The following is a 57,315-nucleotide window of genomic DNA, read 5'->3' on the forward strand; positions in this document are numbered from 1 at the left end:
TTATGAGCGATGCTTTTTCCTCTGCCGACCATCAGCTGGATGCCCGTGGCCTGCGTTGCCCGGAGCCGGTGATGATGGTGCGCAAAACCGTACGCAGCCTGCAGGAGGGTGAGACGTTACTGATCATCGCCGATGATCCGGCGACGACCCGCGACATTCCCGGCTTCTGCCGCTTTATGGAGCACGGCCTGCTGGCGCAGCAAACCGACACGCTGCCCTATCAGTTTCTGATCCGCAAAGGCATGGCGGGTTAACGACAGCCGTTCGGGCCGTCGTTATCCTTACTCTTCAGACTGAACGCCTTTTATTCAGGCGCGGCGACGCAGTAACCGCAGCGCGTTAGCGGTGACCAGCGCAGTCGCACCGGAATCCGCCAGCACCGCCAGCCAGAGTCCGGTCAGACCCAGCAGGGTGGTGACCAGGAAAATCGCCTTCAGACCCAGCGCAATGCCGATATTCTGGCGGATGATGCGCCGTGTGCGGCGGGCCAGTGCAATCATCGGAGCCAGATGGCTGAGCTGATTGCGCGTCAGCGCCGCATCGGCCGCTTCCAGCGCCACATCCGTACCGCTGCCCATCGCAATACCCAGCGTCGCCGCTTTCATTGCCGGGGCATCGTTGATGCCATCCCCGACCATCGCCAGCGGCTGCTGCTGACTCAGCTCACGGACTGCCGCAACTTTATCGGCCGGGAGCAGGCTGGCGCGATAATCTATATTCAGCCTGCGCGCGATTGTCGCGGCGGCACGCGGGTTATCACCGGTCAGCATAAAGCTTTCGATGCCCAGCTTGTTCAGCGCCTTTAACGCATCCAGCGCATCGTCGCGCAGCTGATCGCGCAGGGCCAGCGCACCCAGCGCCTCGCCATCGCACATGACGACCACCAGCGTTTCCCCCGCGGCTTCCTGCTGTGCAATCTGTGTGTTTTGCTGTGGCGTCAGACCCGGCGCATGGGCGGGCGTCAGCAGCTGAATCTGCTGTCCGTTGACCTGCGCACGGATGCCGCGTCCTGCCTGCACCTGCTGATCCTGCGCTACAGGAATGGCCAGATTACGTGCCTGCGCAGCCGCCACGATAGCGCCTGCCAGCGGATGAGTGGCTCCCTGTTCCGCAGCCGCGCTTAGCGCCAGCATCTCTGACTCGCTGGCCGCGCCAAACCGCAGGATTTGCGTCAGTTGTGGCTTGCCCAGCGTCAGCGTGCCGGTTTTATCAAATGCCATTCTGCGCAGCGAGCTCAGCCGTTCCAGCGCCGCACCGCCTTTGATCAGTGCGCCCTGACGCGCCGCCGCAGCCAGCCCGGAGGTAATGGCGGCGGGCACAGAGATGACCAGCGCACAGGGACAGCCTATCAGCAGCAGGGTAAGCCCTTTGTAGATCCACGGCTGCCACTCACCAGCGCCGAGCAGCGGGGGAACCACCATCACCAGCAGCGACAGCAGCATCACCAGCGGCGTGTAGATGCGGCTGAACTGGTCAATAAAGCGTTCAACCGGCGCACGGTGCGTTTCCGCTTCCTCTATCAGCTGCAGAATGCGGTCAATCGCGCTTTCCCCCGGCTTCGACACCACTTCCAGCGTCACCAGCCGGTCAACGCTGGTGGCACCGGCCAGAATGTTTTCTCCACTGGCACGCGTTACCGGCAGCGACTCACCGGTCAGTGCGCTCTCATCGAAACTGGCGAGCGGGCTGATTAAACGGCCATCGACCGGCAACCGGCTGCCCGCCGCGACTTCAATAACATCGCCGGGCTTGAGCGCGGTCAGGGGCACGTCACTGCGCTTGCCCTGCTCCAGGCGAGTCGCCGATTCAGGCCGCAACGCCATCAGGCGGGTGACGCCGCTGCGGGCTCTGGAAGCGGCATAGCTTTCCAGCTGTTCACCCAGCTGAAACAGCACCAGCACCATCGCCGCTTCGGCATGTGCGCCAATAATCAGCGCGCCCGCGGATGCCAGGGTCATCAGGGTCTCAATGGTAAAGGGCGATCCGCTGCGCAGACGTTGCCAGGCCGCGTGCGCCACCGGGGCCAGGCCCGCCAGCGTGGTCAGCACAAACAGCCGATCGCCCCAGACGGGCGCGAAATGGCTGAGAACGCTGCTGGCGAGCACCAGCAGCGCCAGCAAAATCAGCATCCGGTTTTGCTGCCAGCCCGGTCTGGCGGGAGAGGGGGCAGACGTGGAGGAGGGGACAGCTAACTGAAAACCGGCTTTTTTCACCGCCTGTTCAACGGCGTTTTGCACATCGGTGTCAGCGTTAACCACCAGCTTCTCGCTGCTGAACAGCACGCGGGCACCGGTCACGCCATTTATCTGACGCACGGCGGTTTCAATGGTGCGGGCGCAGCCGGGGCAATCCATGCCGCTGACCTGCCAGTTAAAATCGAAGCGGCTTTTGGCTCGCCGGTCGCTTTCCTCAGCGGTGTCGGCGTCATTGCCAGGACTGCTGTTACCGTCACAGCAGCAGCCTGCCGTGTCCGCCGTCACGGGCGTAGCAGCATGGATTGAAAGAGAACGTGGACGGGCCTGGCGAACCTGGCACAGCGGTTTTGCTGCGGCGTGGCTGGCACGCGGTTTGCCGCAGCCACAGGCATGATGGTGATGCATTTGACCTCCAGAGTGTAAGGGTAGCGGGATGAACAACGCTGCACATCCCTTATCCTACACTCTGGAGTTAACTCCAGAGTCAAGGCTAATTTCTCAGACGACCCACAATGAACGCACAATCATAAAGTGACCGGCAAAGTAGCAGGCGGCCACAATCGCGCTGTCAGCGCTGAAGCGACGACGGTAGTGCGAGATAAACCAGACGGCGTTTGCCAGCAGCAGCAGACCGGCACCGACCATGATTGAGAAGCTGTAATCGGTCGGGCGGAAGAAGTACTGCTCGGTCGCAATCCAGGTCATCACCAGCGTCATGCCGATAAAGGTGCAGACAGGCCAGCGCAGATCGTCGAGTCGGCTCCAGATGATGCCAATCAGGGCGGCACCGATGATGAGCAGCGTCAGCGGAATCGGCCAGAAGAAGGTCATGGTCATGCTGGCGGCGAAGCAGAGGGTATAGAGCAGATGCGACAGGAAAAAAGCGCCGACGGCATAGAGCATCTGCTGACGGGGCAGCAGCGTTAACGCATCACCGACCAGCGTCGCGACCAGACCGGCCAGAATCAGGTAGTCCGTGGTCTGAAGAACCGGTGCCTGCCAGGCCAGTCCGACCAGCAGCAGCAGTGTGACCGGCTTAAACAGCCAGCGTTGCCATTGCGGGCCGCGATAGGTGGCATCGACATAGAGCCAGCCGGAGAAAAGAACAGCGAGGAAAGACCAGAGCATTGTTTCTCCCTTTTTTACTCAAAATGGTGAAAGATCCCAAAATATCCTTTTCAGTTTAGGTTAAGCCTCTGAGATGTGACAATCAGGCAACTCTGGTTGTATGCTTTGCCGCCTGATTAATATCCCCGCAGGCCCAAACGCGTTATGAGCAAACCGCCGCTAATCTTTATCATCGTCCTGGCGATTATCGCCGTGCTGGCGACCCGTCAGTTCATCAAGCAACGCCGTGAAGTGGCGGTCAATGACGCGTCACCCCAGCGTTCGCTGCAGGCCGAGGTCAAAACCAAACGTGAATTTCCCTCTCCCAATCGCCGTTCACGGCAGCGCGAAGTGATCGCCGGGGAAGAGATGCGGTATGAGGTGGTGTTTCATCCGCTGAACGGTGCCAGCGATATCAAAGCGCAGCTGAAAGAGGCGGAATATCATCAGCTGGATAAAGGTGCCAGAGGCGAGCTGAAGATGCAGGGCACGCGCTTTATCAGCTTTACGCCCCTGCAGTAACAGGCGGGCAGTGCGCCCGCCCGGCACTATTTTTTGCGTGGGAAGTTTTTCTTCTGCCAGGCGACCAGCTCGAACACGCCGAACAGAAACACTTTGGCCTGGGTGACGCGGTCAATCGGCGGTGCATCTTTGGTCTGCGTGGTACGCAGTAACACCAGTTGCAGACCGTGCATCAGGATCATGAAGATCAGTGCAACGTTGATAAAATAAGTCAGTGGCTTCGGGTAGGGATGGACCAGATTAGCCAGTAAAAATCCCCATACGCATAGCATCAACAGACGCCCCAAATTAAGTAACATCCTGCGTCTCCTGTTGACGTTGATACAAACGATAAGCCACTTGTCCGGCTATTTTTTCGCGATAAAGATCCCACGCTGGCGGCACCGGCGGTGCGCCATTTTCCACTTCACTTTCAACGTAAATCAGCGCCTGATCGGCCAGCCAGTTGTTCTGCTCCAGCAACTGCAACGTCTGCTCCAGCAATCCCTGACGAAACGGCGGATCGATAAACACCACATCAAAGGGCGTACCCGGCTGTGCCAGCCAGTTTAACGCATTGGTCTGAATTACGGTGCCATTACTGGCGCGAAGGGTCTGCAGATTTTTTGTCAGCTGCTGGGCCACCGGTCGTTCCAGCTCCAGCAACGTCGCCGATCCTGCGTAACGCGACAGGGCTTCCAGTCCTAATGCGCCGCTACCGGCAAAGCAGTCAAGGCAACGCGCCTCTGGCAGTACCGGGGCCAGCCAGTTAAACAGCGTCTCACGCACCCGATCGGTGGTAGGGCGCAGCCCGGCGCTGTCCGGCACCGGCAATTTGCGTCCGCGCCACTGGCCGCCAATGATGCGAATCTGCCCGGCACCGCCTGTACTGCGGGGGTTTTTATTCATCTTGCTCACAACTCGTCATAATTTGTTGCGTAGTTTAACGGGCGAATCGGTGAGAAGAAACGTTAAAAAAGGGTGCTGTGGTGAGCTGGCTGGAAAGTGTTAGACTACTGAGTTGCTGAAGTCATGCATTATTCTGCGGTTTACGCCGGTCTGGCGCTGACCAATTTCATTGATTTACCCCTGGAAACCACGCGCGACCGGGACAAAGCCATCGAGGAGTGTCGTCACACAATGGCAAAAGAGAAAAAACGTGGCTTTTTTTCCTGGCTGGGATTTGGCAAAGAGGAAGAGAAACAACCTGAAGCGGAGACGCAGACACACGAAGTCGCTGAACCCGCACAGCAGCACACAGAACAGGACGCCCCGGCACTAAGCCAGGCTGAAGCGCAAGCGGAAGAGACTGTCGCCATCACCGAAACGGTGGCCGGACAGCAGCGTGAGGCGGACGTCACTGCGGCAGCGCCGTATGAATCAGCCCCCGAGGTGCTGGATGAGGCTGAGCCGATTGAGGCCGATCCTGAAGCACTGCTGGATGTTGCCGCACCTGAACATGACGCCACGCCGGTTATCGACGCCGACGACGTGGTCACCCCGATTGCTGACGCGGAACCCGCCGACGCGCCGCTGAGCGAAGAAGAGCTGACGGCCCTGGCGCTGGCCGATGCCGAGATCGCTGACATCCCGCACAGCCAGACCGACGCGCCGCTGAGTGAAGAAGAGCTGACCGCGCTGGCACTGGGCGACGCAGCCATCGTGGAAACCTCACACGGCGACGCACTGACGCCACAGGCGCTGGACGACGCCGAAGCGGCTGACGCGGAACCGGCAGAAACACCCGCTGATACCGTTAGCGATCTCCCGCTGGCCGCCGCACCGCTTATCGTGCAGGAGCAGGAGCGTCCCAGCAAAGAGGGCTTCTTTGCCCGCCTGAAGCGGAGCCTGGTCAAAACCCGTCAGAACCTCGGTTCCGGTTTTATCAGCCTGTTCCGTGGCAAAAAGATTGATGATGACCTGTTTGATGAGCTGGAAGAGCAACTGCTGATTGCGGATGTGGGTGTGGATACCACGCGCCGCATCATCACCAACCTGACCCAGCAGGCAAACCGCAAGCAGCTGCGTGACGCGGAAGCGCTCTACGGCCTGTTGAAAGCGGAGATGGCCTCGATTCTGGCGAAAGTGGATGCGCCACTGGACGTCTCAGGAAAAACGCCGTTTGTCATCCTGATGGTGGGCGTCAATGGCGTGGGCAAAACCACCACCATCGGTAAGCTGGCACGCCAGTATCAGGCCGAAGGTAAATCTGTGATGTTAGCGGCCGGTGATACCTTCCGTGCGGCGGCGGTTGAGCAGCTTCAGGTGTGGGGCCAGCGCAATAACATTCCGGTGATTGCGCAGCACACCGGCGCAGACTCCGCGTCAGTGATCTTTGATGCCATCCAGGCCGCGAAGTCGCGTGGCGTTGATGTGCTGATTGCGGATACTGCCGGTCGTCTGCAGAACAAATCGCACCTGATGGAAGAGCTGAAAAAAATCACCCGCGTGATGAAAAAACTGGATGATTCAGCGCCTCACGAAGTGATGCTGACGCTGGATGCCAGCACCGGACAGAATGCGGTCAGCCAGGCCCGGCTGTTTAACGAAGCCGTCGGCCTGACCGGTATTGCACTCACCAAGCTGGATGGCACCGCTAAAGGCGGCGTGATCTTCTCGGTGGCCGATCAGTTCGGTATTCCGATTCGCTACATCGGTGTCGGTGAAGGCATTGAAGATTTACGGCCGTTTAAGGCGGAAGATTTTATTGAGGCACTGTTTGCCCGAGAGGACTAATTAGGATGATTCGCTTTGAAGAGGTCAGTAAGGCATATCTCGGCGGACGTCAGGCGCTGCAGGGGGTCGATTTTCATCTGCGTCCCGGCGAAATGGCGTTTCTGACCGGCCACTCCGGTGCCGGTAAAAGTACCTTGCTGAAGCTTATTTGTGGCATTGAGCGCCCGAGTGCCGGAAAAATCTGGTTCAGCGGCCATGACATTTCCCGCCTGCGTAACAGCGAGGTGCCTTTTCTGCGTCGTCAGATTGGCATGATCTTCCAGGATCACCATCTGCTGATGGATCGTTCGGTTTACGACAATGTGGCGATCCCGCTCATTATCTCGGGTGCCAGCGGTGAAGATATCCGCCGCCGCGTCTCAGCGGCGCTGGATAAGGTGGGCCTGCTCGACAAAGCGAAAAGTTATCCGATTCAGCTTTCCGGCGGTGAGCAGCAGCGTGTGGGCATCGCCCGTGCGGTAGTGAACAAGCCCGCCGTGCTGCTGGCAGATGAACCGACCGGTAACCTTGACGATGCGCTGTCAGAAGACATTCTGCGCCTGTTCGAAGAGTTTAACCGCGTCGGTGTCACCGTCCTGATGGCGACGCATGACAGCGGTCTGATCGCCCGCCGCAACTACCGGATGATGACGCTGAATCAGGGACGTCTGCACGGAGGCCACGATGGTCAATAAACGCATTAAACGTCCGGCTGCGCCAAAAGCGAAGCAGCCGTCAAAGAGTAAGGCGCTGAAGGGCGGCTGGCAGGAGCAGTGGCGCTATGCGCTGCGTGGCACACTCTCGGATATGTGGCGTCAGCCGCTGGCCACGCTGCTGACGGTGATGGTCATCGCCATTTCACTGACGCTGCCCAGCGTCTGCTACATGGTGTGGAAAAACGTCAGCCAGGCGGCTACGCAGTGGTATCCGGCACCACAGTTAACCGTTTACCTCTCCAAAACGCTGGATGACACGGCGGCAGAAAACGTGGTGGCGCAGCTTAAGCAGGTGGAAGGCGTGGATAACGTCAACTATCTGACGCGGGAAGAGGCGCTGAATGAGTTCCGCAACTGGTCGGGCTTTGGCGGCGCAATGGATATGCTGGAGCAGAATCCGCTGCCTGCGGTGGCCATCATTACGCCTAAGCTCAATTTCCAGAACTCAGATACCATGCAGAGCCTGCGCGATCGGGTGACCAAAGTGCAGGGCGTGGACGAAGTGCGGATGGATGACAGCTGGTTTGCGCGCCTGGCGGCACTGACCGGGCTGGTGGGGCAGATTGCCTCCATGATTGGCGTGCTGATGATCGTGGCGGTGTTCCTGGTCATTGGTAACAGCGTCCGGCTCAGCATCTTTGCCCGGCGCGACACCATTAACGTGCAGAAGCTGATCGGTGCCACCGATGGCTTTATCCTGCGTCCGTTCCTCTATGGCGGGGCGCTGCTGGGCTTCAGCGGCGCGGTGCTGTCGTTGCTGCTGTCAGAAGTGCTGGTGCTGCGTCTGCAGTCAGTCGTTGCCAGTGTGGCGACCGTCTTCGGCACCACCTTCTCACTGGAAGGCTTCTCCTGGGACGAAGCGTTATTGCTGCTGCTGATTGCCGCTATCATTGGCTGGGTCGCAGCCTGGCTGGCAACGGTACAACATTTACGCCGATTTACGCCGCAGTAAACGCCTGCAACATTTTTTTGTTATAATGGTCCTCTGCTATCGACAGTGGGTGCAGAGGATCCTTTCCCCTCTTCCCTTCCTGTCATCTGTGTGTAAAATATTCACTGCTATAATTGAACTTGTGGATAACTTCATCACTCTAAGTAGCACAGATTGCTTTCGGATCTCGCGCGACGTTGACGTAATGTATCGTCTGCGCAGGGAAATGTGCGGCAATTCCACTGAATTTGTGAGGGTTTGAATGACCAAAGAAATGCAAACTTTAGCTATTGCTACTCCTGGCAACCTGGACTCTTACGTCCGGGCTGCGAATACCTGGCCGATGCTTTCGGCAGAAGAGGAAAAAGCGCTGGCTGAACGGCTGCATTACCAGGGCGATCTGGATGCGGCTAAGACGCTGATCCTGTCACACCTCCGCTTTGTTGTTCACATCGCTCGTAATTACTCCGGCTACGGTCTGCCACAGGCTGACCTGGTCCAGGAAGGTAACATCGGCCTGATGAAAGCCGTGCGTCGCTTCAACCCGGAAGTGGGCGTGCGTCTGGTGTCGTTTGCCGTCCACTGGATTAAAGCGGAGATTCACGAATACGTGCTGCGTAACTGGCGTATCGTGAAAGTCGCGACCACCAAAGCACAGCGTAAGCTGTTCTTCAACCTGCGCAAAACCAAGCAGCGTCTGGGCTGGTTCAATCAGGACGAAGTCGAGATGGTTGCGCGCGAGCTAGGCGTCAGCAGCAAAGACGTGCGTGAAATGGAATCGCGTATGGCCGCGCAGGATATGACCTTTGACATGTCTGCCGACGACGAGAGCAGCGAAGGTCGTTCTATGGCTCCGGTGCTTTATCTGCAGGATAAAACCTCTGACTTTGCCGACGGCATTGAAGAGGACAACTGGGATGCGCACGCGGCTGACAAGCTGAGCTATGCGATGGAAGGTCTGGATGAGCGCAGTCAGCACATCATTCGCGCCCGCTGGCTGGATGAAGACAACAAAACCACGCTGCAGGAGCTGGCCGATCAATACGGCGTGTCAGCCGAACGTGTCCGGCAGCTGGAAAAGAACGCCATGAAGAAACTGCGTATGGCGATCGAAGCGTAACGCACTTCGACACAGCAAGGGGCGACAGATGATGTCGCCCTTTTTGTTTTCTGTGTCCCGGCTAGTCTGCCGCCCGTATCCAGCCATCACTTTGCGCCCTGAAGCCACACGCCTGCATAAACGCCGCGCGTACCTGCTGATCGTCACTGCCATCATCGGCAATCCACCAGTCCGCTATTGAACCATTTTGCCTGATCGTCTCCTCCAGCAGATACTGTCCTACCCCGCGTCGCCGGGTCACATCGCGCACCGCCAGCCGGTGAACCTTGCCGTGAATGCCTGAAATCTCCAGTTGTAAACCTGCCAGCAGGCGGTCATTAAAGCGCGCTGCGTAAAGGCGATGAGACTCACTTAAACCCTGTTCCAGTTTTTCAATCTCCAGATCCGGCCAGACTTTGCCAAGATCGATGCGGTCCTGCGGCGTCAGCGCGGTCAGGCGCTGGATAGTGAGCTTCATAACAAAAACCTCTAAAAAAGGGGAAAGTGTAGCGAAAGTATACAACCAGAGTGCCACCACATTTTCATCAATAAAACAGGTCAAAAGATGGCCTGGATGCCAGGATAATAGGAGTAAACCGGTACAGCAGGCGATCAATCCAGCATATCACGCTGGCAAAGTGGTGAAAAACCGGCCGTTGCATCCAGTGTATTATGCTGTTTAACCCGGTCAATTATGAATGTGTCAGTTGATTTACAGAAGAAACTTCCTGTTTAATAACCTGAAAAATAAAGCCTTATTACTAATAAATGTCAGAAAAGTACGCTAACTCATTCATCAGTAATCAGTTTTAGACTTTATCTGGCAACGCAAGCACTCACAACATACACGACAAAACAAATGGGGTAGTCAGGATGAAAATGAAAGGTCGCGCATTACTGGCGGGATGTGTAGCTCTGGCGATGAGCCATGCGGCGCTGGCTGAAGATATCAAAGTGGCGATTGTCGGCGCAATGTCGGGTCCGGTGGCGCAGTACGGCGACATGCAGTTCGCGGGTGCAACGCAGGCCATTGAAGATATCAACGCCAAAGGCGGCGTTAACGGCAACAAGCTGGTTGCCGTGAAATATGATGATGCCTGTGACCCGAAACAGGCGGTTGCGGTTGCGAACAAGGTGATTAACGACGGCATCCGCTACGTGATCGGCCACCTCTGTTCTTCCTCCACTCAGCCTGCGTCTGACATCTATGAAGATGAAGGCGTGCTGATGATTACCCCTGCGGCGACCGCGCCTGACCTGACGTCCCGCGGCTATAAACTGATTATGCGCACCACCGGTCTCGACTCCGATCAGGGGCCGACCGCTGCGAAATACGTGATGAACGAGCTGAAACCGCAGCGTATCGCCGTGGTCCATGACAAACAGCAGTATGGCGAAGGCCTGGCGCGCTCCGTGCAGGAGAGCCTGAAAAAGCAGGGCGCAAACATCGTGATGTTTGAAGGGATCACCGCAGGTGATAAAGACTTCTCTACGCTGGTGGCCCGCTTCAAGAAAGAGAACGTCGATTTCGTCTATTTCGGCGGTTACTACCCGGAAATGGGCCAGATCGTGCGTCAGGCGCGAGCGGCTGGCCTGAAAACCCAGTTTATGGGACCAGAAGGCGTGGGTAATGCCTCGCTGTCGAACATCGCTGGTGCTGCTTCTGAAGGCATGCTGGTGACCCTGCCGAAACGCTACGACCAGGTTGAAACCAACAAACCTATCGTTGACGCGCTGAAAGCGAAGAAACTGGATCCAACCGGACCGTTCGTCTGGACCACCTACGCAGCACTGCAGTCGCTGGCAACCGGTATGGAGCGCAGCAAGAGCGCTGAGCCGGACGCTATCGTGAAAAACCTCAAGGAAGGCGCTGCGGTTCCAACCGTAATGGGCAACCTGAACTGGGATGAGAAGGGCGATCTCAAGGGCTTTGAATTCGGCGTCTTTAAATGGCACGCCGATGGCACCTCGACCGCAGTGAAGTAATCAGGCTGTTTTGTGGTGAGCGGGAAGCCGGTTAAACGGTTTCCCCTGACCTGCGACACGAACGCCTGGTGCTCGTCTGCCAGGCGTTTTTTGTACCCCGATCGCCTGCGATCGGTTAAGTAAGGGTCAAGGTATGTCCGAGCAGTTCCTCTATTTTATTCAGCAGATGTTTAATGGTGTGACCCTGGGGAGCACCTACGCGCTGATCGCCATCGGTTACACCATGGTTTACGGCATTATCGGCATGATCAACTTCGCCCACGGCGAGGTCTACATGATCGGTAGCTACGTCTCCTTTATCGTGATTGCCGCCCTGATGATGATGGGCATCGACACCACCTGGCTGATGATTGCGGCTGGCTTTGTGATGGCGGTCATCATCTCCAGCGCTTACGGCTGGAGCATTGAGCGCGTCGCCTACCGGCCTGTGCGTTCCTCCAAGCGCCTGATTGCGCTGATCTCTGCCATCGGGATGTCGATCTTCCTGCAGAACTACGTCAGCCTGACGCAGGGGTCACGTGACCTGGCGCTGCCGAGCCTGATTACCGGACAGTGGACGGTGGGGGAGAGCAACGGTTTCGCCGCCACCATTTCCACGATGCAGATTGTGATCTGGGTGGTGACGTTCCTGGCGATGCTGGCGCTGACCACCTTCATTCGTTACTCCCGCATGGGCCGCGCCTGTCGCGCCTGCGCGGAAGACCTGAAAATGGCCAGCCTGCTGGGGATTAACACCGACCGCGTGATCTCGCTGACCTTTGTGATCGGAGCCGCGATGGCTGCGGTAGCGGGTGTTCTGCTGGGCCAGTTCTACGGTTCCATCAACCCCTTCATCGGCTTTATGGCAGGCATGAAGGCATTTACCGCCGCCGTGCTGGGCGGGATTGGCAGTATTCCGGGCGCGATGATTGGCGGCCTGGTACTGGGCATTGCCGAAGCGCTGACATCGGCCTATCTCAGTACGGAATATAAAGATGTGGTCTCGTTTGCCCTGCTAATTGTGGTCCTGCTGGTGATGCCGACCGGGATTCTGGGTCGCCCGGAGGTCGAAAAAGTATGAAGACCTCCTTTATCAATGCCCTGATCTCCTCCCTGATGCTGCTGGTGCTTGCCACCTTCTTTATGGGATTGCGCCTGAATCTGGACGGCACCATGCTGGTGGTACAAAACGCCGGTAGCGTTCGCTGGAACTGGATTGCCGCAGGCTGTGCCGTGGTGTTTCTGTTCCAGCTGCTGCGTCCGGTCTGGCAAAACGGCCTGAAGAAATTCTCCGGCCCGGCGCTGGTGTTACCCGGTCTGGATGGCTCGACGCCAAAGCAGAAGCTGGTGATGGCGGTGCTGATTATTGCCGCAGTTGCCTGGCCGTTCCTCGTGTCACGCGGCACCGTCGATATCGCCACCATGACGCTGATCTACGTGATGCTCGGTCTGGGCTTGAACGTGGTGGTGGGGCTTTCCGGCCTGCTGGTGCTGGGTTATGGCGGCTTTTACGCCATCGGTGCCTACACCTTTGCGCTGCTGAACCACTATTACGGTCTCGGCTTCTGGCAATGTCTGCCGCTTTCCGGCATGGTCGCTGCGCTGTTTGGTCTGCTGCTCGGCTTCCCGGTCCTGCGACTGCGCGGCGATTATCTGGCGATTGTGACGCTGGGCTTCGGTGAGATCGTGCGTATTCTGCTGCTCAACAATACCGCTCTGACCGGCGGGCCAAATGGCATCAGTCAGATCCCGAAACCGACCCTGTTTGGTCTGGAGTTTGGCCGTACGCCGCGTGAAGGCGGCTGGGATACCTTCCATAACTTCTTTGGGCTGAAATACGATCCCAGTGACCGCATTATTTTCCTCTATCTGGTGGCGCTACTGCTGGTGGTGCTGACGCTGTTTGTCATCAACCGGCTGCTGAGAATGCCGCTGGGCCGGGCCTGGGAAGCGCTGCGCGAGGATGAGATTGCCTGTCGTTCTCTGGGCCTCAGCCCAACCCGCATCAAGCTGACCGCCTTTACCATCAGTGCCGCCTTTGCTGGCTTTGCGGGCAGCCTGTTTGCGGCGCGTCAGGGCTTTGTCAGCCCGGAATCCTTTACCTTTGTCGAATCCGCCTTTGTGCTGGCGATTGTGGTACTGGGCGGGATGGGCTCGCAGTTTGCGGTGATTCTGGCCGCCATTCTGCTGGTGGTGTCACGCGAGCTGATGCGCGATCTTAATGAGTACAGCATGCTGGTGCTGGGTGGCCTGATGGTGCTGATGATGATCTGGCGTCCACAGGGCTTGCTGCCGATGAAGCGTCCGCATCTGAAGCTCAGAACCGGTAAACAAGGAGATGAAGCATGAGTCAGCCTTTATTAGCCGTTGAAGGCCTGATGATGCGCTTCGGCGGTCTGTTAGCCGTAAACAATGTGGCGCTGGAGCTGCGTCCGCAGGAGATCGTTTCGCTGATTGGGCCAAACGGTGCCGGTAAAACAACCGTGTTCAACTGCCTGACCGGCTTTTACAAGCCCACCGGTGGCACGATTAAATTGGGTGAGCAGCATCTGGAAGGGCTGCCAGGCCAGAAGATTGCGCGGATGGGCATTGTGCGAACTTTCCAGCACGTGCGTCTGTTCCGTGAGATGACGGTGATTGAGAACCTGCTGGTGGCTCAGCATCAGCATCTGAAAAGCGGGGTGTTTTCCGGTCTGCTGAAAACGCCAGCGTTTCGCCGCAGTGAGAGCGAGGCGCTGGATCGTGCGGCAACCTGGCTGGAACGGGTTGGCCTGCTGGACCTGGCTAACCGTCAGGCGGGTAATCTGGCCTATGGTCAGCAGCGTCGGCTGGAGATTGCGCGCTGCATGGTGACGCGCCCGGCGATCCTGATGCTGGATGAACCGGCGGCGGGCCTGAATCCTAAAGAGACCCACGAGCTGGACGCGCTGATTGCGGAGCTACGTGGTGAACACAAGGTGTCGGTGCTGCTGATCGAACATGATATGAAGCTGGTGATGGGTATTTCTGACCGTATTTACGTGGTCAATCAGGGCACGCCACTGGCTAACGGAACGCCGGAAGAGATTCGCAATAACCCGGATGTCATCCGTGCCTATTTAGGAGAGGCCTGAGATGGCAAATGCAATGCTAACCATTGAGAACGTCAGCGCCCATTACGGCAAAATTCAGGCGCTGCACAACGTCAGCCTCAGTATCAATCAGGGCGAAATCGTCACCCTGATTGGCGCTAACGGTGCCGGAAAAACCACGCTGCTGGGCACGCTGTGCGGCGAGCCACGGGCGACGCAGGGCACCATCACCTTTGATGGCAAAACCATTACCGACTGGCAAACGGCGCGCATCATGCGTGAAGCGATTGCCATCGTGCCAGAGGGACGGCGGGTCTTTTCGCGCATGACGGTCGAGGAGAACCTGGCGATGGGCGGCTTTTTTGCCAGCCGTCCGGACTATCTGACGCGCATCAGGCGCGTGTATGAACTTTTTCCGCGTCTGGAAGAGCGTAAAATTCAGCGCGCCGGGACGATGTCAGGCGGCGAACAGCAGATGCTGGCGATTGGCCGTGCGCTGATGAGCCAGCCGCGTCTGCTGCTGCTGGATGAACCGTCGCTGGGACTGGCCCCGATTATTATTCAGCAGATCTTCGACACCATTGAGCAACTGCGTAGCGAAGGGATGACCATCTTCCTGGTGGAGCAGAACGCGAATCAGGCGCTGAAGCTGGCGGACCGGGGCTATGTGCTGGAGAACGGGCATGTGGTGCTGGAAGATACGGGTGCAGCATTACTCTCCAACGAAGCCGTCCGCAGCGCGTACCTCGGCGCTTAACGTTTAGAGGCCTGGCTTGCTTGCCAGGTTCGGGTTGGACAGTGCTCGCCATCCTCACGTACGACGTGTACGCTCCGGTGGCTGCGCGCTGTCCGCCCGCAACCTGCCTGCGCCGCCGACGGCCCTGAGCCTCGATTTGGGGAGCTGAGGATGGCCTTGTGGGCGTGGTTTAAAACCTGAGTCAGGTATTTTCAGCTTCCAGCGCTCTGCAATTTATGTCATTAAAAACGGGCAGTGTGGGCGCTTTGCCGCCGCGCTGCCAGCGTCCTCTTTTCCTCTCTTTCGCCTGTCACCCGGCTGTCATCTGTCTGTTATTAATCCGTCATTTCCCCGTGTCATGTTACTTCGCGAACCAGAAATCCGTGATTTCACGCGTATTTACCTGCACAGGAAAATTCTATGTCCGTCGTTACCTTTCGTCGTAGCCTGATGAGCGCGCTACTCGGTCTGACGCTCAGCAGCCATGCCATCGCCGCCACTGAGATCCCCTTCTGGCACTCTATGGAAGGCGAGCTTGGCAAAGAAGTGGATTCGCTGGCCCAGCGTTTTAACCAGACGCATCCCGATTACAAAATTGTTCCGACCTACAAAGGTAACTACGAGCAGAGCCTGGCAGCTGGGATTGCGGCAGTGCGCAGCGGCAAAGCACCGGCGGTACTGCAGGTCTATGAGGTCGGTACGGCCACCATGATGGCCTCAAAGGCGATTGTGCCGGTGTATCAGGTCTTTAAAGAGGCCGGTATCCCCTTTGATGAAAAGCAGTTTGTGCCGACGGTGGCGGGCTACTACAGCGACAGCAAAGGCCAGCTGATTTCTCAGCCCTTCAACAGTTCGACGCCGGTACTTTATTACAACAAGGACGCCTTCAAAAAAGCGGGCCTTAACCCGGACCAGCCACCGAAAACCTGGCAGGAGCTGGAGACCGATGCCGCGGCACTGCGCAAATCGGGCATGAGCTGTGGCTACGCCAGCGGCTGGCAGGGCTGGATCCAGATTGAAAACTTCAGCGCCTGGCACGCCCTGCCAGTGGCGACAGAGAACAACGGATTTGACGGAACCGACGCGGTGCTGGAGTTCAACAAGCCGGTGCAGGTGCGCCATATCGAGCTGCTGGAAGCGATGAACAAAAAAGGGGACTTCACCTACTTTGGCCGCAAAGATGAGTCCACCGCCAAATTTTACAACGGCGACTGCGGGATCACGACGGCCTCATCCGGTTCGCTGGCTGATATCCGTCATTACGCGAAATTCAACTTTGGTGTCGGCATGATGCCGTATGACGACACCGTGCCGAATGCGCCGCAGAACGCCCTGATTGGCGGTGCCAGCCTGTGGGTGATGAAAGGCAAAGATGCGGCAACGTACAAAGGCGTGGCCGAGTTCATGCAGTTCCTCGCTACCCCGGAAATTGCAGCGGAATGGCACCAGAAAACCGGTTATCTGCCGATTACCACCGCCGCCTATGAGCTGACGAAACAGCAGGGCTTCTACGACAAAAATCCGGGTGCGGATATCGCGACCCGCCAGATGATGAACAAGCCGCCGTTGCCGTTCACCAAAGGGATGCGTCTGGGCAACATGCCACAGATCCGTACCGTGATCGACGAGGAGCTGGAAAGCGTCTGGACCGGCAAGCAGTCGCCGCAAAGCGCGCTGGATAACGCAGTGAAACGCGGTAACGAACTGCTGCGTCGCTTCCAGCAGCAGGTGAAATAATCTCTCCTTGCGGGCCAGTCCAGGCTGGCCCCTCTTTCTGACGTCAGGTACGCCATGTCTTCATCTCGTCCGGTCTTTCGCTCCCGTCTCTTGCCCTATCTTCTGGTGCTGCCGCAACTGCTGATTACCGCCATCTTCTTTCTCTGGCCTGCCGGTGAAGCGCTTTGGTACTCGCTGCAAAGTCTCGATCCCTTTGGCATCTCCAGCAGCTTTGTCGGGCTGGAAAATTTCAGACGCCTGTTTGCCGATCCCTACTACCTGGATTCGTTCTGGACCACGATAAAATTCAGCGGCATGGTGACGGTCTTTGGCATGCTCTTTTCGCTGCTGCTGGCGGCGCTGGTGGATTATGTGGTGCGACTGCGCCGCCTCTACCAGACCCTGCTGCTGCTGCCCTACGCCGTTGCTCCCGTGGTGGCTGCGGTGCTGTGGATGTTTCTGTTTAACCCCGGTCTGGGGCTGTTCAGCTACCTGCTGAACCACATCGGCTACAACTGGAACTATGCGCAAAACAGCGGTCAGGCGATGTTCCTGATTGTGCTGGCGTCAATCTGGCAGCAGATGAGCTACAACTTCCTGTTCTTCTTTGCCGCCCTGCAATCTATCCCTAAATCACTGGCGGAAGCCGCTGCCATTGACGGTGCCGGGCCGGTGCGTCGCTTCTTTAATCTCTCACTGCCGCTGATTGCGCCGGTCAGCTTCTTCCTGCTGGTGGTGAACCTGATCTACGCCTTCTTCGATACCTTCCCGGTGATCGATGCCGCGACCGGCGGCGGGCCGGTGCAGGCGACCACCACGCTGATCTACAAAATTTACCGTGAAGGCTTTACCGGCCTGGACCTCTCCTCGTCTGCAGCGCAGTCAGTGGTACTGATGCTGCTGGTCATCGGGCTGACGGTGATCCAGTTCCGCTTTGTTGAACGTAAGGTGCAATACCAATGATTGAGAATCGACGCGGGCTGGATCTCTTCAGCCATATTGTGCTGGTACTGGGCGTGCTCACCATCCTGTTTCCGCTCTATGTCGCCTTTGTGGCGGCGACGCTGGATAACGAGGCGGTTTATCAGGTGCCGATGACGCTGGTGCCCGGTTCGCACCTGTGGGAGAACATCTCGCGCATCTGGACACACGGCGTCAACGGCAGCGGACCGGCATTTGGTCTGATGCTGCTTAACAGCATGATCATGGCGCTCGGCATCACCTTCGGCAAAATCACCGTGTCGATGCTGTCGGCGTTTGCGCTGGTCTGGTTTCGCTTTCCGCTGCGCACGCTCTTCTTCTGGCTGATCTTTATCACCCTGATGCTGCCGGTGGAGGTGCGAATCTTCCCCACGGTGCAGGTGATTGCCGATCTTAATCTGCTCGACAGTTACAGCGGCTTAACCCTGCCGCTGATGGCCTCGGCGACCGCCACTTTTCTGTTCCGCCAGTTCTTTATGTCGCTGCCGGATGAGCTGGTGGAAGCGGCGCGCATCGACGGTGCCAGCGCGATGCGCTTTTTTATCGACATCGTGCTGCCGCTGTCAAAAACCAATCTGGCGGCGCTGTTTGTTATCACCTTTATCTACGGCTGGAACCAGTATCTCTGGCCGCTGCTGATCATCAATGATGCCAGTCTTGGCACTGCGGTGGCGGGGATCAAGAGCATGATCTCCTCCAGTGGATCGCCGACCCAGTGGAACGAAGTGATGGCGGCAATGTTATTAACCCTGATCCCACCGCTGGTGGTGGTGTTAGTCATGCAGCGTGCCTTTGTGCGCGGCCTGGTTGAGAGTGAGAAATAAGATGGCAGGCGTAACCCTTCAGGCAGTAACCAAGTCCTACGATGGCAAAAATCAGATCATTCAGCCGCTGAACGTCACCATTAATGAAGGCGAATTTATGGTGATGGTCGGGCCATCCGGCTGCGGTAAATCAACCCTGCTGCGCATGGTGGCCGGACTGGAACGCGTCAGCTCCGGCGATATTTATATCGACAACCGGCGCGTCACCCAGGAGGAGCCGAAAGATCGCGGCATTGCAATGGTGTTCCAGAACTACGCGCTCTATCCGCATATGTCGGTGGAGGAGAACATGGCTTATGGCCTGAAGATCCGCGGGATGGGCAAAGCGCAGATCCGCCAGCGGGTGCTCGACGCGGCGCGCAGTCTGGAGCTGGATCACCTGCTGATGCGTCGGCCCCGCGAGCTCTCCGGCGGTCAGCGCCAGCGCGTGGCGATGGGACGCGCCATCGTGCGTGAACCGGCGGTGTTTCTGTTCGACGAACCGCTGTCGAATCTTGATGCCCGCCTGCGGGTGCAGATGCGGCTGGAGCTGCAACAGTTGCATCGCCGCTTACAGACCACCAGTCTCTATGTGACCCATGATCAGGTGGAGGCGATGACGCTGGCGCAGCGGGTGATGGTGATGAACAAAGGTGTGGTTGAGCAGCTCGGCACGCCGGTTGAGGTTTATGAACGTCCCGCCAGCCAGTTTGTGGCCTCGTTTATCGGCGCGCCCGCCATGAATCTGCTGAAAGGGCAGATCAGCAGCGATGGCTCGCGCTTTAACCTCGATGCCTCGCACGCACTGCCGCTCAGTGACACAAAAGCGAAATGGGCTAACCGGCCAGTGGTACTGGGCATCCGGCCAGAGCACATCCGGCAAAGCAGCCGCGAGCAAGGCGGTGTGCCGCTGCGGGTCGATACGCTGGAGATGCTGGGAGCCGATAATCTGGCACACGGTCGCATTGGTGACACGCCCCTGGTGGTACGCCTGGCCCACAGCGAACGGCCGCAGCCAGGCAGTACGTTGTGGCTGCATCTGCCGTCAGATGCGTTACACTTCTTCGATTCAACCCACGGAAAACGTCTGGAATGAGCACACAATACTGGCCTTATCCCCGCATCGTCGCCCATCGCGGCGGCGGTAAGCTGGCACCGGAAAACACCCTGGCAGCGATCGACACCGGCGCGAAATATGGTCATCAGATGATTGAATTTGATGCCAAATTATCGGCAGATGCGCAGATCTTCCTGCTGCATGATGACACGCTGGATCGCACCAGCAACGGCTGGGGCGTGGCGGGTCAGTTGCCGTGGGAGAAGCTGTCGCAGCTTGATGCGGGCAGCTGGTTTGGCAACGGGTTTACGGGCGAGAAGCTGGCACGGCTGGATGAGGTGGCGGCCCGCTGCCGTCAGCATCAGATGATGGCGAACATCGAGATTAAACCGACCACCGGCAGCGACGCTGAAACCGGCCGCGCCGTGGCGCAGGCTGCGGCAATTTTGTGGCAGGATCAGACCGCACCGCTGCTCTCATCCTTCTCGTTTGAGGCGCTGGAAGCGGCGATGCAGGCCGAGCCGCAGCTGCCGCGTGGATTGCTGTCGCACAGCTGGGACCCCCAGTGGCAGGAAAAAACGACCGCGCTGGCGTGCGTCTCAATCCATCTCAATCATAAGGTGCTGACCGCTGAACGGGTCGCCGAACTGAAAGCCGCAGGCCTGAAGATTCTGGTTTATACCGTGAACAGCCCGGATCGGGCGCGAGAATTGCTGACGTGGGGCGTCGATGCCATCTGTACTGACAGCATCGATATTATCGGCCCCGATTTTCATTAGTTCTGATTCGGATTCTGGTTCTGCTGGCCCGGCTGCGTGGTAATAACACGCTGCCGGGCGCTGTTGCGCTGCTCCTGCATTTTACGCTGCATGTCCTGCGTCTGGCGCTGCTGATCCTGGCGCAGCTTCAGCTGTTGCTGCTGTTGCTGGGTCTGCATCTGGGACTGCATCCGCTGCTGGCTCGGGTTATAGCCCGGTTTATTCGGATCGTTGGTGCTGTTCAGTGTGTTCGCCTGGCTGGCGAAAGGCAGCAGGGCGGCTAAAACAATTATCCACTTTTTCATCTTTCCTCCTTCCTTTATCGCGACAGGTTTTGGGTGCACAACGGCGCACACCGGTATCAGGGTCGCACCCATAAGTTTACGCGATATCACAGACCTTACTTTCAGATGTATTCCTGATTTGACTTAACCCCGGTTATTTTGCTGTATTTGTAAGCACTTGCAGAAATGATAAAAAAATGTAAATAACAACACGGGATGGTGGCAGGATGAAAATGCAGCAAACAGTGCGTCAGCTTAGCTGGTCGCTGGTGATGAGTTTCACCGTAGTGGCAGGGGCTAACGCCGCGCCAACGCAGGTTCCGCCGGTCTCCTACGGTGTGGACAGTGATACCTTCCACCCGGTTAAAGCGCAGCACGGCATGGTGGCGTCAGTGGATGCGATGGCGACACAGGTGGGCGTGGAGATCCTGCGTCAGGGCGGTAATGCGGTCGATGCAGCCGTGGCCGTGGGCTTTGCGCTGGCCGTGACGCATCCGCAGGCGGGCAATCTGGGGGGCGGCGGGTTTATGCTGCTGCGCACTGCCTCTGGCCGCGCCACTGCGATCGATTTCCGTGAAATGGCACCGGGACACGCGTCACGCGACATGTTCCTTGATAAGCAGGGCAACGCCGACAGCAAGCTGTCGCTGACATCACATCTTGCCTCCGGCACGCCGGGCACTGTGGCCGGACTGGCGCTGGCTGCACAGAAATATGGCACCCTGCCGCTAAGCACCCTGCTGGCACCCGCAATTAAACTGGCGCGTGACGGTATCCCGGTCAACGATGCGCTGGCGGATGACCTGAAAACCTACGGCAAAGAGGTGCTGATCACCCATCCCAACAGTAAAGCGATCTTCTATAAACCGGACGGCACGCCGTGGCAGAAGGGGGATCGGCTGGTGCAGAAAAACCTCGCCCACAGCCTGCAACTGATTGCCCGTCAGGGGCCGGATGCCTTTTACAAAGGTGAAATTGCGGATGAGATCGCCGGCGAGATGGCGCAGCACGGTGGCCTGATCAGCAAAGCAGACCTGGCGGCCTATCGTGCGGTCGAGCGAACGCCTGTCAGCGGCACCTACCGTGGCTATGAAGTCTTCTCCATGCCACCGCCGTCATCCGGCGGCATCCACATCGTGCAGATCCTTAATATCCTTGAGAACTTCGATCTGGCGAAGATGGGCTTTGGCAGTGCAGACGCCATGCAGGTAATGGCAGAAGCGGAGAAATACGCCTATGCGGACCGGTCAGAATATCTGGGCGATCCCGATTTCGTGAAAGTGCCGTGGCAGGCGCTGACCAGTAAAGCCTATGCGAAAACGCTGGCGCAGCAGATCGACGTGGCGAAGGCGCGGCCTTCCAGCGAGATCAAGCCGGGCAAGCTCGAACCTTACGAAAGCAATCAGACCACCCATTTCTCGGTGGTGGATAAGCAGGGTAATGCAGTCGCGGTGACCTACACGCTGAACACCTATTTCGGCAGCGGGATTGTGGCGGGCAAGAGTGGCATCCTGATGAATAATGAGATGGATGACTTCTCAGCCAAGCCGGGCACGCCAAATGTCTACGGGCTGGTGGGCGGCGAAGCGAATGCGGTGCAACCGGCGAAGCGTCCGTTGTCATCAATGTCGCCGACTATCGTCGCGAAAGGGGGCAAAACCTGGCTGGTAACCGGCAGTCCGGGCGGCAGCCGCATTATCACTACCGTGCTGCAGATGGTGGTGAACAGCATCGATTTCGGCATGAACGTGGCAGAAGCGACCAACGCGCCACGCTTCCATCATCAGTGGCTGCCGGATCAGCTGCGGGTAGAGAAGGGCTTCAGTCCTGACACACTGCGTCTGCTGGAAGCCAAAGGTCAGCATGTGAAGGTGCTGCCTGCGATGGGCAGTACCCAGAGCATTATGATTGGACCGGATGGCATGCTCTATGGGGCGTCCGATCCGCGCAGCATCGATGATTTAAGTGCGGGTTATTGATCTCCTGGACTGCTGACAAACTCGAACTCAGGTGAATCTCGCAGCAATAAATAAGCTCAACGCGCAGGGAACAGGGTCAGAAGAGGAAAGCGTCCCGCGCCAGGACGGCGCGGGCCGAGCGTGTCATGGATGACGGCCTTTGCGTCTTTCCGATCCGATCCTGTTTCCTGCGCAGGCGCTAACTGTCAGCGAACCTGGTCAGGTTTATCAGCAGAAAGGGCACCAGCGGTGCCCTTTCTGCTTCCAAGGTCAGGATTGAACCCGCGCCATATAATGCGCGTCAATCAGCTCACCGTGCCGCATGGCGAACCCTTTCGCCGTTCCCTCAATGTTAAATCCAAAACGCTCATAAAGGGCGATGGCCGGGGCATTATCGACAAACACCGTCAGCTCCATTCGGCTCACCTGTAGCCAGTTGTCGCACAACGCAACCATTTCACGCATCAGCGCAGTGCCGACGCCACGCTGCCGGTAGCGTTCATCCACGCCCATCCCCAGAGAGGCGACGTGGCGGCGTCTGGGGCGCTCTTCCGTGTGCAGCGCACACTGACCCACAACCTCTTCGTTGATACAGGCCACCAGCAGAAAGGAATGGGGCTGTGGCGTAGCGAGGCGGGTATGCCATCCCTGTAACGATGAGTGAGGCAGGTGCAGCGTGCTGGCCTGGGTATCTGGCTGACTGTAGATTCTGTGCAGCGCGACGGCATCTTCAGGTGTGACGTGCCGGACAACGATTTCACTCATGATCGCTCCTTTAGCCCATAAAAACCCTCTAAACATCAAGGTATTCAGGCCGTTAATCAAGCTAAAAATGCGTAAATGACTTTACAGACGCGAATGATAATGATTATTATTGTCATGCGTTCCGGGGCAGTCGCCCGACAGCCCAGGAAAGCACGACATTGCTCACATTGCTTCCAGTATTATTTAGCCAGCGTAGAAGCTGGCTTTTTTTTGCCTGCTTTCCTTCAGTGCTTTTCAGCCACCGCGACAGGTTCATTCAACTAATTTGAACAGAGGAGTGAAGTTTTTCAGCTATCAATCAAACGGCCTCAGGAACAAACTATGAAAAACATTGAGGAGAATTGAACATGATCTATGTACGCAAAGCTGAAGAACGCGGTCACGCAAACCACGGCTGGCTGGATAGCTGGCATACCTTCTCTTTCGCCGGTTATCACGACGCGAATTTTATGGGTTTCTCCGCGCTGCGGGTCATCAATGAAGATGTGATCGACGGCGGTCAGGGATTTGGCACCCATCCGCACAAAGATATGGAAATTCTGACCTATGTGCTTTCCGGTACGGTTGAGCATCAGGACAGCATGGGCAACAAAGAGCAGATCCCGGCCGGAGAGTTCCAGATCATGAGCGCGGGGACCGGTGTACGTCACTCTGAGTACAACGCCAGCGAAAGCGAGCCGTTGCACCTTTATCAAATCTGGATCATTCCTGAGCGTACCGGCATTGAACCACGCTACGATCAGCGCTGCTTCCCGGATGTACAGGGACGCCAGCTGGTATTAAGCCCGGATGCCCGTGAAGGATCGCTGAAAGTGTATCAGGACATGACCCTGTCGCGCTGGGTGCTGGCTGCCGGAGAGCAGGACAACGTCGCGATTGATGCGGGACGTCGTATCTGGATTCAGGTCGTGAAAGGTGATGTCACCGTTAACGGCAACGCAGTGACCACCAGTGACGCCCTGGCGATCTGGGACGAAAGCGCGCTGACAATTAACGCCAGCTCGGCTGCCGAAGTCCTGCTGTTTGATCTGCCACCGGTCTGAGCCGATAACGGGCGCGCCGCGTCGCGCCCGGTTGGCAATTTTGTGACAGAAAAGTGATAGACTCATCGTACTTTAGCTTTAAGGGCGATCCCAGGCGCTACGATGAAGAAGAAAAGACCGGTATTACAGGACGTTGCCGATCGCGTCGGCATTACTAAAATGACCGTCAGCCGTTACCTGCGTAATCCTGAGCAGGTTTCTGTTGCCCTGCGGGACAAGATTGCAGTGGCACTGGATGAGCTGGGTTATATCCCCAATCGCGCCCCCGATATGCTTTCTAACGCCACCAGCCGTGCTATTGGCGTGCTGCTGCCGTCACTCACCAACCAGGTTTTTGCCGATGTATTGCGCGGCATCGAAGCCGTTACCGACGAAGCCAACTATCAGACGCTGGTCGCCCACTTTGGTTACAACCCGCAAAAAGAGGAGCTGCAACTGCGCTCGCTGCTGGGCTGGAACATTGATGGGGTTATCCTTACCGAACGTACCCACACGCCGGGTACGCTGCGCATGCTGGAAGTGGCCGGTATTCCGGTGATTGAGGTGATGGACAGCGTGACGCCCTGCCTGGATATGGCGGTCGGCTTCGATAACGTTGAAGCGGCCCGGCAGATGACGCAGGCCATTCTCCGCAAAGGGCATCGTCACACCGTCTACCTGGGCGCACGTCTTGATGAACGTACGCTGCAAAAGCAGCGCGGTTACGAAATCGCCATGCGCGAAGCGGGGCTGACGCCGCACAGCGTGATGATGGAAGATGCCTCATCATTCAGCGCCGGTGGCGATTTGCTGCGCGAGGCGCAACGTCTCTATCCTGAAACGGATAGCCTGTTCTGTACCAATGACGATCTGGCGGTCGGCGCGATGTTTGAGTGCCAGCGCCAGGGGTTGCAGGTGCCTGCACAGATGGCAATTGCCGGTTTCCACGGCCATGATATCAGTCAGGTCGTCACGCCACAGCTGGCAACAGTGCTGACGCCACGCGACAGAATGGGGCGTGAAGCGGCGGCGATGCTGCTGGCGCGAATAGCGGGCGAGAGCAGCGAACATCCGCAGCGCGATATCGGTTTTGAGATCAGTGAAGGTGGCAGCATCTGATAAAGATGTTTTTATGAGTCAGCTCACACTTTCATGCTTTTCCTGGTAAAAAGGTTGCCAGGCTGTTAACCGGCCAGGAGAATGAGAAACGACATTGTTATCGGTAACATTGGCAAATTCTCACCTGCCGGAGCAGAAAAATGACAACGCAATCCCCGTCGCATCACGTTTTTATTCTGATGGGCGTTTCAGGCAGCGGAAAGTCTGCCGTCGCCAACCAGGTTTCTCACCAGCTGAATACGGCCTTTCTTGACGGTGATTTTCTCCATCCCCGCGCCAACATTCTGAAGATGGCTGATGGTCATCCGCTGGATGACAGCGATCGTCAGCCGTGGTTACAGGCGCTGAACGATGCCGCGTTTGCCATGCAGCGCACTCAGGCGATCTCCATCATTGTCTGCTCAGCCCTGAAGAAACGTTATCGCGACATCCTGCGTCAGGGTAATGACAACCTGCGTTTCGTCTACCTGAAAGGTGATTTCGACACCATCGAAGCCCGCCTGAAAGCGCGTAAAGGTCACTTCTTCAAGCCGCAGATGCTGGTCACCCAGTTTGCCACGCTGGAAGAGCCGGGCAGTAATGAGCCGGATGTGCTGGTGGTGGATATCGCACATTCACTGGACGAGGTTGTGGCGGCTACGGTTGCGACTATTCAGGACGCTATCAGCCAGGGTTAGAGATGAATACCGCAACACTCGTTTTGACCGCAGCAGGCTCCGTCCTGCTGCTGCTTTTTCTGGTGATGAAGGCCCGTATGCACGCCTTTGTCGCACTCATGTTAGTGTCCATCGGTGCCGGGCTGTTCTCCGGCATGCCACTGAACAAAATCGCTGAAACCATGCAGAAGGGGATGGGCGGCACGCTCGGCTTCCTCGCCATTGTGGTCGCGCTGGGCGCGATGTTTGGCAAAATTCTGCATGAAACCGGTGCTGTGGATCAGATTGCCATCCGGATGCTGAAAACCTTTGGTCAGAGCCGTGCGCATTACGCGATGGGCATTGCCGGGCTGATCTGCGCGCTGCCGCTCTTCTTTGAAGTGGCCGTGGTGCTGTTAATCAGCATTGCTTTTGCCGTGGCGCGGCGTACCGGCGGCAATCTGGTGAAGCTGGTCATCCCGCTGTTTGCCGGAGTGGCGGCGGCGGCTGCGTTTCTGCTGCCCGGACCGGCCCCGATGCTGCTGGCCTCGCAGATGCATGCGGACTTTGGCTGGATGATCCTGCTGGGTCTCTGTGCGGCGATCCCCGGCATGCTGATTGCCGGGCCGCTGTTTGGCAACTTCATCGGTAACCACGTTACGTTCAGCGCACCGCCAGAAGATCATCAGCCGGATGTCGATGAAAGTAAGCTGCCCTCGTTTGGCTTCAGCCTCTCACTTATCCTGTTCCCGCTGGTGCTGGTGGGCCTGAAAACCATCGGCGCACGCTTCACGACCGAAGGCACCACGCTGTACGAGTGGCTGGAATTTATCGGCCATCCTTTCACCGCCATCCTGCTGGCGCTGCTGGTAGCGATTTATGGCCTGGCTTACCGTCAGGGCATGGATAAAGAGCGGGTGATGCAGGTGTGCGGCAGCGCGCTGCAACCGGCCGGGATTATCCTGCTGGTGATTGGTGCGGGTGGGGTGTTCAAGCAGGTGCTGGTCGATTCAGGCGTGGGACCGGTGCTGGGCAATGCGCTGACCGGCGCAGGGCTGCCGATTGCGCTGGCCTGCTTTATCCTGTCAGGCGCGGTGCGGGTGATTCAGGGATCGGCGACGGTCGCCTGTCTGACCACGGTCGGGCTGATTATGCCGGTGATTGAACCGCTGCATTACAGCGGTGCCCAGCTGGCGGCGCTGTCGATTTGCATCGGCGGTGGCTCCATCATTATCAGCCATGTGAACGACGCCGGGTTCTGGCTGTTTGGTCGCTTCACCGGGGCCAGCGAAGCGGAAACGCTGAAGACCTGGACGCTGATGGAGACCATTCTCGGCACCGTGGGTGCGGTTGTCGGAATGATCGCCTTCTCGCTGCTCTCTTAATCTCGCCGTTTCTGCGCTTTCACGGTACTACGGGAAGCGCAGACCTTTCCCTACAGCTTCAGATATGCCCGGATGCCGTCCAGGAACATCTGGGTTGCCAGCATAATCAGTATCAGTCCCATCAGACGCTCCAGCGCATTCACCCCTTTATCGCCCAGCAGACGCAGGAACAGACCTGACATCAGCAGAATAGCGACCGTTACGCCCCAGGCGATCAACAATGCGCCCACCAGATGCGACATCTGGTGCGGGTACTGATGCGACAAGAGCATTAATGTGGCCAGCAGTGATGGCCCGGCGACCAGCGGAATGGCCAGCGGCACCAGGAAAGGCTCTTCACCCGCCGGTAAGCCCGAACTGCTGCTTTCAGCTGACGGGAAAATCATCTTGATGGCGATTAGAAACAGGATAATCCCGCCGGAAATCGACACCGTTTCGGTGCGCAGATTCAAAAACGCCAGGATGCGTTCACCGGTGAACAGGAACAGCAGCATGATGATCAGAGCAATCAGCATTTCGCGGATTAGCACAACACGCCGCCGTTTCGGCTCCAGATGCTTTAAAACCGACATAAAAATCGGCAGATTGCCCAGTGGATCCATAATTAACAACAATAATATTGTTGCCGAAATCATTTCAGTCATCGGTCTTACGCCATGTTATCCGCGAAAAAGCGGAGTTATTAGTTACGCTGCTGAAAAAGTTAGCGTAATCGAATTAATTCACTTGCTACCCGGCCTGCATTTTGTAGAGTGAGGGGACACAGGTAAATCCTATTATTACGCAGAGCGGCGTGAACATAGCACGTGGCTCTCTCCTCTGAAATGAAAAGCAGGTGTAACTGCCTTAGACGGACACGACATGAAGAATGTAGGTTTTGTTGGTTGGCGCGGTATGGTTGGCTCAGTGCTGATGTCCCGCATGAGTGAAGAGCGTGATTTTGATGCCATTAATCCGGTCTTTTTCTCGACGTCGCAGCATGGTCAGGCGGCACCCGCATTTGCGGGCAAACAGCAGGGCACCCTGCAGGATGCGTTTGATATTGAGGCGCTGCGGGCGCTGGATATCATTATCACCTGCCAGGGCGGCGACTACACCAGTGACGTCTATCCAAAGCTGCGCGCCAGCGGCTGGCAGGGATACTGGATTGATGCGGCCTCCACGCTGCGCATGAAAGATGATGCCATCATCATCCTCGATCCGGTCAACCATGCTGTGATTCGCCAGGGCATCGATCGTGGCATTAAAACGTTTGTCGGCGGTAACTGTACCGTCAGCCTGATGCTGATGTCGCTGGGCGGCCTGTTTGCTCAGGATCTGGTTGAATGGGCGTCGGTTGCCACCTATCAGGCCGCCTCTGGCGGCGGCGCGCGCCACATGCGCGAACTGCTGACCCAGATGGGTATGCTGCACGACCACGTTGCGCCTGCGCTGCAGGACCCGGCTTCTGCCATCCTCGACATTGAGCGTAGCGTGACCGACTTCACCCGTTCCGGCACGCTGCCGACCGATAACTTTGGCGTACCGCTGGCTGGCAGTCTGATTCCGTGGATCGACAAACAGCTGGAAAACGGCCAGAGCCGCGAAGAGTGGAAAGGCCAGGCGGAGACCAACAAGATCCTCGCCACCCCGAAGGTTATTCCGGTGGATGGATTGTGCGTGCGCGTTGGTGCGCTGCGCTGCCACAGCCAGGCGTTTACGCTGAAGCTGAAACGCGACCTGCCGCTGGCTGAAATTGAGCAGCTGCTGGCCTCGCACAATGAGTGGGTCAAAGTGGTGCCGAATGACCGCGAGCTGACAATGCGTGAGCTGACGCCTGCGGCTGTCACCGGCACGCTGACCACGCCGGTTGGCCGTCTGCGCAAACTGAATATGGGGCCGGAATATCTCTCCGCCTTCACGGTGGGTGACCAGCTGTTATGGGGTGCCGCCGAACCGTTGCGTCGCATGCTGCGGTTGTTAATCAGCTAAACCAGCAAACATCGCCTGAGTCATGCCGATCAGATAAGACAAAAATGATCGGCTAAAGAGTCAGACGGTTGTATGAAAGCCCGTATTCATCATTGATGGTTACGGGCTTTTTTGTTAATTGTTAAAGCTCAGAAGACCTTTTAATATTGTCAGCGATACAGAAACATCAACAGAACCTTTAATATGAGCGCCGCCATCATCTTTTAGCCACATATAAGCAGGAATTGGCATTTTATTATCTCCTTGTTTTACTTATCAACTTCATTGTTATGAAAAAAATTGCCGCAGTGATAACGATGTTAGTGATGAAGCTAATATAAAAATACGTATCATCTATTGCCTCTGCGCCAATTTCACCGGGTCCATAAAGCAGGCTGCCTAACGTTAAAACGAAATCGTAGTTAATCCAGTTATAGGGTTCACCCATAGCACGTCCCACGCAAACTAAAAGCAGAAGGAAGAAAATTACTTTCCCTGATTTACGGGCAAGTGTCGCCATGCGTGATGACCTCAATAATGCCATAAGCGTTTAAATCTGTACCCGGAACCGGGATTCTGGACGTTCTCAACAGCGCATTTCTCAGCATGTCGAAGTCTGACTGCCAGGCAAGAGTAATACAGCCCTCTGAGACCTGACCAGGATGAAGCCTGAAACCGCCCCGGGCGACACCCCGAAAGAAAGTGCTATCGTCGATCAGACTATCAATACGAAAAAGGGCAAACCATTCTGAATGGTCAACATGATACCTGAATGCACTTTTTATTTCGTCAATAGCCCAGGCTCTTACGCTATTGACCCAATTCCCGGAAGGTCTGTCAACGATGTAGTAATGCCCGGCAGGTAATGGCCCTTTATTAATTATCATTCCGCAACCGCCTTTATTGCGGTAGATACCATTACCTGAAAACGCTAAAAAAGTGCCCAGCCCTGGAAAAATCAGAGGGGAATAATCAGCATTGTTTATAACGAACCTTCCCTGTAAAGCCATAGCAATCCTTTTGCCTCCGTCAATTTGACTTTGCATTCTACTGCAAAGGAAAAAACGCAGGCATCACGCTTCAGGGCAAAATTTAAGATCGTGAAGCAGATTCACTTCTTAGCCTGATTATGACGCAATTCTGTTCATGCCAGAAACATGTCGTTAACCATCGCTTTACAACACGTTATCAGGTAGCTTTTCTTAACCGCCGTCTGTATTCATCGCTCCTGGAATCTGACGTGGTCCGACTGCGCAGATACGGCTCCGATCCGGTGAAAAATGCAGCGTGATCCGTCCGCACGTTCCGGGCAGCATAAATGACACTAATCTGCGGATTTGCCCGGCCTTTTTTGCCGTTGCAGTACGCGAAACAACCTGCCGTTTCGCTTACTAAGTGATCAGCTTCCCTTTTTTGCCGACCGGGAAAGATTATTTTGCTTAAGTCCATGGCAACTGCCGCGACCAAGCTATGATTTAACCATGATGTGCCACAGGTAACTCTTGTGCTTTCCGGATTAAATGGTTGTGGTACACGGCAAAACACTTTTCCCATGGAATGGCCTGACTTCTTTGCCGTTGTACGTATGGCTCAATGAAGAGCAGCGCAGGTGACGCGCGACAGGCCGTGTCGCGTGCATTTCGGCTGCCAATTATCACAGGAAGAAAGTCATGTCAGAGCTTCCCGATCGCGATGCGATCAATGCCCTGTTTGCGGGTAATTATGCCGACCCTTTTTCGTTACTGGGGATGCACCGGACTCAGCAAGGCCTTGAAGTCAGGGCATTGCTCCCCGAAGCGCTCGAAGTGTGGGTTATTGAAACCTCTACCGGGCGCAAACTGGCTCAGCTGGTGTGTGAGGATGCACGCGGCTTCTTCAGTGGCGTCATTCCGCGCCGTAAAAATCACTTCCGCTATCAGCTGGCGGTGAACTGGCACGGCCAGCAAAACCTGGTAGACGATGCTTACCGCTTTGGCCCGCTGCTGCAGGAGATGGATTTGTGGCTGCTGGCGGAAGGGACGCACCTGCGTCCTTACGAGACGCTGGGCGCGCACGGCGACGTAATTGATGGCGTCACTGGCACCCGCTTCTGCGTCTGGGCACCTAACGCCCGTCGCGTTTCCGTCGTGGGTGATTTCAACTTCTGGGATGGCCGCCGTCATCCGATGCGTCTGCGTCAGGAACTGGGCATCTGGGAGCTGTTTGTGCCGGGTGCGGTCAACGGCCAACTCTATAAATATGAAATTATCGACGCCAACGGTGAATTGCGCATCAAAGCGGACCCCTATGCCTTTGAAGCGCAGATGCGTCCGCAAACTGCGTCGATGATCTGTGGTCTGCCAGAACCGGTTGAGATGAAAGAGGAGCGTAAAGCCGCCAACGGTTTTGACGCGCCGGTCTCTATCTATGAAGTTCACCTCGGCTCCTGGCGTCGTCACACCGACAACAACTTCTGGCTGAGCTACAAAGAGCTGGCTGAACAGCTGGTGCCCTACGTCAAAGAGATGGGCTTTACCCATATCGAGCTGCTGCCGATCAACGAACATCCGTTTGATGGCAGCTGGGGCTATCAGCCGCTGGGCATGTATGCGCCGACCCGCCGTTTTGGAACCCGTGATGAGTTCCGCGCCTTTATTGACGCCGCCCATGAAGCGGGCCTCAATGTGCTGCTTGACTGGGTGCCGGGTCACTTCCCCAGCGATGACTTCGGTCTGGCACGCTTCGACGGCACTCAGCTCTATGAGCACAGCGACCCGCGCGAAGGCTTTCACCAGGACTGGAACACCCTGATCTACAACTTTGGTCGCCGGGAAGTGAGCAACTACCTGTCGGGCAACGCGCTCTACTGGACCGAACGCTTTGGCATTGACGGCCTGCGCGTGGATGCAGTGGCGTCGATGATCTACCGTGACTACAGCCGCAACGAAGGGGAGTGGGTGCCGAATCAGTATGGTGGCCGTGAAAACCTCGAAGCGATCGAATTCCTGCGTAACACCAACCGCACGCTCGGCACCGTGGCGTCCGGCTCGGTCACCATGGCCGAGGAGTCGACGGACTACCCTGGCGTGACGCGTCCGACTGAGGGCGGCGGGCTGGGCTTCTGGTTCAAATGGAACCTCGGCTGGATGCACGACACGCTCGACTACATGCAGGTCGATCCTATCTACCGCAAGCACCATCACAATCTGATGAGCTTCGGCATGATGTACAACTACACCGAAAACTTTGTGCTGCCGCTGTCGCATGACGAAGTGGTTCACGGCAAGCGCTCCATTCTCGATCGTATGCCGGGCGATGCCTGGCAAAAGTTCGCTAACCTGCGGGCCTATTACGGCTGGATGTGGGGCTTCCCCGGCAAGAAATTGCTGTTTATGGGCAATGAATTCGCTCAGGGCCGCGAATGGAACCATGACGTCAGCCTGGACTGGCATCTGCTGGAAGGTGATGACAACTGGCATCACGGTGTTCAGCGTCTGGTGCGCGATCTCAACCACACCTATCAGCACTACACGCCGCTGCATCAGCTTGATTTCGATCCCGCCGGATTTGAGTGGCTGGTGGTGGACGATGCGGAACACTCCGTCTTCGCCTTTGTCCGCCGCGACCGCGCAGGCAACGAAGTGATCGTGGTCAGTAACTTTACGCCGGTGCCGCGTCCGGGCTACCGCTTTGGCGTTAATCAGCCTGGCTACTGGCGCGAAGTGCTGAATACTGACCAGCATGAATATCACGGCAGCGACGTGCGCATTCATCGGGTACACACGGATACGCAGCCGAGCCACGGGCGGCCGCAGTCACTGAGCCTCAATCTGCCGCCGCTGGCAACAGTATGGCTGGTGCGGGAGGCTGAATGACCGTTACTGCCGGTGATCCCGAGCCGCTGGGTGCCAGTTACGATGGCAAAGGCGTTAACTTCACCCTGTTCTCACAGCATGCGGAACGCGTAGAGCTCTGCCTGTTTGACGAACAGGGCGCAGAACAGCGTTTTGACCTGCCTGGCCGCAGTGGGGATATCTGGCATGGTTATGTTCCGGCGTTAAAACCGGGACAGCGCTATGGCTTCCGGGTGCATGGTCCCTGGTCGCCGCAGCGGGGACATCGCTTTAACCCGGCGAAGCTGCTGGTTGATCCCTGCGCCCGTGCGGTGGAAGGCGACGTCCCGGATGACCCGTTGTTTCAGGGCGGTGAGTTGCAGCCCGATCCGCATGACAACGCGGCGATTGCGCCGAAGTCGCTGGTCGTCGCCGAAGATTTCGACTGGCAGGACGATGTCGCCCCGCGCACCCCCTGGGGCAACACGGTGATTTATGAAGCGCACGTACGCGGCCTGACGCAGCAGCATCCGGAAATTCCGGAAACGCTGCGCGGGACTTACGCGGCGCTGGGTCATCCTGTTATGGTGAATTACCTGCGCGATCTTGGCATTACGGCGCTGGAGCTGTTGCCGGTTGCCCATTTCGCCAGCGAGCCGCGCCTGTTGCAGCTCGGTCTCAGCAACTACTGGGGCTATAACCCCTTTGCGCTCTGGGCCGTCGATCCGCGTTACGCCGCCGGTCAGCCGGGCGTGACGCCGTTGCAGGAGTTTCAGCAGGCCGTCAGAAATCTGCATGCTGCGGGTATTGAAGTGCTGTTGGACGTGGTGTTCAACCACACCGCTGAACTGGACGAGATTGGCCCGACGATCTCAATGCGTGGCATAGACAACGCCAGCTACTACTGGCTCGATGAGCAGGGCGGTTATCAGAACTGGACCGGCTGCGGCAACACGCTGAACATCCATCATCCGCAGGTGATGGCGTGGACCTTAGAGGCGCTGCGCTACTGGGTACGGGTCTGCCATGTGGACGGCTTCCGCTTCGACCTCGCGCCCGTGCTGGGCCGCACGCCCGATTACCAGCGTGATGCGCCTTTTTTCGAGGCGATACGCGCCTGTCCGCTGCTCTCGCAGGTCAAGCTGATTGCTGAACCCTGGGATATCGGTCCTGACGGCTATCAGGTTGGCCGTTTTCCGCCGCCGTTTGCCGAGTGGAACGATAAGTTTCGCGACACCGCGCGTCGCTACTGGCTGCACGGCGCGTTAAGCAACGGTGAATTTGCCCGCCGCTTTGCCGCCTCCAGCGATCTTTACCAGCATGACGACCGGTCGCCACACGCCACGGTTAACCTGATCACCGCCCATGACGGCTTCACGCTGTGGGATGTGGTGAGCTTCGAACGCAAACACAACGAAGCGAACGGGGAAGATAACCGTGATGGTCACGGCGATAACTACAGCCACAACCACGGCAAAGAGGGGCTGCACGTCAGCTTTGATGTGATCGAACGTCGCCGTCGCAGCGTGCGTGCTCTGCTGACGACGCTGCTGCTGTCACAGGGCACACCCATGCTGCTGGCCGGTGATGAGCGCGGCCATACGCAACGCGGAAATAACAACGCCTACTGTCAGGATAACGCCCTGAGCTGGCTTGACTGGCAGGCGGATGAGAAGGGATTAGTCGGATTCACCGCCGCACTGATTGCTCTGCGCCAGCGCATTCCGGCGCTGACCGCAGATCGCTGGTGGCAGGACGGTGACGGCAATGTGCAGTGGCTCAATGCCGGTGGCCAGCCACTGCAGCACGATGAATGGGCACAGGGGATGCACAGATTGCAGATCCTGCTGTCCGGCCGCTGGTTAATAACAATAAACGCCACGGATACGGTGAATGACATCGTGTTACCAGACGGAGAATGGCGTGCCCTTCCTCCTTTCGCCGGGGACGACAACCCCATCCTGCTAACTGTCTGGCATGGTCCCGCACACGGTGTGTGCGTGTTCCAAAAGCAATCATAAGGAGTCAGACATGGTTAAGTTAGATAGAACAGATCACCTGATGCTGGCCCGCCAGCTCCCTACACAGACGGTTGCGCTGATCCTCGCTGGCGGACGCGGCACGCGCCTGGTCGATTTAACGGCCAAACGTGCCAAACCGGCGGTGCATTTCGGCGGCAAGTTCCGCATTATCGACTTTGCCCTCTCCAACTGCGTCAACTCCGGTATCCGACGGATTGGCGTGATTACACAGTATCAGTCTCATACCCTGACGCAGCATATCCAGCGTGGCTGGTCGATCTTCAACGAAGAGATGAATGAGTTTGTCGATTTGCTGCCAGCGCAGCAGCGCTTTTCGACCGAACAGTGGTATCGCGGTACGGCCGATGCCGTGACGCAAAACCTTGATGTGATTCGCCGCTATCAGGCGCAGTACATCGTGATCCTGGCCGGGGACCACATTTATAAGATGGATTATTCACGGATGCTGCTGGATCACGTGGTTAACGAGGCGAAATGTACCATCGCCTGTTTACCGGTGCCGGTGCATGAGGCCACGGCGTTTGGCGTGATGGCGGTAGACGAAGAGAACATGGTGATCGACTTTGTGGAGAAACCCGCGAAGCCGCCTACCATGCCGGGTGATGACACGCAGTCGCTCGCCAGCATGGGGATCTACGTGTTTAACGCGGATTATCTCTACGACCTGCTGGAAGAGGATCTGCAGACGCCGGGCTCTAACCATGACTTTGGCAAAGATATCCTGCCAAAAATCGTGGCAAGCGGCGAAGGCTACGCGCACTCCTTTGCGCTTTCCTGCGTACAGAACGATGACAACGCGCCGCCTTACTGGCGTGACGTCGGCACGCTGGAAGCCTACTGGCGCGCCAATCTCGATCTGGCATCGGTGATGCCTGAGCTTGATATGTATGACGTGACCTGGCCAATTCGTACCCACATGGAGCCGCTGCCGCCCGCCAAATTTGTTCAGGATCGTTCCGGCAGTCACGGGATGACCATGAATTCGCTGGTTTCAGGCGGCTGCATCATCTCCGGGTCGGTGGTGGTCAACTCGGTGCTGTTCCCACGCGTTCGCGTTAACTCGTTTTGCAATATTGATTCAACCGTACTGCTGCCTGATGTGGTCGTGGGCCGATCGTGTCGCCTGCGTCGCTGTGTGATTGATCGCGCCTGCGAACTGCCGGAAGGCATGGTTATTGGCGAAAACCCCGATGAAGACAGTCGCCGTTTTCACCGTTCGGATGAAGGGATCGTACTGGTCACCCGCGCCATGCTGGCCAGGCTGGCCAAAGCGGGGCTGTAAGCGATAAGCGGAACTTACGCAATCGGCACGCGGAGCGTGCCGGATAACTTAATGAGGTCGAGGATGCAGGTTTTACATGTCTGTTCAGAACTTTTCCCGCTGCTAAAAACGGGCGGACTGGCTGATGTAGTCGGGGCATTACCTCAGGCGCAAATTGCGGGCGGCACGGATACACGGGTGCTGTTGCCCGCGTTTCCCGCATTGCGCAAAGGCATACCTGATCTCCAGGTCGTGACGGAGCGAGAGACATTTGCCGGTCATGTGCGTCTGTTATTTGGTGAATTTAATGGGGTGGGCATCTACCTGATTGATGCGCCGGGTCTCTACGATCGCCCCGGCAGTCCCTACCATGACGAGTCGCAGTTTGCGTATGTCGACAACTATCTGCGCTTTGCGCTGCTGGGCTGGGTCGGCTGTGAACTGGCGTGCGGCATGGATTCTATGTGGCGTCCCGATATTGTGCATGCTCATGACTGGCATGCTGGCCTGACCTGCGCCTATCTGGAAGCGCGTGGTCGTCCGGCTAAATCGGTCTTCACCGTGCACAACCTGGCGTATCAGGGGCTGTTCATGGCGCACCACATGGAAGAGATTGGTCTGCCCTGGTCGTTCTTTAATATGCATGGGCTGGAGTTCTTCGGACAGATCTCCTTCCTGAAGGCGGGACTTTTTTACGCCGACCATATCACGGCGGTAAGCCCGACGTACGCCCATGAAATTACCTCTGCCGAATATGCTTACGGCATGGAAAGCCTGCTGGCGCAGCGCATGCGTGAAGGCCGTCTCAGCGGGATTCTCAACGGTGTTGATCCCTCAATCTGGGACCCGGCGCACGACCTGCTGCTGAGTGCGCGCTATAACCGCGACACGCTGGAAGCCAAAGCAGAAAACAAACGTCAGCTGCAGGTGGCGATGGGGCTGAAGGTGGACGATAAAGCGCCGGTGTTCTGCGTCATCAGCCGTCTGACCAAACAGAAAGGGCTGGACCTGGTGCTGGAGGCGCTGCCGGGCTTGCTGGCGCAGGGCGGACAGCTGGTCCTGCTTGGACAGGGTGATGCCGAGCTGCAACAGGGATTCCTGGCGGCGGCGGCGGAGCACCCTGGCAGCGTCGGCGTGCAGATTGGCTATCACGAAGCGTTTTCACATCGCATTGTGGGTGGGGCGGACGTCATCGTGGTGCCGAGTCGCTTTGAGCCGTGCGGCCTGACACAACTTTATGGCCTGAAATATGGTACGTTGCCGTTAGTGCGCCGCACCGGCGGGCTGGCGGATACCGTGAATGACAGCTCTCTGGAGAACCTGGCTGACGGTATCGCCAGTGGATTCAGCTTTGAAGATGCCAATGCCTGGTCGCTGCTGCGGGCAATCCGGCGCGCGTTTGTGTTGTGGTCCCGTCCTTCACTGTGGCGTTACGTTCAGCGTCAGGCGATGGGCATGGACTTTAGCTGGCAGGTGGCCGCACAAGCCTACCGTGATCTCTACCAACGTTTGATGTAACGGATTGGGAAAACTGGATATGAATGCACCTTTCACTTACGCCTCACCAACGTTGACGGTTGATGCCTTAAAGCATTCGATTGCCTACAAACTGATGTTTACCATCGGCAAAGATCCCTCTATTGCCAATAAGCACGAGTGGCTCAACGCCTCGCTGCTGGCGGTGCGTGACCGGATGGTGGAGCGCTGGCTGCGTTCCAGCCGTGCCCAGCTTTCTCAGGATGTCCGCCAGGTCTATTACCTGTCGATGGAGTTCCTGATGGGCCGCACGCTGGGGAATGCGCTGCTGGCGATGGGGATCTATGACGATCTCAACCAGGCGCTGGATGAGATGGGGCTGGATCTGGCGGAGCTGATGGAAGAGGAGAACGATCCGGGGCTGGGCAACGGCGGCCTGGGTCGCCTGGCAGCCTGTTTCCTCGACTCGCTGGCGACGCTGGGGATGCCGGGCCGGGGTTATGGCATCCGCTATGATTACGGCATGTTCAAACAGAACATTGTGGAAGGTGAGCAGAAAGAGTCACCGGATTACTGGCTTGAATATGGTAATCCGTGGGAATTCCAGCGTTTCAATACCCGTTACAAAGTGCGTTTTGGTGGCCGTGTCCAGCATGAAGGCACGAAAGTGCGCTGGCTGGAGACCGAAGAGATCCTGGCGATGGCCTATGACCAGATCATTCCGGGCTTCGACACCGATGCCACCAACACCCTGCGACTGTGGGGCGCGCAGGCCAGCAACGAAATCAACCTCGGTAAGTTCAACCAGGGCGACTATTTTGCGGCGGTGGAAGATAAAAACCACTCTGAAAACGTGTCGCGCGTGCTCTATCCGGATGACTCAACCTATTCGGGCCGTGAACTGCGTCTGCGTCAGGAATATTTCCTGGTCTCCGCGACGGTGCAGGACATTCTCAATCGTCACTGGCGGATGCACCAGACCTGGGACAACCTGGCGGACAAAATCGCCATTCACCTGAATGATACTCATCCGGTGCTGGCGATCCCCGAACTGATGCGACTGCTGATCGACGAACATAAGTTCAGCTGGGATAGCGCCTTTGACGTCTGCTGTCAGGTCTTCTCTTACACCAACCATACGCTGATGACCGAAGCGCTGGAGACCTGGCCGGTCGATATGATCGGTAAGATCCTGCCGCGTCACCTCAGCATCATTTTCGAAATCAACGATTTCTTCCTCAAGACCATTCAGGATCACTATCCTGATGACCTGGATCTGCTGTCGCGCATTTCGATCATCGACGAGAACGATGGCCGCCGGGTGCGCATGGGCTGGCTGGCCGTTGTCGTCAGCCACAAAGTGAATGGCGTTTCAGAGCTGCACTCCAACCTGATGGTCCAGTCGCTGTTTGCCGACTTCTCCCGCCTGTTCCCTGGCCGTTTCTGCAACAAAACCAACGGGGTGACGCCACGTCGCTGGCTGGCGCTGGCGAACCCGGCGCTGTCAGAGGTGCTGGATGAGGAGATTGGTCGCAACTGGCGTACCGATCTGAGCCAGCTGGATGAGCTGAAAGCACAGATCGACTATCCGGCGTTTATTGAAAAAGTTGCGGTTGCCAAGCACCAGAACAAGCGTCGGCTGGCCGACTGGGTGGCGAAGAATCTGGATGTGGTGCTCGACCCGAACGCGCTGTTTGATGTGCAGATCAAGCGTATTCACGAATACAAACGCCAGCTGCTTAACGTGCTGCATGTGATCACCCGCTACAACCGCATTAAGGCCGACCCGCAGGCGGACTGGGTGCCGCGTGTGAATATCTTTGCCGGTAAAGCGGCATCGGCCTATTACGTTGCCAAGCACATTATTCATCTGATCAACGATGTCGCCAATGTGATCAACAACGATCCGCAGGTGAAGAACAAACTGAAAGTGGTCTTCATCCCGAACTACAGCGTGAGCCTGGCGCAGATCATTATCCCGGCGGCCGATCTCTCTGAGCAGATCTCGACCGCCGGCACGGAAGCGTCCGGCACCAGTAACATGAAGTTTGCGCTGAACGGTGCGCTGACGATCGGTACGCTGGATGGTGCTAACGTTGAGATGCTGGATCACGTCGGCGAAGAGAACATCTTTATCTTCGGGAATACCACGCCGCAGGTCGAAGCGCTGCGTAAAAACGGCTATAACCCGCGTGACTACTATGAAGGGGATGAAGAGCTGCATCAGGTGCTGACGCAGATTGCCTCTGGCGTATTCAGTCCGCAGGATCCGGGCCGCTACCGCAATTTGTTCGATTCTCTGGTTAACTTCGGCGATCACTATCAGTTACTGGCAGATTATCGCAGCTATGTGGATACCCAGGATAAAGTGGATGCGCTCTACCGTAAACCGGATGAGTGGCAGCGCCGCGCCGCGAAAAATATCGCTGGCATGGGCTACTTCTCGTCGGACCGTACCATTCAGGAGTACGCCGATGAGATCTGGAATATTACACCGATAAGGTTGTAGGGAACGGACAGCAGGCTTTTCTGATGTGCTTTGCGGCCGGGAAACCGGCCGCAGTGTCCTCTTCTCCCTCTGCGCTTCAGCCATCCCGCACGCTTTTCTCAGGGGGCAGCTTTTTATGGCCTTTGCGCCGGTATCTGCCCGTCGTGCGAACCAGATCATTACACCCTGGCTGAGAATCGCTACTATGCGGGAAAGCACGATGACCCGACAGGCAACGACAGCCAATGCGTGAAAACATCAACCAGGAAATTACCTTTCGTAAGCTCAGCGTTTTCATGATGTTTATGAGCAAAGGGAATATCGCCCGCACGGCGGAAGCGCTGGGGCTAAGCAGCGTCAGCGTGCATCGTGCGCTGCATACGCTGGAAGAGGGCATCGACTGTCCGCTGTTTATCCATAAAGGCCGTAATCTGGTGCCGCTGCCTGCCGCCTGGACGCTGCTGGACTACTGTCGCGACGTGACCACCCTGATGGGCAAAGGCATTGAAGAGGCGCGTAAAGTGGCAGGCATCGGCGTGGGGCGTCTGCGGCTTGGCACACTCTACTCGCTGACGCTTGAAACCATTCCCCGTTTGATTATGGGCATGAAACTGCGTCGGCCCATGCTGGAGCTTGATCTGACCATGGGCTCTAACCAGATGCTGCTGAATATGCTGGAAGATGATGCGCTGGATGCGATTCTGATCGCCACCGATGACGGCGAACTCAGCGACGCGCATTTTGATGTGGTTCCGCTGTTTGAAGACAGCATCTTTCTGGCGGCTCCCGCCGGAGAAGCGTGGGACGGAACCGGGCCGGTGGATCTGCGTGACTATGCCGACCGGAATTTTGTCTCACTGGCTGAGGGCTTCGCCACCTATACCGGCTCGCAGGAGGCGTTTCAGATAGCCGGATTTGAACCGCGCATGGTCACGCAGGTGAATGACATTTTCTCGATGATAAGCCTGGTGCAGGCGGGCATTGGCCTGGCGCTGATTCCGGGACGCATGAAGAAGGTGTATGAAAATAACATTCAGTTGCTGCCGCTCGCAGAGCCTTACCCGATGCGTCAGCAGATCTCGATTGTCTATTCACATCGCCGCGAACGCGATAATGACCTGCTGGCCCTGGCGGCTGAAGGGCGAATGTACGCCCGCAGCCTTACTGACTCAGCCGTTTAGCCAGATGCAGCGCCACCTCGACGCTGTTGCGCTCCAGACAGATCGCTTCGCCCTGCCAGCCCGCCTGAAGCGTCAGGCCCGTCAGCACATTGCCCGGCGGCATCTCAATTGCCAGCCGGGCGTCGCGCTGGTTAGCGGAAACCATCGCATCATTCCACTGCACCGTGCGCGCCATGTTAAAGGCGAGATCGTCAGCTATTCTGTCCGGTTCGTGAATCACCCGCCCGGTTGAACCGCTAAGATAAGCGCAACGGGGCCGGGAGAGGTTGACGGACGCAAAGGCGCGAGCCAGTTCGGCGGCGGGTTTGTCCAGCAGGGCGCAGTGCGACGGCACGCTCACCGCGAGTCTGATCGCTTTGCTGGCACCGGCATCCAGCGCTTTCTGTGCCACCCTGGCCATATCCTCGTCACGACCGGCGATGACAATCTGCGTTTCCGCATTCAGGTTAGCGATGTATGTATTGCTGCCAGGCAGCAGTGTCTCCAGACGGTTCAGCGTCAGGCCGGTGATCGCGGTCAGGCCATACCCCTGCGGATAAGCCTGCTCCATCAGATCGCCACGCAGCGCAACCAGCCGCAGGGCGTCGCTGAAATCCAGCGCACCGGCGATGACCGCCGCAGGAAACGCACCAATCGACAGACCACTGACGATGTCCGGTTTCACCCCACGACGGATCAGCTCGCGCGCCCAGGCGACACCGGCAATCAGCAGACAGAGCTGCACGGCGCGGGTGTGGCGCAGTGCATCAGCGCTGTCGAGCCGATCGGTCTCGTCGCCCAGCACTGCTCGCACGCTGTGTAACAGTGCGTCGCCGTCAGGCAGCTGCTGCAACATCCCGGCACGCTGGGTGCCCTGGCCAGGAAAGGTAAAGAGTATTTTCATGAATTCTCCCTGCTCCAGGGTGAAGCGGTCAGTATCGGTCCGGTGTCGGTTTTTAACAGCACGCGTCCCTCGCGCAGCCATTCGTTCAGAGCAAACGCGCCAGACGGTGTTTCCACCTGCGTATCCACCCGACAATCCAGCGCGTCGGTCTGCGTCTGCCAGTTCTGTAGCGCATCGCGTGTCAGTGGCTGCGGGGCGCGGATCACTAAATCCAGATCGCTGTCAGCATGCAGCGTGGGCCGCTGTGTCGCCAGCGCATAACCGGTGCTGCCGGTAATCCCCCAGTGCCAGGGCCAGTGAGTCTCACTGAGTGCCATCGCCGCACGGACCGGTGCATACGCTGTAAAGGGTGAATCCCGCAGCCACGCACGTTCTGCCAGCTTCTCTGGCGTCACTATCCGGCGAATATCGGCTGGATTAATCCAGCCAGCGGCGCGTTGCTCACGTCGCTCACCGCGCACGCCAATCGGGATCAGCCCGGACTCGCGGTCATCACGCCGCACCACCACCGGCAGCCCGGGATGCCAGAACAGGCTGACCCAGCGTTCTTTGATCGCGGCTAACGCGTCGCGGTGACGCAGCCAGAGCAGATCGTGGGGGCGCGGCGCACTCATATTACATTCCTGATGTCAGCGTGATGAACAGCGGTAACGATAAAATACACAGAATCGAGCTTAACAGCAGCACGGCTTCAGCATCGGGCGACTGCACGCCAAAGCGGTTGCCGAACACCACGCCGAAGAAACCGGCTGAGAGCGCAATCATCAGGATAGCGGTGATGGCCACTGAACCGTTAAGCCCCAGCGCCAGTACCAGCCCCCAGGCGATAAAGGGCTGAATCAGCAGCTTAGCCACCGTACCGACGCCGACGACGGCGTTGAGTTTCAGCTGGCGTGCAGAGAGGATGACACCCGTCAGGAACAGCGCAGCTGCGGTGGCCGCCAGGCCCAGCGGTTTGATCGCGGCCAGCACCAGATCCGGCATTTTAACGCCCAGCGCTGACAGCACCACACCAATCAACGGTCCCATCACGATAGGTTTTTTTACTGAACGCCACATCAGGATGGGCAGCATGGTCAGCGTCGAACCGTGTTCGGTGCCTGCGGCAAAGGCCTTTTCTCGCTCCAGGATCAGCAGGCACAGGGGGGTTAACAGCACCGATCCACAGGCAATCGACACCGCCACGGAGAGGGAGGTGGCCGCATTTTCACCCAGCACGCTGGCCAGAATCGGCAGGCCCAGCGCGGCGTAGTTAGGCAGCGCGACGGTGAGCGTCAGCACGGCGGCATCCTGCGGTGACTTTTTGAACACGCTGGTAGCAAGAAAATAGACGGTGCCATAGGTTATCCACATTGCACCGGTGATCACCACAATCAGCGGCCATTGCGCCACAATGCCTGGCCACGCGGTCTGAACCGTGGCGCTGAACAGCGCGGCGGGCAGCGCAAAATCCATGACGAAAATATTGAGAAGAGAGACGTCTTTGTTATTGACCATTCCGGCCTTACCGGCCCAGAAACCCAGCAGCATAATGACAAAGATCGGAGCAAGGGCATGAACAATTATATAAATCATAAATCACCTGTATTTAAGAAAGAATTCTTTAAAAAACAGCGATGTTTATAATTCTGAACACGGCCACTGCCCCGGGGCGCAATGTGTAATGCGCCCCGTCAGACCGGTTTCGGCAGGTTTATTTTTTTATTTCATTACCAGGTTGCGCGCATACGTTCGCGAACCAGAGAGGAGCTGTGACGATTGGCTGCGCCCAGGCGATTTTTCAGGCTCGGGTCCTGGCGTGCGTCGCCGATCGCTTTGTGCAGCGCAATTTCGACCATCGCCACATCGGCGTCAGACGGCGCATCAGGGCTGGCGATGTTCAGCAGATCGGAGAGCAGGCCCAGCGTGGCGAAGTTATTCACGTCGTACGCCATCGGTGGAATGGTTGCCGCCAGCTTTTCCAGCGCTTCCACGGAACGCAGCGTAATACGCGCCGCCGAGGCTTTGCCCATGGCATGCACCAGCACGCCCTGATCGTTAAGTGCAATCAGGCGATTAGCCTGGTAGCCGTGAGCCAGGAACGCGCCGGACATCGCTTTGCCGACAATCAGGCCAATCACCGGATGGCCGTCAAGCCGTGCGTTAGCATAGGCTCCCGCCGCGCCCGCCAGCGCCTGATGAATGCCAAACGCCTCTTCACGGCGGCCATAGGCCTGACTCGGCACATCGATTACCGCCACAATCGGGCGTTTCACGGCGCTGTTTTTGTCTTCTTCCCGCGTTTCATTGACCACTTTTGCCAGCGTCCAGCCTTCCAGCAGACCGACTTCCCCCTGCGCGGCGCGCGGGTAGTGGTTTTGCGGGTCGGGTACAACGGCGATAAAGCGGACGTTTTCGCCATTAAGCTGGCCGTCAGCCACCTGAACAGAGGCACACAGGCCGCTAAGACGTTGTGCGTGGGGTGCGAGTTTTTCCAGCCAGGTTGCACCGCGGCTGCTTGTCTGAGTCATTCTTTCTCCTCCCGGGCAAAAAGCTGTTTAATCTGCGCGGTATCAGCCTGCTGGCGGGTATCGAACTGCGACAGACGCGACAGGAAATCGGCATAGTTATCGCTGCGGTTCTGTGCCGGAACACCTCTGGCAATGAACGCATGCATCGTGGTTTTCACCGCGTTGATGCCGTCATTCACCAGCGCATCGACCAGGCCGCTGGCGTAGCGGATTTCGCCGCCGGTCATGCTCCAGATAAACGGGCGATCGCGCGAGTCATACTCTTCAATCCCCGCTTCCTGCTCAATCACCTGCGGACCGTTCAGCCCCAGACGGGCTTCACGCGTCACAATCAGGTAGCTGCACAGCGCAGCGGCGATAGACATCCCGCCGAAGCAGCCAACGGTGCCGCTGACGATACCGATGACCGGGGTGTAGCGACGCAAATCGACAATCGCCGCATGAATATCCGCAATCGCTGCCAGGCCCAGATTCGCTTCCTGTAACCGCACGCCACCGGTTTCCAGGCAGAGCACCGCCTGGGTCGGGATACCGTTGCGATTATCTTCGGCTGCCAGTTCCAGCGCTGCCGCCATTTTTGCGCCGGAGACTTCGCCCATGCTGCCCCCCTGGAAAGTGCCTTCGATGGCAATCACCACGGCGGACTGGCCGTTCAGCGTGCCGCGAGCCACCACCATGCCGTCATCTGACTGGGGCACCACGCCCTGCGGAGCCAGCCAGGGGGACATGATGCCTTCAAAGGGATCGAGCAGTTCGCGGTAGCTGCCTGCATCCAGCAGCGCATGGGCGCGTTCACGGGCCCGCAGTTCAATAAAACTGGCATCGTTACGCATGGCTCACCTCTTCAAAAACCTGTTCAATACGGATACGCGCGACGCCGGGTGTCGCGCCGAAATCGTGGATAATCAGCTCTCCGGCGGGCAGGCCGTTAATTAAGTTCAGGCGGTCAAACAGCGCCTTCCAGCGTGCGTCGCTGTTATCCAGTGAAGTGGTGATAGCAATGTTCAGTGTCTGGCCTTCCGTTGCGGTATACAGCACTTCCATATCACCGGAACCAACGACCCCGGCCAGCGCTCTGCCATTAAGCAGGCGGTTAGCAGGAAAAGATAATGTGATGTGTTCCATAATGGCCTCTAAAAATAAGAATGTTCAGGCGAACAGACCCGATCAATAAACAGCGTCGCGGCCAGCAAATCGGCGGCCCCGCCAGGCGAAGCATTGAGTGCCAGCATGCGCCGGTCGAGCTGTGCCAGCGCCACCCGACCTGCGGCGGTGCGGCAGCCACCCACCCACAGCACGGTGCGGGCACCCTGCTGCATGGCGTTCAGTCCGGTCATACCCGCACGTGACAGCACACAGGTATCGCTGAGCGAGGTCATGATCGCCATCAGTGCATCAAGGCGGGCTTCATCTTCACTGGCTCCCACCGCCCGGCTGGTCAGCAGCTGCGGCAGCGCCAGCTTCATCACGTGAGGAAACGCCTGTTGCGCCTCTTCGCGTGCGCCGGGCACCTGATAGCGGTGCGTCGCTTTTAACCCTTTGCTGAACAGTTTTGGCGCAGCCCGGTCGGGCAGGCTGGCGAGGGCGGCGGCTGTGCGGGTCAGCTGGTCGGCACTGGTCGCGCCGCCGTGCATGGCTGCGGCACTCACCAGCAGTCCCAGCGCCCAGATCGCCCCCCGGTGGGTGTTTACGCCGCCGGTTGCCGCCATCATCTGCTGTTCACCGTCACGGCCCAGGCGGCCGACCGTTTCGCGCAGGGCGATATCGGCGGGACGCAGCCAGCTGTGACGGGCCAGCGCCAGAAAGGCTGGCATCAGGCTGTGCGCGGAATGCTCCATCAGCGCCAGTGTCAAATCCTGATGCGCACCGTTTCCCCGACGGTCGACCAGACCCGGCTTAGGGCTCAGGCGTGCTTCATCAATCAGACAATCCCGCGCCATCGTCGCCAGCTGGCTGGCCTGCGCCTCGGCGTGCGTCGGTGACAGGTGTTTCATTTACCAGCTCCGGAATTTAGCAGGGGGGTTATACAGGCCACCTGACCATTCAACCAGGTCAGCAACGCTGCCCGCCGCCAGCAGAGAACGTGTGGCGTCAGAACGGCGAATGCCCATATCTTCCGGGTAAACCACTTTGCCGCTTTTACGCAGGGCCGCGACGCGTGCCGCATCCACACCCAGACCGATATCGGTAATGCCCGCTACCGCGGCGACCATAGCGCGACGCTCTTCAAGGCTTTCTGCACGATAGAGATAGGCGATACCTTCCTCTGTCAGCACATGGGTCACGTCATCGCCGTAGATCATCACCGGAGCCAGCGGCATACCGGAGGATTTCGCGACCTCAACGGCATCAAGGGTTTCAACGAAGGTCGGTTTTGCGCCTGCCTGGAAGGTTTCGACCATCTGCACCACCAGCTTTTTACCGCGCTGCATCGGGTCTGGCTCGGTGATCATGTTCAGCCAGGCGGGCGTTGCGTGACGACGGCCATGAGGATCGTGGCCCATGTTCGGCGCGCCGCCGAAGCCGGAAAGACGACCCCGGGTGACGGTAGAGGAGTTTGCCAGACCATCAACCTGCAGGGTTGCGCCGATAAACATATCCACTGCGTACTGCCCCGCCAGCTGACAGAAGGCGCGGTTAGAGCGCATTGAGCCGTCACTGCCGGTAAAGAAGATGTCGGGACGGGCGCGGATATACTCCTCCATCCCCAGCTCGCCGCCGAAGCAGTGCACGCTCTCGACCCAGCCGCTCTCAATCGCCGGGATGAGCGTCGGGTGCGGGTTCAGCGTCCAGTGTTTACAGATTTTGCCTTTCAGGCCGAGCTGTTCGCCGTACGTTGGCAGCAGCAGTTCAATTGCGGCAGTGTTAAAGCCGATACCGTGGTTGAGTGACTGCACCTGATGTTCGGCGTAGATGCCTTTAATCGCCATCATCGCCATCAGGATATGTTCCTGCTTAATCAGGCGCGGATCGCGGGTAAACAGCGGTTCGATAAAGAACGGTTTGTCAGCGACGACAACGTAGTCGATCCAGGAGCCCGGAATATCAACGCGTGGCAGGTCGGTTTCGTCATCGACCAGTTCATTGACCTGGGCTATCACGATACCGTCACGAAACGCGGCGGCTTCCACCAGCGCCGGGGTATCTTCAGTACCCGGACCGGTATAGAGATTGCCTTTGCGATCGGCTTTGTATCCGGCAACCAGCGCCACATTCGGGCTAAGGTCAACATAGAGGCGGGAATAGAGTTCGATATAGGTGTGGATAGCCCCGATTTCCAGCTGGCCATCCTGTAACAGCTGAGACATGCGCAGACTTTGCGGACCGGAAAAAGAGAAGTCGAGTTTGCGGGCGATGCCTTTTTCAAAAATATCGAGATGCTCACTGCGGCCGACGCTGGGCATGATCATATGCAGGTCGTGAATCTTTGCCGGGTCCACCTCCGCCAGGGTGCGGGATAAGAAGTCAGCCTGTTTCTGGTTATTCCCTTCAAGCACCACGCGGTCGCCCGGCGCAATCAATGTTTCCAGTGCTTCTGTGGCTCGTTCTGAAGGAATGACTTTGCCATCAAGGGAGAAGGAAGCGATACGACGCGCTTTCTCAGTGCGGCGTGTGTTCCACTCCCGTGCAGGCGTCTGGCCTGTGTTCATTTCAACCTCCTGATTAGGATCGCTGTTGCTTCGTTTACGCTGAGGGAAGTCTGGGCTTTCGTAATGCATCGTTCAATTAAGCAAAAAAACGGAACGTTAGATTTAAGGTAACGATAGAGAAAGTGAGGACAGATAAGCGAAGGGTTGAGTTTAAGCAGAGAGAGATGAAGTAAAAGTTACAGCGGTGAATATTGCTGGTCGCCAGTAATTATCAACAAAAATAATCAGCCGTGCTTAATATTCAGCTAGCGATTAGCCTGGGCGTGAGGATACCGGGGGCTAGAGGGTTATCCGGCAAGCAGGCCAAAAAAAAGCAGGCCGAAGCCTGCTTACTGCATTTTTACTGCCGGTATCAGGATGCCAGTGCCGGTATCAGGATGCCAGCGACAGGACCGGTTTCGCTTTCGCGGCCAGCCATTCGGCCACCCGAGCCTGCTGCGCTTGAGTCAGCCACATGCCCTGTTTGGTACGACGCCAGATAGCATCGTCCAGCTCACGCACCCACTCATGCTGCACCAGGTAGCGCAGTTCCGCTTCATAGAACTCGTGTCCGAAGTTCTCACCCAGATCGTCCAGGCTTTTCGCGCCAGCCAGCAGGGTTTCCGTGTTGCTGCCGTAGGTGCGCGAGAAGTGGCGCGCCATGTTTTCACTGATGAACGGATAACGACGACGCAGGCTGGCCGCGTAATCATCGCTGGTGCCGGAGATATTTCCGCCCGGCAGCACGCAGTTCTTCGTCCAGGCCGGACCGGCGTTCGGGTAGTACTTCGCCAGTTTCTCCAGCGCATGTTCAGCCAGCTTGCGATAGGTGGTCAGCTTGCCGCCAAACACAGAAAGCAGCGGAGCCTGACCGTTATCGTCGCGCACGTCCAGGGTGTAATCACGGGTAATCGCCTGCGGTGAATCAGACTCGTCATCACACAGCGGACGGACACCGGAATATGACCAGACGATGTCGTCTGCGGTCAGCTGCTTTTTAAAGTGTCCGTTGAACACGTTCAGCAGATACTCGGTTTCGCTGTCATCGATATGGACGCTTTTCGGATCGCCTTTGTACTCCACGTCGGTGGTGCCGATGATAGAGAACTCATCCATCCACGGGATAACAAACACGATGCGGTTATCTTCGTTCTGCAGGATGTAAGCCTGCTTCTCGGTGTGAACACGTGGCACCACGATGTGACTGCCTTTGATCAGGCGAATACCGTAAGGCGATTTCAGCTTCAGGCTGTCATCGAACAGCTGCTTAACCCACGGGCCCGCCGCGTTGACCAGACCTTTTGCCTGCCAGGTAAAGGTTTTACCGCTGTCGACATCTTCCGCTTCGACCTTCCACAAGCCACCTTCGCGCCATGCGCGGGTCACACGGGTGCGGGTGCGCACTTCGCCGCCGCGCTTCACCACTTCCTGCGCATTCAGAACCACCATGCGGGCGTCATCGACCCAGCAGTCTGAATATTCGAATCCGCGCGTAATTTCCGGCTTCAGGGCCGAATCTGCGCCAAACCGCAGGCTTTTGCTGCCCGGCAGACTGGTACGCTTGCCAAGATGGTCATACATAAACAAGCCGGTGCGGATCATCCACGCCGGACGCAGATGTGGACGGTGCGGCAGACGGAAGCGCATCGGGAACGCCAGATGCGGTGCCATTTTCAGCAGAACTTCGCGCTCGGCCAGTGCTTCACTGACCAGGCGAAATTCGTAATGTTCAAGGTAGCGCAAGCCGCCGTGAATCAGTTTTGAACTGGCCGAGGAGGTCGCGCAAGCCAGATCCCGCGCCTCCAGCATTAACACCGACAGTCCGCGTCCTGCAGCGTCTGCTGCAATGCCGGCACCGTTGATGCCGCCGCCGATCACGATCAGGTCTTTGGTTTCCACGTCATCTCCTCCGATGTTCGGAATAGTTCACTTATGTTCGTTTTCGAGCATAATCATAATCGCAAACCAACATTGACGCCAGCTTTTAACCGGGTAAAAACATTTTTGCGTGATATAGCTAACATTCTGCCCACCAAAAAAATAGAAAGCCGTAACGATTGTCAGGTTATCGGCGTGGATTCTCGGGTTACACTACGCGCTATTGTGACGATGTTGAGAGATCCCATGGAAACGTTCGAATGTATTGATGTGCAGCAGGCGCAGGCGCAGCTGGCGCAGGGTGCGCTGCTGGTGGATATCCGCGATCCGCAAAGTTATGCACTGGGTCATGCGGCAGGCGCGCTGCATCTGACCAACGCTAACCTCAGCGATTTTGTCAGTGGCGCTGACCACAGCCTGCCGGTGCTGGTGATGTGCTATCACGGCAACAGCAGCAAAAGCGCGGCACACTATCTGCTGGGCCAGGGCTTCAGCGCGGCGTACAGCATTGATGGCGGTTTTGACGCCTGGCGTGCTGCTTTCCCCCAGCAGGTTGCCACTGGCAGTGAATAACCTGCCGCCCGTCACATGGAGAGTTACTGATGCGCATTACCCAGTTTAATCAGCCACGCATGGCGCAGGCGTTTGTGGACTACATGGCGACGCAGGGCATTTCACTGCGCATCGAGCATGAGAATCACTACGTCATCATGCTGGATGATGAGAGCAAAATCTCAGTGGTCGAAAACGAACTTCAGCAGTTTTTGCACGACCCTAACCATCCGCGCTATCAGGCTGCCAGCTGGCACAGCGGCAAGACCGACAGCGGGCTGCGCTATGAGCGCAGCAATATCTGGGCGAACATCCGCGAGCGTGCCGGTCCGCTGACCATGACCCTGATGGTGCTCTGTATCGCCGTGTTCATTCTGATGCAGGTAATGGGCGATCAGACCGTGATGGCCTGGCTCTCCTGGCCGGATGCCGACCAGCATTTTCAGGTCTGGCGCTGGTTCAGCCATGCGCTGCTGCACTTTTCACTGCTGCACATCCTGTTTAATCTGATGTGGTGGTGGTATCTCGGCGGTGCGGTTGAGAAGCGGCTGGGCAGCGGCAAGCTCTTTGTGATTATGCTGATTTCGGCCCTGCTCAGCGGCTGGCTGCAGGCGAAGTTCAGCGGCATCTGGTTTGGTGGTCTGTCGGGCGTGGTGTATGCGCTGATGGGTTACTGCTGGCTGCGGGGCGAGCGCGATCCTGACAGCGGCGTCTATCTTGAAAGGGGTTTGATCGGTTTTGCGCTGGTCTGGCTGGTCATTGGCTGGTTCGGCGTCTTTGGTCTGGCCATTGCCAACGCGGCACACGTCGCCGGTCTGGTGGTCGGGCTGGCGATGGCGCTGGTGGATACGCGTAACGTCACACGTCGTTAGACAGGATATAAGCGGGTTAACAGGAGAGGAACGTGAAGCAGACGCAACGTCATGATGCGATTATCGATTTAGTCCGTCGTCAGGGATATGTCAGTACTGAGGAGCTGGTGGATCACTTTGAGGTCAGCCCGCAAACCATTCGTCGCGATCTCAACGATCTGGCCGATCAGAATAAAATTCAGCGTCACCACGGCGGCGCGGCGCTTCCTTCCAGCTCTGAGAATACCGCCTGGCACGATCGTAAAATGATGTGGTCAGCGGAAAAAGCGCGGATTGCCCAGCGCGTTGCCAGCCAGATCCCGGATGGGGCCACACTGTTTATCGACATCGGCACCACGCCGGAAGCGGTGGCCCATGCGCTGCTTAACCACAGCGATTTACGCGTGGTCACCAATAACCTTAACGTGGCGATGCTGCTGATGGGCAAACCCGATTTCCGCGTCATTATGGCGGGCGGTGAAGTACGGACCCGCGATGGCGCGGTGATGGGGGAAGCAACGCTCGACTTCATTTCCCAGTTCCGCCTTGATTACGGCATCCTGGGGATCAGCGGCATCGACATGGATGGTTCGCTGCTGGAGTTTGACTACCACGAAGTCCGCACCAAGCGCGCCATCATTGAAAATTCACGCTGCGTGATGCTGGTGGTGGATCACTCGAAGTTTGGCCGTAACGCCATGGTTAACCTTGGCAACATGAGTCTGCTGGACTATCTCTACACCGACAAAATGCCGCCCGCCAGCGTCATGAAAGTGATTGAGCAGCATGAGGTTCACCTCGAGCTCTGCTGATTCCTGACACGCCAGCCGCCCGGCTGGCGTTTTTGTTTGATTGCTGTCGCTTTTTTCCTCACTCCCGTCTTTACTTAACGGTTGCTGGCATCCGGTTGCCAGTCCGTGCGCTTGCCATTTTTGCTTCACCTCATTGCGTAACAGAAGGGAGTGATATGCCGCAGCAAAAATTTAATAAAGCCCGCTTTAATGCCGCCCTGACCCGCCAGTGGCAACAGTTAAGTCTCCGCTCTGCTCAGCAGATGACCCCGCACCAGGCGTGGCAGGCGGTCAGCGCGGCGCTGGCGGAACTGCTGGCTGCGCAACCGGCACCGCGCCCGGCTGCACAGCAGCGTCACGTCAACTACCTGTCGATGGAGTTTCTGATAGGTCGTCTGACCGGCAACAATCTGCTGAATCTTGGCTGGTATGACGAGGTCAGCGCGGCGCTGGCTGAGCAGCAACTCGATTTAACTGAACTGCTGGAGCAGGAGGTCGACCCGGCGCTGGGCAACGGCGGGCTGGGACGACTGGCCGCCTGCTACCTGGATTCGATGGCAACGGTAGGGCAGTCTGCTACCGGCCACGGACTGAATTATCAGTACGGCCTGTTCCGCCAGTCTTTTAGCGAGGGGAAACAGATTGAAGCGCCCGATGACTGGCAGCGTGAGCGCTATCCCTGGTTCCGGCACAACGCGGCGCTGGGTGTCACGGTCGCGATGGGGGGACGGGTCGAAAAGGATGAAAACGGCGGGGTACGCTGGCTGCCCGATTTTACGCTGCGCGGTGAGGCCTGGGATTTACCCGTCACCGGCTACCGCAATGGCGTGACGCTGCCGCTGCGTCTGTGGCAGGCCGTGAGTGCGCATCCGTTTGATCTGACCGCGTTTAACGATGGCCACTTTCTGCAGGCGGAGCAGCCGGGTATTGAGGCGGCAAAGCTGACCAAAGTGCTCTATCCCAATGACAATCATCAGGCGGGCAAGCGGCTGCGTCTGATGCAGCAATATTTTCAGTGCGCCTGTGCGGTGGCAGATATCCTGCGCCGTCACCATCTGGCGGGGCGCAGCATTCACAGTCTGCCGGACTTTGAAGTGATACAGCTCAATGATACCCATCCGACCATTGCCATCCCGGAGATGCTGCGCCTGCTGCTGGATGAGCATCAGCTGAGCTGGGATGAGGCATGGCAGATCACCAGCCGGTTGTTTGCCTACACCAACCACACGCTGATGCCGGAGGCGCTGGAGCGCTGGGATGAGAAACTGATGCGCAGTCTGCTGCCGCGCCACATGCTGATCATCAAAGAGATTAATCAGCGACTGAAAAAGCGGGTGAAGCAGCGCTGGCCGGATGACAAAGCGATGTGGCACAAGCTGGCGGTGGTGGCTGACGGTCAGGTGCGGATGGCCAATCTTTGCGTCGTCAGCGGCTTTGCGGTCAACGGCGTGGCGGCGCTGCACTCCCGTCTGGTGGTCAGCGATCTCTTCCCGGAATATCACCAGCTCTGGCCGCAAAAATTCCATAACGTCACCAACGGCATTACGCCGCGTCGCTGGCTGAAGCAGTGTAATCCGGCGCTGGCTGCGCTGATTGATGAGACGCTAAAAACCGAGTGGGCCAGTAACCTTGAGGCGTTAGCCGGACTGGAGGCGTATGCCGACGATCAGGCGTTTCGTCAGCGCTATCGCAGCATTAAGCAGCAGAACAAAACGCAGCTCACGGCGTATATCGCCCGGCACACCGGCATCATCGTGAACCCGGCGGCCCTGTTCGATGTGCAGATCAAGCGACTGCATGAGTACAAGCGCCAGCACCTCAGTCTGCTGCATATCCTTTACTGCTATCAGACGCTCTGTAATAACCCGGAGGATGTCACCTTTACGCCACGGGTGTTCCTGTTCGGGGCCAAAGCCGCGCCGGGTTACTACCTGGCGAAAAACATTATCTACGCCATTAACAAAGTGGCCGAGGTGGTGAACAACGACCCACGCGTCGGTGACCGACTCAAAGTGGTGTTTATCCCCGACTACCGTATCACCGTGGCCGAGCAGATGATCCCGGCGGCCGATCTTTCAGAGCAGATCTCTACCGCCGGTTATGAGGCCTCCGGCACTGGCAACATGAAGCTGGCGCTGAACGGTGCGCTGACCATCGGCACGCTGGATGGTGCCAACGTCGAAATTGCCGAACAGGTGGGCGAGGAAAACATCTTTATCTTCGGACACACCGTGGATGAGGTGAAGGCGCTCAAAGCGAAAGGCTACAACCCGAAAAAGGTGCGTAAGCAGAACAAGCCGCTGGACGATTTACTGAAATCGCTGGAGAAGGGCAAATTCAGCGACGGGGATAAGCACGCCTTTGACCTGATGCTGGAGAGCCTGACGAAACAGGGCGATCCCTGGCTGGTGCTGGCCGATTTCCAGGCCTATATCGAGGCGCAGCAACGGGTGGAAGCGCTATGGCGTGACCCGGAGGGCTGGACCCGCGCCGCCATCCTCAATACGGCACGAACCGGCATGTTCAGTTCGGACCGTTCAATTCGTGACTATCAGCAACGTATCTGGCAGGCACCGCGCTAAGGAGCAGCAATGAAGCAAGATTCACTCGATCAGGCCGCCCGTGCCGCAGGCATTTCACTGGATTACGTCAACGTTAACGGCAGGAAAGAGGCCGTCAGCGATGAGACCAAACGTGCGCTGCTGGCGGTAATGGGCGATCCGCAAAAGGCCAAAAAATCTCCGCTGCCGCCGGTCGCGGTGTTCAGCGGCAGCCGCAAGCGCCAGCTCACGCCACAGGGCAGCGGCGTTTACAACTGGCAACTGCAGACGGAGAAGGGCAAACAGCACAGCGGTGAGTTAACCGCCGGTGAGCCTTTTACGCTGCCGGGACCCCTGACGCAGGGGTATCACCAGCTGACGCTCAGCAAGGGGAAGAAAAGCTGGCAGACGCAGATTATCGTCGCGCCGCGTCGCTGCTATCTGCCCCCGGCGCTGGAGGCGGGTGAAAAACGCTGGGGTGCGCTGGTTCAGCTTTACACCGTGCGCTCTGAACAGAACTGGGGCATCGGCGACTTCGGCGATCTCGATCAGCTGCTGGTGCAGCTGGCTAAGCGCGGCGGCGATTTCGTCGGGCTGAATCCGCTGCATGCGCTCTATCCCGCCAGCCCGGGGTTTGCCAGCCCGTACAGTCCGTCGTCGCGTCGCTGGCTGAACGTAATTTATATCGATGTCAGTCAGGTGGCCGATTTTCAGCAAAGCGCGGCGGCGCAGAAATGGTGGAAGAGCGCGAAAACCCAAAAGGCGCTGGCTAAAGCGCGTGAGGCGGAGCACGTCAATTACGAAGCCGTGATGGCGCTGAAGCTCGCGGCGCTGCGCCACGCCTGGACACACTTTCAGGCGCGTGACAGTCAGAGCGGGGAGCATCAATCCTGGGCTGAGTTTGTGCGTGAAGGCGGTGACAGCCTGCGTTATCAGGCTGCCTACGACGGCATACAGCAGGAGCGTCAGGCAGATACGTCGCAGCAGGGCGGCTGGCCTGCGTGGCCGGAGGCGTGGCGCAACAGCCAGTTGCCGGCGGTGCAGGAGTGGTGTGAACAGCATGAAGAGGAGATCGCCTTCTGGCAGTGGCTGCAATGGCTGGCGCAGCAGCAGTTTTCTGACTGCTGGAAGCACAGTCAGGCACTGGGCATGAGCGTGGGTCTCTACCGTGACCTGGCGGTGGGCGTGGCGGAAGGCAGCGCGGAAACCTGGCACGACCCGGAGCTTTATCGCCTCAAAGCCTCGGTGGGTGCGCCACCTGACCGTCTGGGGCCGCTGGGACAAAACTGGGGTTTACCGCCGATGGATCCCCATGTGATGCAGGCGCGCGCCTATCAGCCCTTTATCGACATGCTGCGGGCTAACATGCGTGACTGCGGCGCGTTGCGTATCGACCATGTGATGTCGCTGCTGCGTCTGTGGTGGGTGCCAGCCGGAGAGACGGCGGATAAAGGGGCTTATGTGGCTTATCCGGTCAATGATCTGCTGGCTATCCTTGCGCTGGAGAGCCACCGGCTACGTTGTATGGTGATTGGCGAAGACCTTGGGACCGTGCCTGAGGAGATCGTCAGCCTGCTGCGCAAAAGTGGCGTCTTTTCATGGAAGGTACTCTGGTTCGAGCAGGAGAAAGATGAACGCTATCGCGCACCGCAGGACTATCCGCGTCAGTCTATTGCCAGCGCCAGTACCCATGATCTGCCCACGCTGACCGGCTTCTGGGAGCAGGGCGACCTGGAACTGGGGGAGAAGCTTGGTCTTTATCCGGGCGATGCGGTGAAAGCGTTACATCAGCAGCGCGCCGCACAGAAGCAGGCGCTGCTGGATGCGCTGCATCAGGCGGGTGCCTTACCGGCACGCAGCCAGAAAAAGGCAGATAAGCTGGCCATGACGCCTGCGCTGAACCGGGCGATACATCGCTTCCTGGCCGATACTGACAGTGCGCTGCTTGGCTT

General features: G+C 57.7%; 52 protein-coding genes and 1 pseudogene (1 of these 53 running past the window's edge). 33 read left to right on the top strand and 20 right to left on the bottom strand.

The features are described 5' to 3' along the window. Positions 1-2: 2 nt before the first annotated feature. On the top strand, positions 3-254 hold the full coding sequence (tusA, locus tag N5J69_RS17815) for a sulfurtransferase TusA (RefSeq protein WP_279771919.1): 252 nt from the start codon (positions 3-5) through the stop codon (positions 252-254). Positions 255-308: 54 nt separating this feature from the next. Here the strand turns inward: tusA and N5J69_RS17820 are convergent, their stop codons facing one another. Together N5J69_RS17820 and N5J69_RS17825 are read right to left on the bottom strand one after the other, a co-directional pair. Next, on the bottom strand, positions 309-2,600 hold the full coding sequence (locus N5J69_RS17820) for a zinc/cadmium/mercury/lead-transporting ATPase (protein WP_279771920.1): 2,292 nt from the start codon (positions 2,598-2,600) through the stop codon (positions 309-311). 93 nt (positions 2,601-2,693) lie between these two features. Beyond that, positions 2,694-3,323 carry a lysoplasmalogenase gene (locus tag N5J69_RS17825; protein ID WP_279771921.1) on the bottom strand — a complete coding sequence of 210 codons (630 nt, stop codon included), beginning with the start codon at positions 3,321-3,323 and terminating at the stop codon, positions 2,694-2,696. A gap of 144 nt (positions 3,324-3,467) precedes the next feature. Between N5J69_RS17825 and N5J69_RS17830 the strand changes: the two genes are divergently transcribed. Beyond that, positions 3,468-3,824 carry a DUF2500 domain-containing protein gene (locus N5J69_RS17830; RefSeq protein ID WP_279771922.1) on the top strand — a complete coding sequence of 119 codons (357 nt, stop codon included), beginning with the start codon at positions 3,468-3,470 and terminating at the stop codon, positions 3,822-3,824. Between the two features lie 26 nt (positions 3,825-3,850). Here N5J69_RS17830 and N5J69_RS17835 read toward each other — a convergent pair whose 3' ends face one another. Both N5J69_RS17835 and rsmD read right to left on the bottom strand, forming a co-directional pair. Then, on the bottom strand, positions 3,851-4,123 hold the full coding sequence (locus tag N5J69_RS17835) for a DUF1145 family protein (RefSeq protein ID WP_003852192.1): 273 nt from the start codon (positions 4,121-4,123) through the stop codon (positions 3,851-3,853). Beyond that, on the bottom strand, positions 4,113-4,712 hold the full coding sequence (gene rsmD / locus N5J69_RS17840) for a 16S rRNA (guanine(966)-N(2))-methyltransferase (protein WP_279771923.1): 600 nt from the start codon (positions 4,710-4,712) through the stop codon (positions 4,113-4,115). Before rsmD ends, N5J69_RS17835 begins: the two co-directional genes overlap by 11 nt. A gap of 231 nt (positions 4,713-4,943) precedes the next feature. Here rsmD and ftsY point away from each other — a divergent pair, with 231 nt between their 5' ends. The 4 genes from ftsY (at position 4,944) to rpoH (ending at position 9,285) form a co-directional block, all read left to right on the top strand. Then, positions 4,944-6,539: a signal recognition particle-docking protein FtsY gene (gene ftsY, locus N5J69_RS17845; protein WP_279772070.1), complete on the top strand. Its 1,596-nt coding sequence runs from the start codon at positions 4,944-4,946 to the stop codon at positions 6,537-6,539. 5 nt (positions 6,540-6,544) lie between these two features. Next, positions 6,545-7,213 carry a cell division ATP-binding protein FtsE gene (gene ftsE / locus N5J69_RS17850; protein ID WP_013359348.1) on the top strand — a complete coding sequence of 223 codons (669 nt, stop codon included), beginning with the start codon at positions 6,545-6,547 and terminating at the stop codon, positions 7,211-7,213. Beyond that, a complete protein-coding gene (gene ftsX, locus N5J69_RS17855) occupies positions 7,203-8,186 on the top strand; it encodes a permease-like cell division protein FtsX (RefSeq protein ID WP_003852199.1) in 984 nt (327 codons plus the stop codon). Before ftsE ends, ftsX begins: the two co-directional genes overlap by 11 nt. A 241-nt stretch (positions 8,187-8,427) precedes the next feature. Further along, the gene (gene rpoH / locus N5J69_RS17860; RefSeq protein WP_279771926.1) at positions 8,428-9,285 is read left to right on the top strand and encodes an RNA polymerase sigma factor RpoH; all 858 of its coding nucleotides are present in this window, start codon (positions 8,428-8,430) and stop codon (positions 9,283-9,285) included. A gap of 61 nt (positions 9,286-9,346) precedes the next feature. Here the strand turns inward: rpoH and panM are convergent, their stop codons facing one another. Then, positions 9,347-9,742 (bottom strand): aspartate 1-decarboxylase autocleavage activator PanM, encoded by a 396-nt coding sequence (gene panM / locus N5J69_RS17865; protein ID WP_279771927.1) that lies wholly within the window; start codon positions 9,740-9,742, stop codon positions 9,347-9,349. Between the two features lie 395 nt (positions 9,743-10,137). On the opposite strand from panM, the gene N5J69_RS17870 reads away from it, so the two are divergent. The 10 genes from N5J69_RS17870 to ugpQ all read left to right on the top strand — a co-directional run bounded on the left by N5J69_RS17870 (position 10,138) and on the right by ugpQ (position 20,372). Continuing rightward, complete coding sequence (locus N5J69_RS17870; protein WP_279771928.1) at positions 10,138-11,250, top strand: branched-chain amino acid ABC transporter substrate-binding protein; 1,113 nt, start codon at positions 10,138-10,140, stop codon at positions 11,248-11,250. Between the two features lie 133 nt (positions 11,251-11,383). After that, positions 11,384-12,310 carry a high-affinity branched-chain amino acid ABC transporter permease LivH gene (gene livH, locus N5J69_RS17875; protein ID WP_009087789.1) on the top strand — a complete coding sequence of 309 codons (927 nt, stop codon included), beginning with the start codon at positions 11,384-11,386 and terminating at the stop codon, positions 12,308-12,310. Beyond that, entirely contained in the window at positions 12,307-13,578 is a 1,272-nt protein-coding gene (locus N5J69_RS17880; RefSeq protein ID WP_279771929.1) for a high-affinity branched-chain amino acid ABC transporter permease LivM, read from the top strand. Before livH ends, N5J69_RS17880 begins: the two co-directional genes overlap by 4 nt. Continuing rightward, a complete protein-coding gene (gene livG / locus N5J69_RS17885; RefSeq protein WP_279771931.1) occupies positions 13,575-14,342 on the top strand; it encodes a high-affinity branched-chain amino acid ABC transporter ATP-binding protein LivG in 768 nt (255 codons plus the stop codon). The genes N5J69_RS17880 and livG overlap by 4 nt, the downstream gene beginning before the upstream one ends. A gap of 1 nt (position 14,343) precedes the next feature. After that, entirely contained in the window at positions 14,344-15,057 is a 714-nt protein-coding gene (gene livF / locus N5J69_RS17890) for a high-affinity branched-chain amino acid ABC transporter ATP-binding protein LivF (protein ID WP_279771932.1), read from the top strand. Between the two features lie 399 nt (positions 15,058-15,456). Next, positions 15,457-16,773: a sn-glycerol-3-phosphate ABC transporter substrate-binding protein UgpB gene (gene ugpB, locus N5J69_RS17895; RefSeq protein ID WP_279771934.1), complete on the top strand. Its 1,317-nt coding sequence runs from the start codon at positions 15,457-15,459 to the stop codon at positions 16,771-16,773. A gap of 54 nt (positions 16,774-16,827) precedes the next feature. Next, on the top strand, positions 16,828-17,715 hold the full coding sequence (gene ugpA / locus N5J69_RS17900; protein WP_279771935.1) for a sn-glycerol-3-phosphate ABC transporter permease UgpA: 888 nt from the start codon (positions 16,828-16,830) through the stop codon (positions 17,713-17,715). Continuing rightward, a complete protein-coding gene (gene ugpE, locus N5J69_RS17905) occupies positions 17,712-18,557 on the top strand; it encodes a sn-glycerol-3-phosphate ABC transporter permease UgpE (RefSeq protein ID WP_279771936.1) in 846 nt (281 codons plus the stop codon). The genes ugpA and ugpE overlap by 4 nt, the downstream gene beginning before the upstream one ends. 1 nt (position 18,558) lies before the next feature. Further along, positions 18,559-19,632, top strand: coding sequence for a sn-glycerol-3-phosphate import ATP-binding protein UgpC (locus tag N5J69_RS17910; protein WP_279771937.1), 1,074 nt, complete (start codon positions 18,559-18,561; stop codon positions 19,630-19,632). After that, on the top strand, positions 19,629-20,372 hold the full coding sequence (gene ugpQ / locus N5J69_RS17915; protein WP_279771938.1) for a glycerophosphodiester phosphodiesterase: 744 nt from the start codon (positions 19,629-19,631) through the stop codon (positions 20,370-20,372). Before N5J69_RS17910 ends, ugpQ begins: the two co-directional genes overlap by 4 nt. On the opposite strand, the gene N5J69_RS17920 is transcribed toward ugpQ, so the two are convergent. Further along, positions 20,369-20,656 carry a DUF2756 domain-containing protein gene (locus N5J69_RS17920; protein WP_279771940.1) on the bottom strand — a complete coding sequence of 96 codons (288 nt, stop codon included), beginning with the start codon at positions 20,654-20,656 and terminating at the stop codon, positions 20,369-20,371. The genes ugpQ and N5J69_RS17920 overlap by 4 nt on opposite strands. A gap of 206 nt (positions 20,657-20,862) precedes the next feature. Here N5J69_RS17920 and ggt point away from each other — a divergent pair, with 206 nt between their 5' ends. After that, positions 20,863-22,614, top strand: a complete 1,752-nt coding sequence (gene ggt / locus N5J69_RS17925; protein WP_279771941.1) for a gamma-glutamyltransferase — start codon at positions 20,863-20,865, stop codon at positions 22,612-22,614. 249 nt (positions 22,615-22,863) lie between these two features. On the opposite strand, the gene N5J69_RS17930 is transcribed toward ggt, so the two are convergent. After that, positions 22,864-23,358, bottom strand: a complete 495-nt coding sequence (locus tag N5J69_RS17930; RefSeq protein ID WP_279771942.1) for a GNAT family N-acetyltransferase — start codon at positions 23,356-23,358, stop codon at positions 22,864-22,866. 347 nt (positions 23,359-23,705) lie between these two features. Here N5J69_RS17930 and N5J69_RS17935 point away from each other — a divergent pair, with 347 nt between their 5' ends. The 4 genes from N5J69_RS17935 (at position 23,706) to gntU (ending at position 27,519) form a co-directional block, all read left to right on the top strand. Continuing rightward, positions 23,706-24,401 (top strand): pirin family protein, encoded by a 696-nt coding sequence (locus N5J69_RS17935; protein ID WP_279771943.1) that lies wholly within the window; start codon positions 23,706-23,708, stop codon positions 24,399-24,401. Between the two features lie 102 nt (positions 24,402-24,503). Further along, on the top strand, positions 24,504-25,499 hold the full coding sequence (gene gntR, locus N5J69_RS17940; protein WP_279771944.1) for a gluconate operon transcriptional repressor GntR: 996 nt from the start codon (positions 24,504-24,506) through the stop codon (positions 25,497-25,499). Positions 25,500-25,639: 140 nt separating this feature from the next. After that, positions 25,640-26,176 carry a gluconokinase gene (gntK, locus tag N5J69_RS17945; protein ID WP_279771945.1) on the top strand — a complete coding sequence of 179 codons (537 nt, stop codon included), beginning with the start codon at positions 25,640-25,642 and terminating at the stop codon, positions 26,174-26,176. Between the two features lie 2 nt (positions 26,177-26,178). Then, the gene (gntU, locus tag N5J69_RS17950; RefSeq protein WP_279771946.1) at positions 26,179-27,519 is read left to right on the top strand and encodes a gluconate transporter; all 1,341 of its coding nucleotides are present in this window, start codon (positions 26,179-26,181) and stop codon (positions 27,517-27,519) included. 50 nt (positions 27,520-27,569) lie between these two features. On the opposite strand, the gene N5J69_RS17955 is transcribed toward gntU, so the two are convergent. Continuing rightward, the gene (locus N5J69_RS17955) at positions 27,570-28,163 is read right to left on the bottom strand and encodes a YhgN family NAAT transporter (protein ID WP_013359324.1); all 594 of its coding nucleotides are present in this window, start codon (positions 28,161-28,163) and stop codon (positions 27,570-27,572) included. 217 nt (positions 28,164-28,380) lie between these two features. On the opposite strand from N5J69_RS17955, the gene asd reads away from it, so the two are divergent. Then, positions 28,381-29,490: an aspartate-semialdehyde dehydrogenase gene (asd, locus tag N5J69_RS17960; RefSeq protein ID WP_279771947.1), complete on the top strand. Its 1,110-nt coding sequence runs from the start codon at positions 28,381-28,383 to the stop codon at positions 29,488-29,490. A 162-nt stretch (positions 29,491-29,652) separates the two neighbouring features. Here asd and N5J69_RS17965 read toward each other — a convergent pair. The 3 genes and pseudogenes from N5J69_RS17965 to N5J69_RS17975 all read right to left on the bottom strand — a co-directional run. Next, positions 29,653-29,721 (bottom strand): annotated as a pseudogene (locus N5J69_RS17965) (type VI secretion system tube protein Hcp); the annotation flags it as partial. 4 nt (positions 29,722-29,725) lie between these two features. Continuing rightward, the gene (locus N5J69_RS17970; protein WP_279771948.1) at positions 29,726-29,989 is read right to left on the bottom strand and encodes a hypothetical protein; all 264 of its coding nucleotides are present in this window, start codon (positions 29,987-29,989) and stop codon (positions 29,726-29,728) included. Next, positions 29,970-30,479 carry a DUF2778 domain-containing protein gene (locus N5J69_RS17975; protein WP_279771949.1) on the bottom strand — a complete coding sequence of 170 codons (510 nt, stop codon included), beginning with the start codon at positions 30,477-30,479 and terminating at the stop codon, positions 29,970-29,972. Before N5J69_RS17975 ends, N5J69_RS17970 begins: the two co-directional genes overlap by 20 nt. Positions 30,480-31,139: 660 nt before the next feature. Between N5J69_RS17975 and glgB the strand changes: the two genes are divergently transcribed. From glgB to N5J69_RS18005, 6 genes are all read left to right on the top strand, one after another. Next, positions 31,140-33,323, top strand: a complete 2,184-nt coding sequence (glgB, locus tag N5J69_RS17980) for a 1,4-alpha-glucan branching enzyme (protein ID WP_279771951.1) — start codon at positions 31,140-31,142, stop codon at positions 33,321-33,323. Next, positions 33,320-35,302: a glycogen debranching protein GlgX gene (gene glgX / locus N5J69_RS17985; RefSeq protein WP_279771952.1), complete on the top strand. Its 1,983-nt coding sequence runs from the start codon at positions 33,320-33,322 to the stop codon at positions 35,300-35,302. The genes glgB and glgX overlap by 4 nt, the downstream gene beginning before the upstream one ends. Positions 35,303-35,312: 10 nt before the next feature. Further along, on the top strand, positions 35,313-36,605 hold the full coding sequence (gene glgC, locus N5J69_RS17990; protein WP_279771953.1) for a glucose-1-phosphate adenylyltransferase: 1,293 nt from the start codon (positions 35,313-35,315) through the stop codon (positions 36,603-36,605). Between the two features lie 63 nt (positions 36,606-36,668). After that, the gene (gene glgA, locus N5J69_RS17995; RefSeq protein WP_279771954.1) at positions 36,669-38,102 is read left to right on the top strand and encodes a glycogen synthase GlgA; all 1,434 of its coding nucleotides are present in this window, start codon (positions 36,669-36,671) and stop codon (positions 38,100-38,102) included. 19 nt (positions 38,103-38,121) lie between these two features. Further along, positions 38,122-40,569 (top strand): glycogen phosphorylase, encoded by a 2,448-nt coding sequence (glgP, locus tag N5J69_RS18000; RefSeq protein WP_279771955.1) that lies wholly within the window; start codon positions 38,122-38,124, stop codon positions 40,567-40,569. A 224-nt stretch (positions 40,570-40,793) separates the two neighbouring features. Continuing rightward, positions 40,794-41,729 (top strand): LysR family transcriptional regulator, encoded by a 936-nt coding sequence (locus tag N5J69_RS18005; RefSeq protein WP_279771956.1) that lies wholly within the window; start codon positions 40,794-40,796, stop codon positions 41,727-41,729. Here N5J69_RS18005 and mdcH read toward each other — a convergent pair. The 9 genes from mdcH to glpD all read right to left on the bottom strand — a co-directional run bounded on the left by mdcH (position 41,710) and on the right by glpD (position 50,650). Then, on the bottom strand, positions 41,710-42,612 hold the full coding sequence (gene mdcH / locus N5J69_RS18010) for a malonate decarboxylase subunit epsilon (RefSeq protein ID WP_279771957.1): 903 nt from the start codon (positions 42,610-42,612) through the stop codon (positions 41,710-41,712). The two genes, N5J69_RS18005 and mdcH, sit on opposite strands and share 20 nt — an antisense overlap. After that, positions 42,609-43,226, bottom strand: coding sequence for a malonate decarboxylase holo-ACP synthase (locus tag N5J69_RS18015; RefSeq protein ID WP_279771958.1), 618 nt, complete (start codon positions 43,224-43,226; stop codon positions 42,609-42,611). Before N5J69_RS18015 ends, mdcH begins: the two co-directional genes overlap by 4 nt. A gap of 1 nt (position 43,227) precedes the next feature. Continuing rightward, on the bottom strand, positions 43,228-44,187 hold the full coding sequence (locus N5J69_RS18020) for an AEC family transporter (RefSeq protein WP_279771959.1): 960 nt from the start codon (positions 44,185-44,187) through the stop codon (positions 43,228-43,230). 134 nt (positions 44,188-44,321) lie between these two features. Further along, entirely contained in the window at positions 44,322-45,122 is an 801-nt protein-coding gene (gene mdcE, locus N5J69_RS18025) for a biotin-independent malonate decarboxylase subunit gamma (RefSeq protein ID WP_279771960.1), read from the bottom strand. Next, positions 45,119-45,955 (bottom strand): biotin-independent malonate decarboxylase subunit beta, encoded by an 837-nt coding sequence (locus tag N5J69_RS18030; RefSeq protein ID WP_279771961.1) that lies wholly within the window; start codon positions 45,953-45,955, stop codon positions 45,119-45,121. Before N5J69_RS18030 ends, mdcE begins: the two co-directional genes overlap by 4 nt. Continuing rightward, positions 45,948-46,247 carry a malonate decarboxylase acyl carrier protein gene (mdcC, locus tag N5J69_RS18035; RefSeq protein WP_279771962.1) on the bottom strand — a complete coding sequence of 100 codons (300 nt, stop codon included), beginning with the start codon at positions 46,245-46,247 and terminating at the stop codon, positions 45,948-45,950. The genes N5J69_RS18030 and mdcC overlap by 8 nt, the downstream gene beginning before the upstream one ends. An 8-nt stretch (positions 46,248-46,255) precedes the next feature. Then, positions 46,256-47,116: a triphosphoribosyl-dephospho-CoA synthase gene (locus N5J69_RS18040; RefSeq protein ID WP_279771964.1), complete on the bottom strand. Its 861-nt coding sequence runs from the start codon at positions 47,114-47,116 to the stop codon at positions 46,256-46,258. After that, on the bottom strand, positions 47,117-48,772 hold the full coding sequence (gene mdcA, locus N5J69_RS18045) for a malonate decarboxylase subunit alpha (RefSeq protein ID WP_279771965.1): 1,656 nt from the start codon (positions 48,770-48,772) through the stop codon (positions 47,117-47,119). A 372-nt stretch (positions 48,773-49,144) separates the two neighbouring features. Beyond that, entirely contained in the window at positions 49,145-50,650 is a 1,506-nt protein-coding gene (gene glpD, locus N5J69_RS18050) for a glycerol-3-phosphate dehydrogenase (RefSeq protein ID WP_279771966.1), read from the bottom strand. 225 nt (positions 50,651-50,875) lie between these two features. Between glpD and glpE the strand changes: the two genes are divergently transcribed. The 5 genes from glpE to malQ all read left to right on the top strand — a co-directional run. Further along, on the top strand, positions 50,876-51,202 hold the full coding sequence (gene glpE, locus N5J69_RS18055) for a thiosulfate sulfurtransferase GlpE (protein WP_279771968.1): 327 nt from the start codon (positions 50,876-50,878) through the stop codon (positions 51,200-51,202). Between the two features lie 29 nt (positions 51,203-51,231). Continuing rightward, positions 51,232-52,053: a rhomboid family intramembrane serine protease GlpG gene (gene glpG / locus N5J69_RS18060; RefSeq protein WP_279771969.1), complete on the top strand. Its 822-nt coding sequence runs from the start codon at positions 51,232-51,234 to the stop codon at positions 52,051-52,053. A 32-nt stretch (positions 52,054-52,085) separates the two neighbouring features. Beyond that, a complete protein-coding gene (locus N5J69_RS18065) occupies positions 52,086-52,844 on the top strand; it encodes a DeoR/GlpR family transcriptional regulator (RefSeq protein WP_279771970.1) in 759 nt (252 codons plus the stop codon). Between the two features lie 155 nt (positions 52,845-52,999). Next, on the top strand, positions 53,000-55,405 hold the full coding sequence (gene malP, locus N5J69_RS18070; RefSeq protein ID WP_279771971.1) for a maltodextrin phosphorylase: 2,406 nt from the start codon (positions 53,000-53,002) through the stop codon (positions 55,403-55,405). 9 nt (positions 55,406-55,414) lie between these two features. Then, positions 55,415-57,315, top strand: the 5' portion of a protein-coding gene (malQ, locus tag N5J69_RS18075; protein ID WP_279771972.1) for a 4-alpha-glucanotransferase. Its footprint extends 181 nt past the window's final position; the window shows 1,901 of its 2,082 coding nt (coding positions 1-1,901); the start codon lies at positions 55,415-55,417; its stop codon lies beyond the right edge, outside the window.

Origin of the sequence: Pantoea sp. GD03673 (assembly GCF_029844725.1) — a bacterium.
Classification (GTDB): domain Bacteria; phylum Pseudomonadota; class Gammaproteobacteria; order Enterobacterales; family Enterobacteriaceae; genus Pantoea.

Bases quoted from the DNA above. Each gene is read 5' to 3' on its own strand.
- rpoH (WP_279771926.1), top strand. From the start codon at position 8,428: ATGACCAAAGAAATGCAAACTTTAGCTATTGCTACTCCTGGCAACCTG.
- N5J69_RS17830 (WP_279771922.1), top strand. From the start codon at position 3,468: ATGAGCAAACCGCCGCTAATCTTTATCATCGTCCTGGCGATTATCGCC.
- rsmD (WP_279771923.1), bottom strand. From the start codon at position 4,712: ATGAATAAAAACCCCCGCAGTACAGGCGGTGCCGGGCAGATTCGCATC.
- ugpQ (WP_279771938.1), top strand. From the start codon at position 19,629: ATGAGCACACAATACTGGCCTTATCCCCGCATCGTCGCCCATCGCGGC.
- gntK (WP_279771945.1), top strand. From the start codon at position 25,640: ATGACAACGCAATCCCCGTCGCATCACGTTTTTATTCTGATGGGCGTT.
- ggt (WP_279771941.1), top strand. From the start codon at position 20,863: ATGAAAATGCAGCAAACAGTGCGTCAGCTTAGCTGGTCGCTGGTGATG.
- ftsY (WP_279772070.1), top strand. From the start codon at position 4,944: ATGGCAAAAGAGAAAAAACGTGGCTTTTTTTCCTGGCTGGGATTTGGC.
- glgC (WP_279771953.1), top strand. From the start codon at position 35,313: ATGGTTAAGTTAGATAGAACAGATCACCTGATGCTGGCCCGCCAGCTC.
- livH (WP_009087789.1), top strand. From the start codon at position 11,384: ATGTCCGAGCAGTTCCTCTATTTTATTCAGCAGATGTTTAATGGTGTG.
- N5J69_RS18040 (WP_279771964.1), bottom strand. From the start codon at position 47,116: ATGAAACACCTGTCACCGACGCACGCCGAGGCGCAGGCCAGCCAGCTG.
- N5J69_RS18020 (WP_279771959.1), bottom strand. From the start codon at position 44,187: ATGATTTATATAATTGTTCATGCCCTTGCTCCGATCTTTGTCATTATG.
- ugpB (WP_279771934.1), top strand. From the start codon at position 15,457: ATGTCCGTCGTTACCTTTCGTCGTAGCCTGATGAGCGCGCTACTCGGT.
- glgX (WP_279771952.1), top strand. From the start codon at position 33,320: ATGACCGTTACTGCCGGTGATCCCGAGCCGCTGGGTGCCAGTTACGAT.
- ftsX (WP_003852199.1), top strand. From the start codon at position 7,203: ATGGTCAATAAACGCATTAAACGTCCGGCTGCGCCAAAAGCGAAGCAG.
- gntR (WP_279771944.1), top strand. From the start codon at position 24,504: ATGAAGAAGAAAAGACCGGTATTACAGGACGTTGCCGATCGCGTCGGC.
- glgA (WP_279771954.1), top strand. From the start codon at position 36,669: ATGCAGGTTTTACATGTCTGTTCAGAACTTTTCCCGCTGCTAAAAACG.
- N5J69_RS17955 (WP_013359324.1), bottom strand. From the start codon at position 28,163: ATGACTGAAATGATTTCGGCAACAATATTATTGTTGTTAATTATGGAT.
- N5J69_RS17930 (WP_279771942.1), bottom strand. From the start codon at position 23,358: ATGAGTGAAATCGTTGTCCGGCACGTCACACCTGAAGATGCCGTCGCG.
- N5J69_RS17880 (WP_279771929.1), top strand. From the start codon at position 12,307: ATGAAGACCTCCTTTATCAATGCCCTGATCTCCTCCCTGATGCTGCTG.
- glpG (WP_279771969.1), top strand. From the start codon at position 51,232: ATGCGCATTACCCAGTTTAATCAGCCACGCATGGCGCAGGCGTTTGTG.
- N5J69_RS17975 (WP_279771949.1), bottom strand. From the start codon at position 30,479: ATGGCTTTACAGGGAAGGTTCGTTATAAACAATGCTGATTATTCCCCT.
- mdcE (WP_279771960.1), bottom strand. From the start codon at position 45,122: ATGACTCAGACAAGCAGCCGCGGTGCAACCTGGCTGGAAAAACTCGCA.
- mdcA (WP_279771965.1), bottom strand. From the start codon at position 48,772: ATGAACACAGGCCAGACGCCTGCACGGGAGTGGAACACACGCCGCACT.
- N5J69_RS17970 (WP_279771948.1), bottom strand. From the start codon at position 29,989: ATGGCGACACTTGCCCGTAAATCAGGGAAAGTAATTTTCTTCCTTCTG.
- gntU (WP_279771946.1), top strand. From the start codon at position 26,179: ATGAATACCGCAACACTCGTTTTGACCGCAGCAGGCTCCGTCCTGCTG.
- N5J69_RS17920 (WP_279771940.1), bottom strand. From the start codon at position 20,656: ATGAAAAAGTGGATAATTGTTTTAGCCGCCCTGCTGCCTTTCGCCAGC.
- ftsE (WP_013359348.1), top strand. From the start codon at position 6,545: ATGATTCGCTTTGAAGAGGTCAGTAAGGCATATCTCGGCGGACGTCAG.
- glgB (WP_279771951.1), top strand. From the start codon at position 31,140: ATGTCAGAGCTTCCCGATCGCGATGCGATCAATGCCCTGTTTGCGGGT.
- livG (WP_279771931.1), top strand. From the start codon at position 13,575: ATGAGTCAGCCTTTATTAGCCGTTGAAGGCCTGATGATGCGCTTCGGC.
- N5J69_RS17825 (WP_279771921.1), bottom strand. From the start codon at position 3,323: ATGCTCTGGTCTTTCCTCGCTGTTCTTTTCTCCGGCTGGCTCTATGTC.
- asd (WP_279771947.1), top strand. From the start codon at position 28,381: ATGAAGAATGTAGGTTTTGTTGGTTGGCGCGGTATGGTTGGCTCAGTG.
- panM (WP_279771927.1), bottom strand. From the start codon at position 9,742: ATGAAGCTCACTATCCAGCGCCTGACCGCGCTGACGCCGCAGGACCGC.
- N5J69_RS18030 (WP_279771961.1), bottom strand. From the start codon at position 45,955: ATGCGTAACGATGCCAGTTTTATTGAACTGCGGGCCCGTGAACGCGCC.
- ugpA (WP_279771935.1), top strand. From the start codon at position 16,828: ATGTCTTCATCTCGTCCGGTCTTTCGCTCCCGTCTCTTGCCCTATCTT.
- malP (WP_279771971.1), top strand. From the start codon at position 53,000: ATGCCGCAGCAAAAATTTAATAAAGCCCGCTTTAATGCCGCCCTGACC.
- glpE (WP_279771968.1), top strand. From the start codon at position 50,876: ATGGAAACGTTCGAATGTATTGATGTGCAGCAGGCGCAGGCGCAGCTG.
- mdcH (WP_279771957.1), bottom strand. From the start codon at position 42,612: ATGAAAATACTCTTTACCTTTCCTGGCCAGGGCACCCAGCGTGCCGGG.
- mdcC (WP_279771962.1), bottom strand. From the start codon at position 46,247: ATGGAACACATCACATTATCTTTTCCTGCTAACCGCCTGCTTAATGGC.
- N5J69_RS17820 (WP_279771920.1), bottom strand. From the start codon at position 2,600: ATGCATCACCATCATGCCTGTGGCTGCGGCAAACCGCGTGCCAGCCAC.
- tusA (WP_279771919.1), top strand. From the start codon at position 3: ATGAGCGATGCTTTTTCCTCTGCCGACCATCAGCTGGATGCCCGTGGC.
- N5J69_RS17835 (WP_003852192.1), bottom strand. From the start codon at position 4,123: ATGTTACTTAATTTGGGGCGTCTGTTGATGCTATGCGTATGGGGATTT.
- livF (WP_279771932.1), top strand. From the start codon at position 14,344: ATGGCAAATGCAATGCTAACCATTGAGAACGTCAGCGCCCATTACGGC.
- N5J69_RS18005 (WP_279771956.1), top strand. From the start codon at position 40,794: ATGCGTGAAAACATCAACCAGGAAATTACCTTTCGTAAGCTCAGCGTT.
- N5J69_RS17935 (WP_279771943.1), top strand. From the start codon at position 23,706: ATGATCTATGTACGCAAAGCTGAAGAACGCGGTCACGCAAACCACGGC.
- glgP (WP_279771955.1), top strand. From the start codon at position 38,122: ATGAATGCACCTTTCACTTACGCCTCACCAACGTTGACGGTTGATGCC.
- ugpE (WP_279771936.1), top strand. From the start codon at position 17,712: ATGATTGAGAATCGACGCGGGCTGGATCTCTTCAGCCATATTGTGCTG.
- N5J69_RS18015 (WP_279771958.1), bottom strand. From the start codon at position 43,226: ATGAGTGCGCCGCGCCCCCACGATCTGCTCTGGCTGCGTCACCGCGAC.
- N5J69_RS17870 (WP_279771928.1), top strand. From the start codon at position 10,138: ATGAAAATGAAAGGTCGCGCATTACTGGCGGGATGTGTAGCTCTGGCG.
- N5J69_RS17910 (WP_279771937.1), top strand. From the start codon at position 18,559: ATGGCAGGCGTAACCCTTCAGGCAGTAACCAAGTCCTACGATGGCAAA.